At 69.9% G+C, this 57,112-nt stretch carries 50 protein-coding genes (2 of these 50 cut by a window edge); 18 read left to right on the forward strand and 32 right to left on the reverse strand.

All coding sequences use genetic code 11. The features are described from left to right. Together WG923_RS04315 and WG923_RS04320 are read left to right on the forward strand one after the other, a co-directional pair. On the forward strand, positions 1-1,636 hold the end of the coding sequence (locus tag WG923_RS04315) for an NAD-glutamate dehydrogenase (RefSeq protein ID WP_340349702.1). The gene continues 3,179 nt to the left of window position 1, outside the view; 1,636 of the gene's 4,815 nt are visible here — the last part of the coding sequence; its start codon lies beyond the left edge, outside the window; it ends in the stop codon at positions 1,634-1,636. Positions 1,637-1,644: 8 nt separating this feature from the next. Further along, a complete protein-coding gene (locus tag WG923_RS04320) occupies positions 1,645-3,006 on the forward strand; it encodes a DUF445 domain-containing protein (protein WP_340349703.1) in 1,362 nt (453 codons plus the stop codon). A 7-nt stretch (positions 3,007-3,013) separates the two neighbouring features. On the opposite strand, the gene WG923_RS04325 is transcribed toward WG923_RS04320, so the two are convergent. Continuing rightward, positions 3,014-3,523, reverse strand: a complete 510-nt coding sequence (locus WG923_RS04325) for a pilin (protein WP_340349704.1) — start codon at positions 3,521-3,523, stop codon at positions 3,014-3,016. Positions 3,524-3,668: 145 nt separating this feature from the next. Then, positions 3,669-4,892, reverse strand: coding sequence for an RtcB family protein (locus WG923_RS04330; RefSeq protein ID WP_340349705.1), 1,224 nt, complete (start codon positions 4,890-4,892; stop codon positions 3,669-3,671). A gap of 93 nt (positions 4,893-4,985) precedes the next feature. On the opposite strand from WG923_RS04330, the gene WG923_RS04335 reads away from it, so the two are divergent. Genes WG923_RS04335 through WG923_RS04355 form a run of 5 tightly spaced genes read left to right on the forward strand, consistent with a single transcriptional unit; the run spans position 4,986 to position 10,815 of the window. Beyond that, positions 4,986-6,020 carry an SPFH domain-containing protein gene (locus WG923_RS04335; RefSeq protein WP_340349706.1) on the forward strand — a complete coding sequence of 345 codons (1,035 nt, stop codon included), beginning with the start codon at positions 4,986-4,988 and terminating at the stop codon, positions 6,018-6,020. A gap of 4 nt (positions 6,021-6,024) precedes the next feature. Continuing rightward, entirely contained in the window at positions 6,025-7,509 is a 1,485-nt protein-coding gene (locus WG923_RS04340; RefSeq protein ID WP_340349707.1) for a DUF4178 domain-containing protein, read from the forward strand. Positions 7,510-7,530: 21 nt separating this feature from the next. Continuing rightward, positions 7,531-7,752, forward strand: coding sequence for a DUF350 domain-containing protein (locus WG923_RS04345; protein WP_340349708.1), 222 nt, complete (start codon positions 7,531-7,533; stop codon positions 7,750-7,752). A 4-nt stretch (positions 7,753-7,756) separates the two neighbouring features. Continuing rightward, complete coding sequence (locus WG923_RS04350) at positions 7,757-9,280, forward strand: polyamine aminopropyltransferase (protein ID WP_340349709.1); 1,524 nt, start codon at positions 7,757-7,759, stop codon at positions 9,278-9,280. After that, on the forward strand, positions 9,259-10,815 hold the full coding sequence (locus tag WG923_RS04355; protein WP_340349710.1) for an NAD(P)-binding protein: 1,557 nt from the start codon (positions 9,259-9,261) through the stop codon (positions 10,813-10,815). Before WG923_RS04350 ends, WG923_RS04355 begins: the two co-directional genes overlap by 22 nt. 13 nt (positions 10,816-10,828) lie before the next feature. Here the strand turns inward: WG923_RS04355 and WG923_RS04360 are convergent, their stop codons facing one another. The 7 genes from WG923_RS04360 to WG923_RS04390 all read right to left on the reverse strand — a co-directional run bounded on the left by WG923_RS04360 (position 10,829) and on the right by WG923_RS04390 (position 17,514). Then, a complete protein-coding gene (locus WG923_RS04360) occupies positions 10,829-11,350 on the reverse strand; it encodes a pilin (RefSeq protein WP_340349711.1) in 522 nt (173 codons plus the stop codon). 57 nt (positions 11,351-11,407) lie between these two features. Continuing rightward, positions 11,408-12,979, reverse strand: coding sequence for a methyl-accepting chemotaxis protein (locus tag WG923_RS04365; RefSeq protein WP_340349712.1), 1,572 nt, complete (start codon positions 12,977-12,979; stop codon positions 11,408-11,410). A gap of 47 nt (positions 12,980-13,026) precedes the next feature. After that, positions 13,027-13,422, reverse strand: coding sequence for a hypothetical protein (locus WG923_RS04370; protein ID WP_340349713.1), 396 nt, complete (start codon positions 13,420-13,422; stop codon positions 13,027-13,029). Positions 13,423-13,439: 17 nt separating this feature from the next. Further along, the gene (locus WG923_RS04375; protein WP_340349714.1) at positions 13,440-14,747 is read right to left on the reverse strand and encodes a hypothetical protein; all 1,308 of its coding nucleotides are present in this window, start codon (positions 14,745-14,747) and stop codon (positions 13,440-13,442) included. Positions 14,748-14,912: 165 nt separating this feature from the next. Continuing rightward, complete coding sequence (locus tag WG923_RS04380) at positions 14,913-16,310, reverse strand: aminopeptidase P N-terminal domain-containing protein (protein WP_340349715.1); 1,398 nt, start codon at positions 16,308-16,310, stop codon at positions 14,913-14,915. 126 nt (positions 16,311-16,436) lie between these two features. Continuing rightward, positions 16,437-17,117 carry an N-acetylmuramate alpha-1-phosphate uridylyltransferase MurU gene (gene murU, locus WG923_RS04385; protein ID WP_340349783.1) on the reverse strand — a complete coding sequence of 227 codons (681 nt, stop codon included), beginning with the start codon at positions 17,115-17,117 and terminating at the stop codon, positions 16,437-16,439. A 19-nt stretch (positions 17,118-17,136) separates the two neighbouring features. Continuing rightward, positions 17,137-17,514 (reverse strand): S-adenosylmethionine decarboxylase family protein, encoded by a 378-nt coding sequence (locus tag WG923_RS04390; protein ID WP_340349716.1) that lies wholly within the window; start codon positions 17,512-17,514, stop codon positions 17,137-17,139. A 194-nt stretch (positions 17,515-17,708) separates the two neighbouring features. On the opposite strand from WG923_RS04390, the gene tkt reads away from it, so the two are divergent. Both tkt and gap read left to right on the forward strand, forming a co-directional pair. After that, positions 17,709-19,745, forward strand: a complete 2,037-nt coding sequence (tkt, locus tag WG923_RS04395) for a transketolase (protein WP_340349717.1) — start codon at positions 17,709-17,711, stop codon at positions 19,743-19,745. Positions 19,746-19,895: 150 nt separating this feature from the next. Then, complete coding sequence (gap, locus tag WG923_RS04400; protein WP_340349718.1) at positions 19,896-20,894, forward strand: type I glyceraldehyde-3-phosphate dehydrogenase; 999 nt, start codon at positions 19,896-19,898, stop codon at positions 20,892-20,894. Positions 20,895-21,075: 181 nt separating this feature from the next. Here the strand turns inward: gap and WG923_RS04405 are convergent, their stop codons facing one another. The 15 genes from WG923_RS04405 to hydA form a co-directional block, all read right to left on the reverse strand. Next, on the reverse strand, positions 21,076-21,633 hold the full coding sequence (locus tag WG923_RS04405; protein ID WP_340349719.1) for a GAF domain-containing protein: 558 nt from the start codon (positions 21,631-21,633) through the stop codon (positions 21,076-21,078). 77 nt (positions 21,634-21,710) lie between these two features. Then, positions 21,711-23,123: a multicopper oxidase family protein gene (locus WG923_RS04410; protein ID WP_340349720.1), complete on the reverse strand. Its 1,413-nt coding sequence runs from the start codon at positions 23,121-23,123 to the stop codon at positions 21,711-21,713. Between the two features lie 126 nt (positions 23,124-23,249). Further along, positions 23,250-24,284, reverse strand: a complete 1,035-nt coding sequence (locus tag WG923_RS04415) for a Bug family tripartite tricarboxylate transporter substrate binding protein (RefSeq protein ID WP_340349721.1) — start codon at positions 24,282-24,284, stop codon at positions 23,250-23,252. A gap of 86 nt (positions 24,285-24,370) precedes the next feature. After that, positions 24,371-25,405, reverse strand: a complete 1,035-nt coding sequence (locus WG923_RS04420) for a pirin family protein (protein ID WP_340349722.1) — start codon at positions 25,403-25,405, stop codon at positions 24,371-24,373. Between the two features lie 164 nt (positions 25,406-25,569). Then, positions 25,570-26,046 (reverse strand): FKBP-type peptidyl-prolyl cis-trans isomerase, encoded by a 477-nt coding sequence (locus WG923_RS04425; protein WP_340349723.1) that lies wholly within the window; start codon positions 26,044-26,046, stop codon positions 25,570-25,572. After that, positions 26,043-27,281, reverse strand: a complete 1,239-nt coding sequence (locus WG923_RS04430) for an MFS transporter (RefSeq protein WP_340349724.1) — start codon at positions 27,279-27,281, stop codon at positions 26,043-26,045. Before WG923_RS04430 ends, WG923_RS04425 begins: the two co-directional genes overlap by 4 nt. A 118-nt stretch (positions 27,282-27,399) precedes the next feature. Further along, positions 27,400-28,164, reverse strand: coding sequence for a fumarylacetoacetate hydrolase family protein (locus tag WG923_RS04435; RefSeq protein ID WP_340349725.1), 765 nt, complete (start codon positions 28,162-28,164; stop codon positions 27,400-27,402). Next, positions 28,161-29,237 carry a hypothetical protein gene (locus WG923_RS04440; RefSeq protein ID WP_340349726.1) on the reverse strand — a complete coding sequence of 359 codons (1,077 nt, stop codon included), beginning with the start codon at positions 29,235-29,237 and terminating at the stop codon, positions 28,161-28,163. The genes WG923_RS04435 and WG923_RS04440 overlap by 4 nt, the downstream gene beginning before the upstream one ends. Before the next feature lie 135 nt (positions 29,238-29,372). Beyond that, complete coding sequence (locus WG923_RS04445; RefSeq protein WP_340349727.1) at positions 29,373-30,782, reverse strand: amidase; 1,410 nt, start codon at positions 30,780-30,782, stop codon at positions 29,373-29,375. A gap of 1 nt (position 30,783) precedes the next feature. Next, positions 30,784-32,076 carry a TRAP transporter large permease gene (locus WG923_RS04450; RefSeq protein WP_340349728.1) on the reverse strand — a complete coding sequence of 431 codons (1,293 nt, stop codon included), beginning with the start codon at positions 32,074-32,076 and terminating at the stop codon, positions 30,784-30,786. Then, on the reverse strand, positions 32,073-32,735 hold the full coding sequence (locus WG923_RS04455) for a TRAP transporter small permease subunit (RefSeq protein ID WP_340349729.1): 663 nt from the start codon (positions 32,733-32,735) through the stop codon (positions 32,073-32,075). Before WG923_RS04455 ends, WG923_RS04450 begins: the two co-directional genes overlap by 4 nt. Then, positions 32,732-33,799 carry a TRAP transporter substrate-binding protein gene (locus tag WG923_RS04460; protein ID WP_340349730.1) on the reverse strand — a complete coding sequence of 356 codons (1,068 nt, stop codon included), beginning with the start codon at positions 33,797-33,799 and terminating at the stop codon, positions 32,732-32,734. The genes WG923_RS04455 and WG923_RS04460 overlap by 4 nt, the downstream gene beginning before the upstream one ends. Before the next feature lie 109 nt (positions 33,800-33,908). Further along, the gene (locus WG923_RS04465; protein ID WP_340349731.1) at positions 33,909-35,198 is read right to left on the reverse strand and encodes an MFS transporter; all 1,290 of its coding nucleotides are present in this window, start codon (positions 35,196-35,198) and stop codon (positions 33,909-33,911) included. A 68-nt stretch (positions 35,199-35,266) separates the two neighbouring features. After that, positions 35,267-36,016, reverse strand: coding sequence for an aspartate/glutamate racemase family protein (locus tag WG923_RS04470; RefSeq protein WP_340349732.1), 750 nt, complete (start codon positions 36,014-36,016; stop codon positions 35,267-35,269). Beyond that, positions 36,016-37,437: a dihydropyrimidinase gene (gene hydA / locus WG923_RS04475; protein ID WP_340349733.1), complete on the reverse strand. Its 1,422-nt coding sequence runs from the start codon at positions 37,435-37,437 to the stop codon at positions 36,016-36,018. The genes WG923_RS04470 and hydA overlap by 1 nt, the downstream gene beginning before the upstream one ends. A 290-nt stretch (positions 37,438-37,727) precedes the next feature. Here hydA and WG923_RS04480 point away from each other — a divergent pair, with 290 nt between their 5' ends. The 3 genes from WG923_RS04480 to WG923_RS04490 all read left to right on the forward strand — a co-directional run bounded on the left by WG923_RS04480 (position 37,728) and on the right by WG923_RS04490 (position 41,492). Beyond that, entirely contained in the window at positions 37,728-38,453 is a 726-nt protein-coding gene (locus WG923_RS04480; protein WP_340349734.1) for a maleate cis-trans isomerase family protein, read from the forward strand. Between the two features lie 107 nt (positions 38,454-38,560). Beyond that, entirely contained in the window at positions 38,561-39,274 is a 714-nt protein-coding gene (locus tag WG923_RS04485) for a GntR family transcriptional regulator (protein ID WP_340349735.1), read from the forward strand. 232 nt (positions 39,275-39,506) lie between these two features. Then, the gene (locus tag WG923_RS04490) at positions 39,507-41,492 is read left to right on the forward strand and encodes a DUF6600 domain-containing protein (protein ID WP_340349736.1); all 1,986 of its coding nucleotides are present in this window, start codon (positions 39,507-39,509) and stop codon (positions 41,490-41,492) included. 222 nt (positions 41,493-41,714) lie between these two features. On the opposite strand, the gene fusA is transcribed toward WG923_RS04490, so the two are convergent. From fusA to WG923_RS04510, 4 genes are all read right to left on the reverse strand, one after another. Beyond that, complete coding sequence (gene fusA, locus WG923_RS04495) at positions 41,715-43,769, reverse strand: elongation factor G (protein WP_340349737.1); 2,055 nt, start codon at positions 43,767-43,769, stop codon at positions 41,715-41,717. A 74-nt stretch (positions 43,770-43,843) separates the two neighbouring features. Continuing rightward, positions 43,844-44,503, reverse strand: coding sequence for an IspD/TarI family cytidylyltransferase (locus tag WG923_RS04500; protein WP_340349738.1), 660 nt, complete (start codon positions 44,501-44,503; stop codon positions 43,844-43,846). Further along, positions 44,500-45,348 (reverse strand): hypothetical protein, encoded by an 849-nt coding sequence (locus WG923_RS04505; RefSeq protein ID WP_340349739.1) that lies wholly within the window; start codon positions 45,346-45,348, stop codon positions 44,500-44,502. The genes WG923_RS04500 and WG923_RS04505 overlap by 4 nt, the downstream gene beginning before the upstream one ends. A 9-nt stretch (positions 45,349-45,357) precedes the next feature. Continuing rightward, positions 45,358-46,203, reverse strand: coding sequence for an EamA family transporter (locus WG923_RS04510; protein WP_340349740.1), 846 nt, complete (start codon positions 46,201-46,203; stop codon positions 45,358-45,360). A gap of 102 nt (positions 46,204-46,305) precedes the next feature. On the opposite strand from WG923_RS04510, the gene WG923_RS04515 reads away from it, so the two are divergent. The 4 genes from WG923_RS04515 (at position 46,306) to WG923_RS04530 (ending at position 51,100) form a co-directional block, all read left to right on the forward strand. Next, the gene (locus WG923_RS04515; RefSeq protein WP_340349741.1) at positions 46,306-47,655 is read left to right on the forward strand and encodes a glutamine synthetase family protein; all 1,350 of its coding nucleotides are present in this window, start codon (positions 46,306-46,308) and stop codon (positions 47,653-47,655) included. Positions 47,656-47,698: 43 nt separating this feature from the next. Next, a complete protein-coding gene (locus WG923_RS04520) occupies positions 47,699-48,832 on the forward strand; it encodes an iron-containing alcohol dehydrogenase (RefSeq protein ID WP_340349742.1) in 1,134 nt (377 codons plus the stop codon). Between the two features lie 121 nt (positions 48,833-48,953). Continuing rightward, a complete protein-coding gene (locus tag WG923_RS04525; protein WP_340349743.1) occupies positions 48,954-49,727 on the forward strand; it encodes a gamma-glutamyl-gamma-aminobutyrate hydrolase family protein in 774 nt (257 codons plus the stop codon). Beyond that, complete coding sequence (locus WG923_RS04530) at positions 49,724-51,100, forward strand: aldehyde dehydrogenase family protein (RefSeq protein WP_340349744.1); 1,377 nt, start codon at positions 49,724-49,726, stop codon at positions 51,098-51,100. Before WG923_RS04525 ends, WG923_RS04530 begins: the two co-directional genes overlap by 4 nt. 107 nt (positions 51,101-51,207) lie before the next feature. Here the strand turns inward: WG923_RS04530 and WG923_RS04535 are convergent, their stop codons facing one another. The 3 genes from WG923_RS04535 to WG923_RS04545 form a co-directional block, all read right to left on the reverse strand. Further along, the gene (locus tag WG923_RS04535; protein WP_340349745.1) at positions 51,208-52,242 is read right to left on the reverse strand and encodes an AI-2E family transporter; all 1,035 of its coding nucleotides are present in this window, start codon (positions 52,240-52,242) and stop codon (positions 51,208-51,210) included. 63 nt (positions 52,243-52,305) lie between these two features. Then, complete coding sequence (locus tag WG923_RS04540) at positions 52,306-52,806, reverse strand: YbhB/YbcL family Raf kinase inhibitor-like protein (RefSeq protein ID WP_340349746.1); 501 nt, start codon at positions 52,804-52,806, stop codon at positions 52,306-52,308. Positions 52,807-52,828: 22 nt separating this feature from the next. Beyond that, positions 52,829-53,392 (reverse strand): YbhB/YbcL family Raf kinase inhibitor-like protein, encoded by a 564-nt coding sequence (locus WG923_RS04545; RefSeq protein WP_340349747.1) that lies wholly within the window; start codon positions 53,390-53,392, stop codon positions 52,829-52,831. Between the two features lie 147 nt (positions 53,393-53,539). Here WG923_RS04545 and WG923_RS04550 point away from each other — a divergent pair, with 147 nt between their 5' ends. Then, entirely contained in the window at positions 53,540-53,929 is a 390-nt protein-coding gene (locus tag WG923_RS04550; protein ID WP_340349748.1) for a DUF3703 domain-containing protein, read from the forward strand. A gap of 53 nt (positions 53,930-53,982) precedes the next feature. Here the strand turns inward: WG923_RS04550 and WG923_RS04555 are convergent, their stop codons facing one another. Beyond that, entirely contained in the window at positions 53,983-56,964 is a 2,982-nt protein-coding gene (locus WG923_RS04555) for a DNA topoisomerase III (RefSeq protein ID WP_340349749.1), read from the reverse strand. A gap of 119 nt (positions 56,965-57,083) precedes the next feature. On the opposite strand from WG923_RS04555, the gene WG923_RS04560 reads away from it, so the two are divergent. Next, on the forward strand, positions 57,084-57,112 hold the beginning of the coding sequence (locus WG923_RS04560; protein ID WP_340349750.1) for an SET domain-containing protein. Its footprint extends 457 nt past the window's final position; only the first 29 of its 486 coding nucleotides appear in the window; it begins with the start codon at positions 57,084-57,086; its stop codon lies beyond the right edge, outside the window.

Consider the following 57,112-nt stretch of genomic DNA (forward strand, 5'->3'; position numbering starts at 1 on the left):
CTCCGAGAAGTCGGTGGCGATCTCGCCGCAGGCGCGGCGCGTGCTCGCCATCGAAGCGGAGTCGCTCACGCCGGCCGAACTCATCACCGCGATCCTCAAGGCTCCGGTGGACCTGTTCTACAACGGCGGCATCGGCACCTACGTGAAGGCCTCGTCGGAGACGCATGCCGACGTGGGCGACCGCGCCAACGACGCCGTGCGCATCAACGGCAGCGAACTGCGCTGCCGCGTCGTGGCCGAAGGCGGCAACCTGGGCTTCACCCAGCGCGGGCGCATCGAGGCCGCGCTGAACGGCGTCAAGCTCAATACCGACGCCATCGACAACTCCGCCGGCGTCGACACCTCCGACCACGAGGTGAACATCAAGATCCTGCTGGGGATCGCGCAGGGCGACGGCGAACTGACGGAAAAGCAGCGCAACACCCTGCTGCCGCAGATGACGGAGCAGGTTGCCGCGCTGGTGCTGCGCGACAACTACTTCCAGACGCAGGCGCTGTCCATCGGCGGGCGCCTCGCGCCGCGCCAGCTCGACGAGCAGGCGCGCTTCATCCGCTTCCTGGAGAAGAAGGGCGAACTGAACCGCGCCATCGAGTTCCTTCCCAGTGAGGAGGAGATCGCGGACCGCAAGGCGCGGGGCATCGGCCTCACCAGCCCCGAGCGTGCGGTGCTGCTCGCGTACAGCAAGATGTGGCTGAACGACGAACTGATCGCCTCCGACCTGCCGGAAGACCCGTGGATCGCCACCGCGCTGGAGCGCTACTTCCCCACGCAGCTGAAGGAGAAATTCGCCGACGTCATTCCGCGCCACCCGCTGCGGCGCGAGATCATCGCCACCCACGTCCTGAACAGCATGGTGAACCGCGTCGGCCCGACCTTCGTGCACCGGCTGGGCGAGATCACCGGCGCGACGCCGCCGCAGGTGGTGCGGGCCTACCTCGCCAGCCGCGAGGTCTTCGGGCTGGTGCCCCTGTGGCAGCAGATCGAGGCGCTGGACGCTGCGGTTCCGGACGAAACGCAGGCCGACATGGTGGTCACGCTGCGCGGCCTGGTCGCGCGCGCGAGCACCTGGTTCCTGCGCTCGCGGCGCCTGTTCGAGCCCACCCAGCAGCAGGTGGCGCGCTTCGCGCCGGCGGTGCAGGCCCTGCGCGCGCACATGGAAGCAAGCGCGCCGGAGTCCCCGCGCGCCGGGCGGTGGATCGCGGCCGGCGTGCCGCGCGCACTCGCGGTGCAGGTCGACGGCGCCGAGGCGCTCTTCAACGCGCTGGACATCGCCGAGATCGCGGAGGCGAGCAAGAAGCCGCTGGAGCTCACCGCGCAGGTGCACGCCGGCGTCGGCGAGCGGCTGGGCCTGGCGCGCATGCAGCAGCAGATCGAGCAGCTGCCGGCCGACAGCTTCTGGCACAGCCTGGCCAAGATCGCGCTTAGCGACGACCTCACGGACCTGCAGCGCTCGATCGCGCAGCAGGCGGTGCTGCACCAGGACGGCGACGCGCGCTCCGTGCTCGATCGCTGGGAACAGGGCAACCGCCAGGCGCTGGAGCGGGCGCAGCGGCTGCTGCAGGAGCTCAAGGACACGGGCACCGGCGACCTCGCGATGCTCTCGGTCGCCCTGCGGGAGCTGCGCAACCTGGTCTGAACCGCCGCATGCAGCCCTCCACGCTCGTCGCGCTGGCCGCGCTCACGGGCATCGCCACCCTGCTGGTGCTGATGGCGCTGCGCTCGGCGCCGCGCGCGCCGGACCAGCACGCGCTGCTCGCGCATGCCAAGACCAACGCGCTGATGCTCCTGGGCATGATGGGCTTCGCGCTGGTCATGAGCCTGTCGCTGCCGCCCAGCCTGTTCGCCGACGGCCTGCGCACCACCAGCGAGGCCGCCATCGTCGGCGGGCTGGCGGACTGGTTCGCCGTGTCCGCCCTGTTCCGGCCGCTGCCGGTGCCCATCATCGGGCGCGACACCGACGTGATCGCGCGCAAGAAGGACGAGATCGGCGACCAGCTCGCCCAGTTCGTGCAGGACAAGTTCCTCGACGCCGATTCGCTCGCGGCCCTGATGCGGCGGCACGACCTGGCCGCGGGGCTGGGCCACTGGCTCGTGCAGGAGGAGAACACGCGGCGCCTGGGCGGCTTCCTCGTCAAGTGCGTGGCCGGCTCGCTGCACCTGGTGGAGGCGGAGCGGGTGCAGCAGCTCCTGAAGGACGCCGCGCGCACCCTGCTGGCCAAGGCGGACCTCTCGCGCTCGGCCGGCGAGGTGCTGGACACGCTCACCGCCGACGGCCGCCACCAGCAGCTGCTGGACCAGCTGATCGCGCGCCTGCTGCAGCTGCTGGCTGCCGCGGGCACGCGCGAGCTCATCGCGGACAAGATCGTCGAGTGGCTGAAGACCGAGCACTACAAGAAGCAGCTCGTGCTGCCCACCGAGTGGCTGGGCGACAAGGGCAGCGAGCTGTTCGCGCGCCAGCTCGGTCGCTACCTCGACGAGGTGCGCACGGATCCCCGCCACAGCCTGCGCGTCGCCTTCGACGGCTACGTGGCGCAACTGATCGCGCGCCTGAAGACCGATCCGGTGATGCACGAGAAGGCGCAGGAGATCAAGGCCTACCTGCTGAACGACGATGACCTGGGCCACTATGCCTCGCAGCTGTGGCGCACCATCTCCGACTGGCTCCACCGCAACGTGGAAAGCGAGGATTCGCCGCTGCACCGCAACCTCGTCGCGGCGGGCGGCTGGCTGGGGCGGGAGCTGGCGGCGGACCCGGAGCTGCGCCGCACGCTGAACGAGCAGCTCGAGGCGGCGGCGCGCAGCGCGGCGCCGGATTTCTCGGCCTACCTCACGACCCACATCCGCGACACGGTGCGGCAGTGGGACGCGCGCGAGATGGCCTCGCAGATCGAGCTGAGCATCGGGCCGCAGCTGCAGAAGATCCGCGTCAACGGCACGCTGGTGGGCGGCGCGATCGGGCTCGTGCTGTTCGCGGCCGGCGAGACGGTGCGGCGGCTGTCCTCCTGAGCGCGCCCTACCGGAACGTCGCCGCGGCGTAGGGCGTGGTGTCTGCGCGGCAGCTCGCCGGCAAGGCGTTGCGCACTGCCGCCACGTCCGAGCCGCACACCCACCGGTGGATCCGGCTGCCCAGGTCGGCCGCGGCCGACATGGGCGTGATGCCGTCGAACTTCACCGGCACGAGGTGCAGGTACTGCCCGCTGATGCCGCCATCCAGGTTGGCCAGGGCCACCCGCACGGCGCCGTCGGCCGAAGTCTGCACGGCGCCGACGTAGTGCGAAGTCGCAGCGGCGGATTCGCAGCCCCAGCCGCCCGCGGGCGGCGCCGACACCATCGCCACGTAGCCCTCGGTGATGCTGATCTTGCACTGCGAGGCGGCGAGCAGCACCTCGGAGATCTTCGCCCTGCGCGTGTAGTTGCCGTACTGCCCGAGCGCCACCGAGGCCAGGATGCCGATGATCGCGACCGTGATCATCAGCTCGATCAGGGTGAAGCCCGCCTGGCGCGGCCGCCGTGTGGATGCCATGGAACGTCTCCCGGTACTACCGCGCCTGTGAAGCCACGGATGGGCCTGCGCTGTGCATCGCAGTCTGGAACCGCCCCGCTTGCGCCGTGTTGCGCCTGTTTCACTTCAGCGCGTCAGCCGCCGCCTACAAGTGCGGGCGCGTGGCTCAGCCTTTGACGCACACCACCTGCTTGAGGGTGTGCACCACCTCCACCAGGTCCTGCTGCGCCTGCATCACCTGGTCGATGTCCTTGTAGGCGGCGGGCGTCTCGTCGATCACGTCCTTGTCCTTGCGGCACTCCACGCCGGCGGTGGCGCGGCGGTGGTCCTCGAGCGTGAAGCGGCGCTTCGCGTCGCCGCGGCTCATGGTGCGGCCGGCGCCGTGCGAGCAGGACTCGAAGCTTTCCGGGTTGCCCTTGCCGCGCACGATGTAGCTGCGCGCGCCCATGCTGCCGGGGATGATCCCCAGCTCGCCCTTCCTCGCGCTCACGGCACCCTTGCGCGTGACGTACACGTCGTGGCCGAAGTGGGTTTCCTTCTGCACGTAGTTGTGGTGGCAGTTCACCGCCTCGACGTGGGCCTGGAAGTTCCTGCGGATCACCGTCTTCGCCGCCTCGATCACGCGCCGCATCATCACCTCGCGATTGAGGCGCGCGAACTTCTGGGCCCAGCCGACCGCGCGGACGTAGTCGCCGAAGTAGCGCGAGCCTTCCTCGAAGTAGGCGAGGTCGCGGTCCGGCAGATGCACGTTGTTGCGCATGGCGTCCTGCTTCGCCAGCTCGATGAACAGGGTGCCGATCGCGTTGCCGACGCCGCGCGAGCCCGAATGCAGCATGAACCACACGAAGCCCTCCTCGTCGAGGCAGACCTCGATGAAGTGGTTGCCGCCGCCCAGCGTGCCCAGGTGCTTGTGGTGGTTGGTCTTTTCCAGCTTCGGGTAGTCGCGGCACAGCGCGGTGAACTCGGGCTCGAGCTGCGCCCAGGCAGTGTCCACCGCGCCGGGTGTCTTCTGCCAGGCGCCGGGGTCGCGGGCGCCCGGGGTGCGGCCGTGCGGCACCGCGCGTTCGATCGCGGCGCGCAGCGGCGCCAGGTTGTCGGGCAGGTCCTGCGCCGAAAGGGTGGTCTTGCAGGCGATCATCCCGCAGCCGATGTCCACGCCGACCGCGGCCGGGATGATGGCGCGGAAGGTGGGGATGACGGAGCCCACCGTGGCGCCGATGCCGAAGTGCACGTCGGGCATGGCGGCGATGTGCCTGAAGACGATCGGCAGGCGGGCGGCGTTCCGGAGCTGGCGCTTCGCCTCGTCTTCCACCGGCACGCCACGAGTCCACATCTTCACCGGCACGCCTCCGGGGGTGTCTTCCTCGAGATAGTTCGCTGGTTCTTGCATGGGGCGGAGTAGGACCCGCTGCAGCGCGGGAAGTTCAGTGGGGCGCGTCCCCGCGGGTATCATGCGGCGCAGCACAGCCGTGAAGGGAACGCCATGGGCCTGATGGACTTCATCAAGAAGCAGTTCATCGACGTCATCCAGTGGACGGAGGACGCCGACGGCGTGCTGGCCTGGCGCTTCCCCATGGAAGGCCTGGAGATCCAGAACGGCGGCTCGCTCACCGTGCGCGAATCGCAGATGGCGGTGTTCGTCAACGAGGGCCGCATCGCGGACGTCTTCGGCCCCGGCCGCTACACGCTCACCACGCAGACGCTGCCTGTCCTCACCTACCTGAACAACTGGGACAAGCTGTTCCAGTCGCCCTTCAAGAGCGACGTCTACTTCTTCAGCACGCGCCAGCAGGTGGACCAGCGCTGGGGCACGCCGCAGCCGATCTCGATCCGCGACAAGGATTTCGGCGCGGTGCGGCTGCGCGCCTTCGGCAACTACAGCTACACCGTCGCCGATCCGCGCGTGTTCCACACCGCGATCTCGGGCACGCGCGAGCGCTACACCGTCGACGACCTCGACGGCCAGCTGCGCGGCCTGATCCTGCAGCACATCTCCGACGCGATCGCGCAAAGCGGCGTGCCCTTCCTCGACCTCGCCTCCAACCAGGTCGAGTTCGCGCAGGCGCTGCGCAAGGAGCTGGGCCCGGCCTTCGAAGCCATCGGCCTGCGCCTGGACGGCATGACCGTGCAGAACGTCTCGCTGCCCGAGGAACTGCAGAAGATCCTCGACCAGCGCATCGGCATGGGCATGGTCGGCAACGACATGGGCCGGTTCGTGCAGTACCAGACGGGCCAGGCGATCCCGGAGATGGCCAAGGCGGCGGGCCAGGGCGGCGGCGTGGCGGGCGATGCGATGGGCCTGGGCGCCGGCATCGCCATGGGCCAGGTGCTCGCGCAGAACCTGCAAAAGGGCATGCAGCCGCCGGCGGAACCCGCCCCCGGCGCTCCGGCCGCCGTGGTTCGGCCCGAAGACGTGATGGCGACGCTGGAAAAGCTGGACGAACTCAAGGCCAAGGGCATCCTGACCCAGGAAGAGTTCGACGCCAAGAAGACCGAACTGCTGAAGAAGCTCGCCTGAGGCCTTGACCTCCGAGCGCACCTACACCGCTCCCTGCCCCGGCTGCGGCGCCGCTGTCGAATTCCGCAGCGCGCAGTCGACGCACGCGGTCTGCAGCTTCTGCCGCAGCACGGTGGTGCGCGACGGCGCCACGCTCGCGCGCATCGGCAAGGTCGCCGAACGCTTCGAGGACTTCAGCCCCCTGCAACTGCTGGCGCGCGGCCGCTGGCAGGGGCGGGCGTTCACGCTGGTCGGGCGGCTGCAATACCGCGGGCCGGGCGGGGCCTGGACCGAATGGAACTGCCTGTTCGAGGACGACGGCTCCGGCGCCTGGCTGGCCGAAGACAACGGCGGCTTCGTGTTCGCCCTGCCCGCGTCCACGCAACGCGAGCTGCCGCCGTCGGAGCGCTTTCGCGTCGGCGCCACCACCGCCGTCAACGGCAAGTCCTACCAGGTCACCTCCAGCGAGCAGGTCGCGCTGGTCGCGGCGGAGGGCGAGCTGCCCAAGCTGCCGCCGCTGGACGCGCCCTTCGCGATGGTGGAGCTGCGCAGCCCCGACAACGAGGTGCTGTCGGTGGACTACGGATCGCAGCCGCCGGCGCTCAGCCGCGGCCGCCCCGCGACCATCGACGAACTGCAGTTCACCGGCCTCAAGCAGGACAGCGCCCGGGCCACGCAGGGCCGCCAGTTCGCCTGCCCGCACTGCGGCGCGCCGGTGCAGGTGCAGTTCGGCGATTCGAAGGCGATCACCTGCGGCGCCTGCGATGCCCTCATCGACCTGACGCAGGGTGTCGGCGGCGAGCTGCGCCACGCGCTGCAGGACGAACCGGTGCAGCCGCTGATCCCCCTGGGCAGCACGGGACAGCTGCAGGGCGTGCAGTGGCAGGTGGTCGGCTTCCAGCACCGCCTGGGCACCGAACCCGAGGACCCGGACGAGCACTTCGGCTGGAACGAGTACCTGCTGTACAACCGCAAGCGCGGCTTCGCCTTCCTGGTGGACGCGAGCGACGGCTGGAGCATGGTCAAGACCGCCACCGGCGCCCCCAAGCTCGCGCGCGACCTGCAGCGCGCCTCCTACCTCGGCACCGATTACAGGCAGCAGTACGCGTACAAGGCGCAGACCACCTATGTCGCCGGCGAGTTCTACTGGCCGGTGGAGCGCGGCCAGCTCACCTTCAACCGCGACTATGCGTTCGGCACCTCGGTGCTCTCGATGGAGGAGACGCCGCGCGAGCGCACCTGGTCGGTCGGCTCGCGCATCGACAGCGACGCGGTCGCGAGCGCCTTCGGCCTGACGGCGAAGAAGGACCTGCTGCAGCGCGGCGACGCCGGCCCGCTCACGCCCAGGGGCGGCGGCATGGGCTGCGGCTGCGGCACGCTGCTGCTGCTCTTGCTGCTGATCCTCGTGCTGGTGATCATGCTCAAGGCCTGCGAGGACGGCGGGGGCGGCGGCAGCGGCTACCGCTCCGGCGGCAGCTTCGGCGGCGTCTCGGGCGGGGCGCACAAGTGACGGATTTCTCTGGAGAACGACATGGATCTTGAGTGGCTGAAACCCGGTGCCTTCTTCGGCTCCATCCTGTACGCGCTGATCGGCGTGGCGGTCTTCTGGCTCAGCTTCCTCGTGATCGACAGGCTCACGCCGTACAAGCTGTGGGAGGAGATCGTGGAGAAGCAGAACATGGCGCTGGCTGTCGTGGTCGGCGCGATGGCGCTGGGCGTCTCGATCATCGTCGCCGCGGCCGTGCACGGGTGAGGCGATGAAACAGCAAGGGCCGCGGCCGCTGGAGGTCGCGCTGCTCGCCTCGGTGTTCGTGGTGGCGGCCTGCGGGCTCGTGTACGAGCTCGCCGCCGGCGCGCTCGCCTCCTACGTGCTGGGCGACTCGGTGCTGCAGTTCTCCACCGTGATCGGCACCTATCTGTTCGCGATGGGGCTCGGCTCCTGGCTCTCGCGCTTCTTCGAGCGCCAGCTGCCGGCGCACTTCCTGCGCATCGAGCTGCTGGTGGCGCTGGTGGGCGGCGGCCTGCCCGCGCTGCTGTTCCTCGCCCATGCCTGGCAGCCGGACGCCTTCCGCGGCCTGCTGTACGGACTGGTGCTGCTGGTGGGCATGCTGGTGGGGCTGGAGATCCCGCTGGTGATGCGCATCCTCAAGCGCAACGTGGCGCTGCGCGAACTGGTCTCGCAGGTCCTGACCTTCGACTACCTGGGCGCGCTGGCGGTGTCGATCGCGTTCCCGCTGGTGCTGGTGCCGCAGCTGGGGCTGATCCGCACCGGCCTGCTGTTCGGCCTGATGAACGCCGGCGTGGCGTTCTGGGCGCTGTGGCTGTTCCGGCACGAACTGCGGCGGCGGGCCGCGCATGCGCTGGCCTGCGTGCTCACCGTGGGCGCGCTCGGTGCGGCCTTCGCGGGCTCGCAGCAGATCACCTCGCTGGCGGAGGACCGCTTCTACCAGGACAAGATCATCCTGGCCGAGAGTTCGCCGTGGCAGCGCATCGTGGTCACGCAGGGGCGTGCCGGCGTGCGCCTGTTCCTCAACGGCAACCTGCAGTTCGCGCAATCCGACGAGTACCGCTACCACGAGGCGCTGGTGCATCCCGCGATGGCCGCGCACGGTGCGCCGCGCAAGGTGGCGGTGCTGGGCGGCGGCGACGGGCTCGCGGTGCGCGAGCTGCTGCGCTACCCCGCGGTGGAAAGCATCACGCTGGTCGACCTGGACCCGAACATCACCCGCCTGTTCGCGCAGGATCCCGCGCTGGTGCAGCTCAATGGCGGCTCGCTGCGCTCGCCCAAGGTGCGGGTGGTGAACACCGATGCCTTCCAGTGGCTGCAGCAGGTCGACGACGTGTTCGACGTGATCGTGGTGGACTTCCCCGACCCGACGAACTTCTCGATCGGCAAGCTGTACACCAACGCCTTCTATGCCCTGCTGGAACAGCGCCTGGCGGCCAGCGGCTACGCGGTGGTGCAGACCACCTCGCCGCTGGTGGCGCGCCAGAGCTTCTGGACGGTGGTGGCCACCATCGAGTCGGTGGGCCTGCAGGCCTTCCCCTACCACGCGAACGTGCCCAGCTTCGGCGAGTGGGGCTACATCCTGGCCAGCCGCCGCCCCTGGCGCGCGCCCGAGGCGCTGCCGCCCGGCCTGCGCTTCCTCACCGTCCAGGGCGTGCCGGCCCTGTTCGATTTCCCCGCCGACATGGCGCGGGTGCCGGGCGAAGTGAACCGGCTGTCCAACCAGGTGCTGGTGACCACCTACGAGCGCGAATGGGGCAAGGTCCATCCCTGATCACGCGCCGGGCGGCGCTGCTCGCCGGTGCGGCCACGCTGGCCGGCTGCGAGCGGCCGCGCGAGGTCGCGGGCGGCTTCGCGGCCGGCGGACCCGCGCGCGGTCACCTGCTGCGGGATGCGCGCGAGTGGCCCGCACCGGCCGTGTCGCGCCGCACGGAGGTCGTGATCGCGGGCGCCGGCATCGCGGGCCTGGCCGCCGCGCGGGCCCTGCGCGAGCGCCGCATCGAGGACTTCGCGGTGCTGGAGCTGGAAGACACGGCGGGCGGCAACAGCCGCGGAGGGGCGCTGGCCGGCATCGCGTGCCCGCTGGGCGCGCACTACCTGCCCGTGCCCTCGGACGCCGCCCGCGAAGTGCAGGAGCTGCTGGAGGAGATGGGCCTGCGCCGGCGCATCCACGGCCGCTGGCAGTACGACGAGCGCATGCTGTGCCACGCGCCGCAGGAGCGGCTGTACGTGGAAGGCGGCTGGCAGGAAGGCCTGCTGCCGGTGGCGGGCATCGGCGCGACCACGCGCGCGCAGTACCTGCGCTTCGGCGAGGAGGTCGAGGCCCTGCGGCGCAGCGGCGTGTTCCGCATTCCCCTGCGCGCGCCGCGGCAGCTCGCGCCCTGGGACGGCGAGACCTTCGCCGCCTGGCTGGACGCGCGGGGCCTGCGCGACGCGCGGCTGCGCTGGTACCTCGATTACTGCTGCCGCGACGACTACGGCGCGGGCCTGGCCACGGTGTCGGCCGCGGCAGGCCTGCACTACTTCGCCGCGCGCCACGGCTTTCGCGCGCCGGACGCGGGCGAGCCGGCGGAGGCCGAGGGCGTGCTGACGTGGCCTGAGGGCAATGCCTTCCTGGCGCGCGCGCTCGCCGCGCCGCTGCAGGAGCGCCTGCGCGGTGGCCGGGTGGTGCTGCGCATCGCGGAGCACGCCCATGGTGTCGACGTCGATGCATGGGACGTGCACAACGAGCGGGTCGAGCGCTGGCAGGCGGCCCGCTGCATCGTCGCCCTGCCGGTCTTCGTGGCCGCGCGCGTGATCGAGAACGCGCCGCAGCCGGTGGTGGAACGCGCGCGGGCGCTGCGGCAGGCGCCCTGGGTGGTCGCCAACCTGCACCTGGACCTGCCGCCCGCGGCCACCGAAGGCGCACCGCTGTCATGGGACAACGTGGTCTACGGCTCCGACAGCCTGGGCTACGTGGTGGCTACCCACCAGGACCTGAATCCGGCGCCCGGGCCGACGGTGCTGACCTGGTACTGCGCGCCCGGCGAGGCGGCGCGCGCGCAGGTCCTGCAGCAGCCGTGGACGCACTGGCGTGACCGCGTCGTGCAGGAGCTCTCGGTGCCGCATCGCGACCTCGCGCGGCATCTCACGCGCATCGAGGTGACGCGCTACGGTCATGGCATGCCGATTCCGGCGCCGGGCGTGCTCTCGCGCCTGCCGGGTCCGCCCGCCACCGCGCGGCTGCGGTTCGCGCACAGCGACTGGGCCGGCTATTCGATCTTCGAGGAGGCGTTCACGCTGGGGCACCGGGCCGGAGGCGGTGCTTAGGCGTCGCAGTACCTCAATGGAATTCCTGGTACGCGAACGAACTGGTATCGCTGCGGCAATTCGCCGGCAAGGCGTTGCGCACCGGCTGCCAGTCGGAGCCGCAGATCCAGTTCCGGATCCCCTTGCCCAGGTCGGTCGTCGTGTTCATGCCGGTGACGCCGTCGGACTTTGCCGGCACCAGGTGGATGTAGCGGCCGTTCATGAGCCCGTCCAGGTTGTTGATCGGCACCCGGATCACCCCGTCGGACGAGGTTTCGATGGCGCCGGCGTAGTAGCTTGCGCCGTTACCTTCGCAGCCCCAGCGTCCCGGCTCCGGAGCCGTGTCCAGCATCAGGTAGTTTTCCATCACCCGGTTCTTGCACGTGCCCAAGGCCATCATCACCTCGGAGACCTTGGCGCGCCGCGTGTAGTCGCGCATCTGCGCAATGGCGATGGAGCCAAGGATGGCGGTGATGCACACGCTGATGATCAGCTCGATCAGCGTGAAGCCCCTTTGCCGTTGCCGTTGCCTTCCCATGCGTCCCATGCGTTTCATCGACTTCTCCCTAGCCGGTAACGCCAAGCAACTTCCGTGCACCGAAGGTTTCGCGCACTAGTTCACGGTCACCGCGCGCGAAGTGACATCTTTTGGCAGTCCGGCCCGCCAGGGCTGACGAAGAACGGCGCCGGCGGCCGGCTCGTGCCGGTCCGCGGGCTCCTGCGCCAGCTTGAACACGCTCACGGCCCCGGCGAGCTGTTGCGCCTGCGCCTGCAGGCTGTCGGCCGCCGCCGCGGCTTCCTCGACGAGGGCCGCGTTCTGCGCCGTCGACTCGTCCATCTGCGTCACGGCCTGGTTCACCTGGGCGATGCCGGAGCTCTGCTCCTGCGAGGCGGCCGTGATCCGGCCCATGATGTCGCTCACCCTCTGCACGGCGCCGACGATGTCCTGCATCGTCCGGCCGGCCTCGTCGACCCGCTGGGTGCCCACGCCGACCTTGTCCACCGAGTCGGCGATCAGGGCCTTGATCTCGCGCGCCGCCTCGGCGCTGCGCTGTGCCAGGCTGCGCACTTCCGCCGCCACCACGGCGAAGCCGCGGCCCTGCGTGCCCGCGCGGGCCGCCTCCACCGCGGCGTTGAGCGCCAGGATGTTGGTCTGGAAGGCGATCGCGTCGATCACGCCGATGATGTCCACGATGCGGCGCGAGGAGGCCTGGATGGACGCCATCGTCTCGACGACCTCGCCCACCACCTGGCCGCCGCGCAGCGCCACTTCGCTGGCCCCGGCGGCGAGCCGGTTGGCCTGCTCCGCGTCCCCCGCGTTCTGCCGCACGGTGCCGGTGAGCTCGCGCATCGAGGAGGCGGTGACCTCCAGCGAAGAGGCCTGCCGCTCGGTGCGCCGCGACAGGTCGGCGTTGCCCGCGGCAATGTGGCTCGAGGCGCTGGCGATGTTCTCCGTGCCGGCGCGCACGTCACGCACGATGCGCATCAGGCTCGCGTTCATGGCGCCCAGCGCCTGCAGCAGCTGCGCCGTCTCGTCGCTGCCGCGCGCGCCGATCTCCGAGGTGAGGTCGCCGCGGGCGATGGCGTTGGCCACGTCGATCGCGCGCTGCAGCGGCTGCGTCAGGCGCAGGATCAGGTTGCGCACGAAGAAGGCGGCCACCAGGATGGTCAGGATGGCGGCGATGATCACGGCGACCAGCTGCCGCGCGCTGGCCTGCGAGGCCTCCTCGATGGTCACGCGGGTGAGCTGCTCGAAGTGGGCGCCATGCCCGGCCAGCTCGTTGTCCAGGGCGCTGACCTGCGCGCGCAGCGGCAGGATCGCGGCGATGGCCGTGTCCTTCTCCAGCGCCGAGGCGAGCCGCGCGACGCCGGCGACGGCCGGCTCGAGCCCCGCCTGCGGCGCCAGCCGGTGCAGCGCCTGCAGCTTCGCGCCCGATTCCTTGAGTGCCGCCACGGCGGGGCTCGCGACCTTGCCGGTGTCGACGCCATCGACGACGCCGTTGACGAAGGTCTTGTACTGGCTGCGTGCATCGGCCGCGAGCTGGTACTGCAGGAAGGCGCGGTCGAGCGCCTGCGCCCGCCAGTGGTCGGCCGCCGTCTGCCAGGCCAGCAGCGCCAGGGTGGGCAGCATGATCACGGCGAACTGCAGGATGATCTTGGCCTTGAGCGTGAACTTCGCCCGCATGGTGGGTCTCCTCCCCGGGGCCGCCGTGCGCCCCGGCTTCTTCGTTGTCAGTACTTCTGGACCACGTTGACGCCGGACGGCGCGGTGCCGACATAACCGACGGCCCCCGGCGTGCGGCGCACGAATTCGAGCACCTCGATGTCGCCGGACTTCTGCGGCGGCTGCACCAGCCCCTCGCGGAACGCCTTCTTCGTCCAGACCGCGGTGTACTTCGTCCGGTCCATGGCCAGCACCTTGGCCAGGAACTCCTCCTGGCCGGTGAGGCTGTCCACCGGGACGAGCTTGGTGCCGCCGGCGAACTGCTTTTCGCCGAGGAAGGCTTCCCGCACTTCCGCGGGCGACAGCGTGGTGGCCGCGTTGGTGATCACGTAGTGCTGCGCCAGCGCGGGCCCGGCGGCGAACAGGACCGCGGCAGCCAGGCAGCGCGCGAAACGATGGCTCATTCGCATCTTCCCCGGCTTCAGAAGCGGATCGCGTACTGGAACCGCGCCTCGTTGACATGCGCCGTGGCGCGGTCCGTGAAATGGGTGCGGTTCAGTTCCACCTTGACCGCCGAACGCGCGTCGATGTCGAAGCGCAGCCCGATCACGCCGCGGTCGTACGACTGGCCGCTGGCCTGCTGCGCGAAATAGTTGTCGCCCTGGTCCAGCGCGGCGCGTTCGACGCGCGCATACGGCGTCCAGCGGCCGAAGAGGTAGCCGGCCTGCAGGTAGCCGGCCCAGCTGCCGTGCGAGCTGCCCGCGCCATCCAGGTTGCGGTCGGAGAAGCGGTAGTACTCGCCGAGCACCTCCCAGTTGTCCTCCAGCCAGGTGCCGTAGCCCCCCAGCATGCGCACGCGCGAACGCAGCACGGGCGTCGCGTCGTCCTCCACCTTCATCGCGAAGCCGTGCACGCCCAGCGTCAGGCCCTGCAGGCGGCCGCCGAAGTCGTAGCCCACCTTGCCGCCCACCAGCGCGTTGTGGTTGGTGGCACCCGCCAGGTTGGGGTCGAGCACGCCGGTGCCCGGCGTGGCGGGGTCCTCCAGCGAGATGCGCGGGCTGTTCACCACATAAGCGTCGTAATTCAGCTTGCCGGTGCCGGCGCCGACCTTGCCGGTCGCCCACAGGCCCACCCCGTGGGCGGGCAGGATGCCGCCGCGGTCCTCGAAGTCGAGGAAGCGCGGCCGCAGGATCGAGGTCTGGATCTGCGCGCCGTGGTGGAACGCGGTGTTCCAGTAGCCGTAGGGCACGTGGAAGCGCCCCAGCCAGGTCGTGAGCGCGTCGCTGAAGGTGTAGCCCAGTTGCAGGCGCTCGAGGTCGGTGGCGATCTTGCCGTCCTCGCCGGTCTCGAACACCAGCTCGATCAGGCTCCTGACGTTGCTGCCGAACTGCGGCGCGAGGTAGAGGTCCACGCTGCCGAGCGCCGCCCCGCGCCGGTTGCCGGGGCGGCTGGCGCGCAGGCCCACGTCGGCGAAGCCGTGCAGCGCCAGGCCGTCATCCGTGGTGGCGCGGCTGCCGATGGCGGAGACCTGCTGCTCCAGGCCGCTCACGCGGGCTTCGATGCCCGCGGGCGGCGGCGCATCCGGCGGTGGGGCGACCGGCGTGCGGGCCGTTTCGAGCTGCTCCACCTTGCGCGTGAGCTGTTCGATGACCTGCAGGCTGCGTTCGAGTTTGCGCTCGAGGTCGGAGATGCGATCGGTGGTGGTGTCGGCGAAGGCGGGTTGCGCCGCAGCGAGCAGCGTGCCCGCCAGCGTCGCCGCCCCCATCCCCTTGGCGGTCCATAGTCCCATTGGCTTCCTGATGCTTTGGTTTGCAACAAATCTTTGCAGCCAATCGGGGTGAGCGGTGCGGCAAGGACGACAGGCGTGTGGAACGCCCAGCCCGGCGGCACCGCACCGGGGGTTTGTCGCAGTGCAGAGTAAGAATCGCTCGTACTACCAGCGACCGGGGGGCGCTCAGTCGCGCATCAAGGACTCGATCTCGTCGGCCTTCACCGGCACCCCGCGCGTGATCAGCTCGCAGCCCTGCGCGGTGACGATGGCGTCGTCCTCGATGCGGATGCCGATGTTGTGGAAGTGCTCCGGCACGCCCTCGCCCGGGCGCACGTAGATGCCCGGCTCGATGGTCAGCACCATTCCGGGCTGCAGGATGCGGCTGGGGCGGTTCTTGATGATCTCGCCGGACAGCGGGTCCTTGCGCTCGCTGACCTGGCCCACTTCGCCGGGTTCGACGTAGCTGCCCGCATCGTGCACGTCCATGCCCAGCCAGTGGCCGGTGCGGTGCATGTAGAAGGGGAAATACGCGCGCTTCTCGATGACGTCGTCGAGGGTGCCGGCCTTGTCCTTGTCCAGGAGGCCGACGTCCAGCATGCCCTGCGCCAGCACCTTCACCGCCGCCTCGTGCGGATCGGTGAAGCGCGCGCCGGGCTTCGTCGCCGCCGCGGCCGCTTCCTGCGAGGCCAGCACCAGGTCGTACAGCGCGCGCTGCGGCCCGCTGAACCGGCCATCGGCGGGGAAGGTGCGCGTGATGTCGCTGGCATAGCCATCGAGCTCGCAGCCGGCGTCGATCAGCACCAGCTCGCCCGCGCGCACCGGCGCGACGTCGGCGCGGTAGTGCAGCACGCAGGCATTGGCGCCCGCGGCGACGATGGAGCTGTAGGCGGGGTACTGCGAGCCGCCCATGCGGAATTCGTGCATCAGCTCGGCGTCGAGGTGGTACTCGCGCACGTCCCGGCCTTCGCGCAGCATGCGCGCGCAGGTCTTCATGGCGCGCACGTGGCCGCGGGCGCTGATGGCGGCGGCGCGCCGCATGATGTCCTGTTCGTGCGCGTCCTTCACCAGCCGCATCTCGTCGAGGACGGCGCACAGGTCGCGCTGCTGCTCGGGGCACAGCGCCCCGAAGCGCACGCGCGCGCGCACCTGGTTCAGCCAGCCGGCCACGCGCTGCTCGAGGCCCTCGTGGATCGCGAAGGGGTACCACACCACCTCGCGGTTTTCCAGCAGCCTGGGCAATTGCTTGTCCAGCTCGCCGATGGGGAAGGCGGCGTTCACGCCCAGCGCGCCGACCGCGGCCTCGGGGCCGAGGCGGTAGCCGTCCCAGATCTCGCGCTCCAGGTCCTTGGGCTGGCAGAACAGGGTGCATTGCCCGTCGCCCGTCACGACCAGCCAGGCATGGGGTTCGGTGAAGCCGGTGAGGTAATGGAAATAGCTGTCGTGCCGGAACAGGAAATCCGAATCCCGGTTGCGCTGGCGCTCGGGCGCGGTGGGAATGATCGCGATGCCGTTGCTCCCCAGCTGCTGGGCCATGCGGGCGCGGCGCTGGGCGTAGACCGAGGAGGGGACGCTGGTGTTCATGGGGGGATTCTGTCGTCATTCGCGCGCGGGCGGGAATGCAGGGTTTCGGCGCCGCCGCGAGCCCCCAACCCAAACCTCCCCCGGAGGGGGAGGGGGAGGCGTGCAGGCGTGCAGGCGTTCAGGCGTTCAGGTGTTCAGGGCGGCGAGGCGCGTGGGCGTGCCGACGTCGGTCCACGGGCCGTGGTACAGCTCCGCGCTGACTTGCCCGTGGTCGATCGCCGCGCGCAGCAAGGGCGCCAGCTTCAGCTTCTCGCCCTGCGGGTTGCCGGCGGGGAGCGCATCGAAGAACGCGCGGCGGAACAGCGCGGTGGTGGAGTACGTATGGCGCCCGTCTGGCCCATTCAGCGCGAGGCCGTCCGGCGACAGCCCGAAGTCGCCCTTGGCGTTGTGCTCCGGATTCGGCACCAGGAACAGGTGCGCGAGCTTGCCGCTGGCCGCGAACCGGTCGCAGGCCGCACGCGTGAACAGGAACTCGGGCATGTACACATCGCCGGCCACGATCCAGAACACGTCGTCCAGCAGGGGCAGCGCCCGCACGATGCCGCCCGCCGTCTCGAGCGCGCCGCCGAAGTCCTTGCCCTCGTGCGAGTACCTGATGCGCACGCCGTCGGCGGTCTCGTGCCCGAAGTGGTCCTCGATCTGCTCGCCGAGCCACGCGGTGTTGATCACCACGTCGCGAAAGCCCCCGCGGCCGAACGCTTCCAGGTGGTACTGCAGCAGCGGCTTGTCGCGCACGCGCAGCAGGGGCTTGGGGCAGCTGTCGGTCAGCGGCCGCATGCGCTCGCCGCGGCCCGCCGCCAGGATCATGGCCTGGGCGATGCTCACCTCAGCCCTCCTCGCCGCGATCGAGCGAACGCTGCTCGGTCCATTCGGGCTGGAAGCGCTGCACCAGCGCCGTCATCAGGTCGCGCGCCTTGGCCGAGTGGTCGCCGCTGAAATTGCACACGTAGACGTCGCAGGTCACCGCCTTCTTCTCCGGCCAGGTGTGCAGGCACACGTGCGATTCCGCCAGCAGCACGGTGGCCGTGACGCCGCCCGCGCCCTGCGGCGTGCCGGGGAAGGTGTGGAACAGGTGCTCCACGGCCTCGAGCCCCACGGATTCGACGGCGGCCAGGCACCAGGCCCCCAGCCGCGCGGCATCCGTCAGCCACGCGGGGTCGCAGCGGCAGCGATAGAGGTCGGCGGTGAGGTGCAGGCCGTTCATGGCCCCAGTATGACAAATGACGCCGCTGCGCCGGCAGGATCGCGGTGCTGCGCACCAGCGATGACGCAGTGGCCCATTCGTCATCCGCGAGGCGTCGCATCGAGGCGCGCCGGCGCAGCGGTCAGGGGACCGCGGGCCCAGTCATCTAAAATGCCGGGTTTCCCCCTACCTCTCCCTCCCGGAGCTGCCCCCGAATGGCCAACGATTCCCTGATGGCGAACGCGATCCGCGCGTTGGCCATGGACGCCGTGCAACAAGCGAACTCCGGGCACCCGGGCGCGCCCATGGGCATGGCGGACATCGCCGTCGCCCTCTGGCACCGCCACCTGCGGCACAACCCGAAGAACCCGCACTGGGCCGACCGCGACCGCTTCGTGCTCTCCAACGGCCACGCGTCGATGCTGATCTACGCGCTGCTGCACCTGACCGGCTACGACCTGCCGATCGGCGAGCTGAAGGGCTTCCGCCAGTTGCACAGCAAGACCCCGGGCCACCCGGAAGTGGACGTGACACCCGGCGTCGAGACCACCACCGGCCCGCTGGGACAGGGCCTCACCAATGCCGTGGGCATGGCGCTGGCGGAGAAGCTGCTGGCTGCCGAATTCAACCGCGAAGGCCACGCGATCGTCGACCACCACACCTACGTGTTCATGGGCGACGGCTGCCTGATGGAAGGCATCAGCCACGAGGCCTGCGCGCTCGCCGGCGCGTGGAAGCTGAACAAGCTGGTCGCGCTCTATGACGACAACGGCATCTCCATCGACGGCCAGGTCACGCCCTGGTACATCGACGATGTGCCGGGCCGCTTCAAGGCCTACGGCTGGAACGTGATCGGACCGATCGACGGCCATGACGTGGAAGCCGTGGACCGCGCCATCGCCGACGCCAGGCACAGCGCCGAGAAGCCGACGGTCATCGTGTGCAAGACGCACATCGGCAAGGGCTCGCCCAATCGCGCCAACACGGCGAAGGCGCACGGGGAGCCGCTGGGCGCCGAGGAGATCGCGCTCACGCGCACGGCGCTGGGCTGGGACCACACCCCGTTCGAACTGCCCCCGGCGGTGTACGAGGAGTGGGACGCACGCCCCAGGGGCGCCGAGGTCGAGGGCGAGTGGCAGCAACGCTTCGATGCCTATGCCGCGGCGCATCCCGAACTGGCGGCCGAATTCGCGCGCCGCATGACCGGCCAGCTGCCGAAGAACTTCGCGCAGGTCGCGGTCGATGCCGCCATCGCGGCACACACCAAGGCGGAGACGGTCGCTTCGCGCAAGGCCTCGCAGATCGCGCTGGAGGCCTTCACCGCCGCGCTGCCGGAGATGCTGGGCGGCTCGGCCGACCTGACCGGCTCCAACCTCACGAACACCAAGAGCACCGCGCCGCTGCGCTTCGACGCTTCCGGCGAGGTGGTGCAGTCCGACGGCCGGATCGGCCGCCACATCAACTACGGCGTGCGCGAGTTCGGCATGGCCGCGGTGATGAACGGCATCGCGCTGCACGGCGGCTACATCCCCTACGGCGGCACCTTCCTCACCTTCAGCGACTACAGCCGCAACGCGATCCGCATGGCGGCGCTGATGAAGCGGCGCGTGATCCACGTCTTCACGCACGACTCCATCGGACTCGGCGAGGACGGGCCGACCCACCAGTCGATCGAACATGCGGCCAGCCTGCGCCTGATCCCGCAACTGGATGTCTGGCGTCCCGGCGACACGGCGGAAACCACCGTGGCCTGGGCCGTGGCGCTGCAGAACGCCAACCGGCCGACGGCGTTGCTGCTGTCGCGCCAGAACCTGCCCTACGCCCCGAAGGCCGGCCTCGACGAGATCAGCCGCGGCGCCTACGTGCTGGCCGAGCCGAGCGAGGTCGGCGGCGACGAGGCGCAGGCGGTGATCATCGCCACCGGCTCCGAGGTGCAACTGGCGCTGAAGGCGCAGGAACTGCTGCAGGCCGGCGGCATCGCCGTGCGCGTGGTCTCCATGCCCAGCACGACCACCTTCGACCGGCAGGACGCCGACTACAAGCGCAGCGTGCTGCCCGATGGCATCCCGCGCATCGCCGTCGAGGCGGGCGTGACCGACTTCTGGTGGAAGTACGGCTGCGCTGCCGTGGTCGGCATCGACACCTTCGGCGAGTCGGCGCCGGCGCCGGCGCTGTTCAAACATTTCGGCTTTACCCCGGAAAACGTAGCGGACACTGTCCGCGCGGCGCTGCAGCGCCGAGTTTCGGCGTAGGGTCACAATTGCACGAAGTGCTTGTGAGCCGGAGCCACAACGTCGCGGACACCGTTCGAGCGGCGCTCCAGCGGGCGCAGGCGGGGGCATAGTTACATCACGGCCCGGCCCCGGCCGGCCAGCGGGTTTGATTCATCAGGAGTGAATGGAATGGCTATCAAGGTTGGCATCAACGGCTTCGGCCGCATCGGCCGCAACGTGCTGCGCTCGGCCGTGCAGAACTTCTCCGACATCGAGATCGTCGGCATCAACGACCTGCTGGAGCCGGACTACCTGGCCTACATGCTGCAGTACGACTCGGTGCACGGCCGCTTCAAGGGCACCGTGGCCGTCGACGGCCACACGCTGATCGTCAACGGCAAGAAGATCCGCCTGACCGCGGAGAAGGACCCCGCCAACCTGAAGTGGGGCGAAGTCGGCGCCGACGTCGTGATCGAGTCCACCGGCATCTTCCTCACGGCGGATGGCGCGCAGAAGCACATCCAGGCCGGCGCGAAGAAGGTGATCATGTCCGCGCCCTCGAAGGACGACACGCCGATGTTCGTCTTCGGCGTGAACCACCAGAAGTACAAGGGCGAGGCGATCATCTCCAACGCCTCCTGCACCACCAACTGCCTGGCGCCCGTGGCCAAGGTGCTGAACGACAAGTGGGGCATCAAGCGCGGCCTGATGACCACCGTGCACGCCGCCACGGCGACGCAGAAGACCGTCGACGGCCCGTCCAACAAGGACTGGCGCGGCGGCCGCGGCATCCTGGAGAACATCATCCCCTCCTCCACCGGCGCCGCGAAGGCCGTGGGCAAGGTGATCCCCGAGTTGAACAAGAAGCTCACGGGCATGTCGTTCCGCGTGCCGACCTCCGACGTCTCGGTGGTGGACCTGACGGTGGAACTGGACAAGCCGGCCACCTACGAGGAGATCTGCGCGGAGATGAAGGCGCAGAGCGAAGGCGCGCTCAAGGGCATCCTGGGCTACACGGAAGACAAGGTCGTGGCGACCGACTTCCGCACCGACCCGCGCACCTCGATCTTCGACGCCGACGCCGGCATCGCGCTGGACTCCACCTTCGTGAAGATCGTGGCCTGGTACGACAACGAGTGGGGCTACTCGAACAAGTGCCTGGAGATGGTTCGCGTCGTGGCGAAGTGATCGGCTTCGGCTGTTGCGAAAAACGCGCCTTCGGGCGCGTTTTGTCTTCCTGAACTTCCGAACGCAGAGGACGCAAAGGGTACGCAGAGGACGCAAAAAAGAATCCTTGAAGGACTCTGACTTTTTCGCGTTCTTTCGCCCTTTGGCGTCCTCTGCGTCCGGAAGTTCGGCTGTTCGGCCTTCACGCAAACGCGTGCGTCTCGATCGCGCGCGCCGCCAGCCCGGCCAGCATCGCCACCGTCTCGCGCTCGCCCGGCGTCGCCAGGCGGTGCTCGCGGAAGTAGGTGCCGAAGGTGCCCAGCACGCGCCCGCCGGTGCTCTTGATCGGCATGCTCCACGCTCCCAGGAAACCCAGCGCCAGCGGCAGGTGGCGCAGCTCCGCCCAGCGCAGGTCGTCGAAGAAGCTGGGCGTGTCGACGATCTCGCCGGTGGCGGCGGCGGCCGCGCAGGTGCCCACGCCCGCGTCGGGCTTGAGCCGGTCGATCGCGTCGAGGTAGTCCGCCGGCAGGTTGGGCGAGGCGCCGTTGCGCAGCAGGCCTTCGCGGTCCAGGACGAGGATGGACGACACCGTGCGGCCCCCGCCCAGGGCCTCCACCGCGCTGGTCAGCTGCGAGAGCACTTCCCGCAGCGGAGCGCCGCTTTCCAGCAACTCGCGCGCGCGCCCATGCGCGGCCAGCACCAGGGCGCGCTCGTCGGCGCCGAGGTGCGTGAGGGTGGCGGCGGCGTCCTGCAACTCCATTCCCGGCAGTCTAATCCCCTTCGGGGGAACGGCCGGCGAAGCGCTGGGTTCGCGCCTCCGGCGCTTGCCCCCCCCGCCTACTCGACCAGCACCGTCCCCATCATCCCGCCGGCGGCATGGTCGAGGATGTGGCAGTGGAACATCCACTCGCCCACGTTGTCGGCCACCAGGGCGATGTCCATGTCCTGCTGCGGGGCCATCACGACGGTGTCGCGCCACACACGCTCCTTCACGGCGCGGTTGTTGATCGCCACCACCTGGAAGAAGTGCCCGTGCAGGTGCATGGGGTGCTCGAACTCCGTGCGGTTGACCATCTTGATGACGACGTGCTCGCCCTTCTTGAAGTGGAACAGCGGCTCGTGCATCAGCGCGTGTTCGTGCTGCGCGGTGTAGTTCATGGTCCACGACAGGCCGTGCTGCTCCATGATGCTTTTCACGTCCTGCGGTTTGCCGTCCACCTTGCCGATCGCGGGCATGCCCAGCACCCCGCCTTCGAAGGCGAGATAGTGGCGCGTGGCCTTGCCCAGGTTCACCGCCGGGTGGCGGTTGGGCGCGATGGCGGGCGGGGCGCCCAGCACCCTGGCGCGCACCGGGCTGCCGGCATAGGCGATGGTCGCCAGCCGCGTGCCCTTGTCCCGCAGGTCCATCACGGCGAACTCGCCGCGGCCGGCGCTGCCATCCAGGACCAGGTCCGTGCGCTGTCCGCCGCCCATCAGCAGCGGCGCCTTGAGCAGCCGTGGCGGCACGCCCTGGCCGTCGTACGACATCACCCAGGGCTGGTGGCCGGCGAAATCCAGCAGCAGCAGGCGCGCCGACGAGGCGTTGATCAGGCGCAGCCGCACCCGCTCGTTCGGCCGCAGCTCCAGCCGCTGCTGCGCGCCGGCGGCCTTGCCGTTGATGGCGATCGTGTTGCCCAGGCGGCCGCCGCTGCCGAAGTCCGTGACCTTGCCGAAGTCCTCCACCGGCTGGTTGTCCGGGCCCAGCTTGAAGTCGCTGAGCACCCAGATCACTTCACGGTCGACCGGGATCGGCCTGGCTTCCTCGACGATCAGCGCGCCGTAGAGGCCGCGCGGCACCTGCTCGAAACTGGACTGGTGCGGGTGGTACCAGTAGGTGCCGGTGTCAGGCAGCCGGTACTTGTAGGTGAAGTCGGTGTCGGGCGGGATGGCGACCTGCGTCACGTTCGGCACGCCGTCCATCTCGTTGGGCACGCGCACGCCATGCCAGTGCACGGTGGTCGCCTGCGGCAGCCGGTTGCGCACCAGCAGGGTCGCGTCCTCGCCCTGCTGGAAGCGCAGCACCGGGCCGGGCACCTGCAGGTTGAAGCCCCAGACGGCGGTGTCGGGGCCGCTCTCGCGCACCTTCTGCTTGAAGACCCCGGCGATCAGCTCGTAGGGCGCGGTGGCGGACCAGGCGTCCAGCGGGCGCAGGCCGGGAATGGCGGCGGCCGCGGCGGCGGACTGGAGGAACTGGCGACGGCTCAGGCTCACTGGACTTCTCCCGGGGGCACGCACCCCATCGTGCAGGGCAGTCTAAAGGCCCGAATCCCGTTTCGATTGCGCCAGCTCAAGTGGCGCCGACCAGCGGCGGCTCCGCCGGCCGGCGCGCGGCCACCGTCAGAGCTCGGCCCGGATGTTGCGCATCATGATGATGCCGCCGAACACCTTGGTGTCGCTCTTCATGCGGTTGCGCAGGCCCTCCGCGTTGGAGGGCGCGGCCTGCCAGCCGGCCGCCAGCAGGCGCTGGCGCGTCTCGTCCGCCTTGACCACGTCGATGACGGTGCTGGCCATCTTCTCGCGGATGGCTGCCGGCAGCGTCGCCGGCCCGGCCATCGCCGTCCAGAGTTCCACGTCCGCGCCCATCACGCCGATCTCGCGCATGGTCGGCAGGTCCGGCGCCAGCACGCTGCGGCGCTCGGACGTGACGGCGATCGCCTTGAGCTTGCCGGCGGCGACCTGCTGCATCGCGAGGCCCGGGGGCAGCAGGGCGGCCTGCAGGTGCCCGCCCAGCATGGCGGTGATGATCTGCGGGTTGCCCTGGAAGGGCACGTGCACCGTGTCGAGCCCGCTGCGGCTCTTGATCAGCTCCATGCCCAGGTGGCCCGGCGTGCCGGTGCCCGGCGACCCGTAGCTGGCCTTGTTGCCCTGGTTGCGCAGCCAGTGCAGCCAGTCCTGCGGCGTCTTGCCGACCGCGCTGCCGCCGACCACCAGCACCATCGGCGTGGTGCCGATCAGGGCCACGGGCGCCAGGTCGCGCGCGGGGTCGTACTGGATCGCCGGATTGAGCATCTTGGCGATCGTCAGCTGGCTGTTGTTCATCACGCCGAAGGTGTGCAGGTCGTTGGCGCCCGCCACCTGGGCGCCGGCGATGGTGCCGGAGGCGCCGGCCTTGTTCTCGACGATCACCGGCTGCCCGAGCGCCTTGCCCAGGGGCTCGGCGATCGCCCGGGCCGACAGATCCTGCACCGACCCGGGCGGGAACCCGATCACCAGCTTCACCGGCTTGGTGGGCCACGCGGCGACGGCGGGTGCCGCGCCGGGGTTGGACTTGCGTGTGGGCGCGGGGGTCGTGCCCTGGGAATAAGCGCTGGTGCACATGGCAACCAGCAGAAGCGCGCGCAGGACGCGCGCGGGCGCGAACACAGCTTTCATCTTCTACTCTCCCTTTCATGTCGAGCAGAAGAAAGCTAACAGTCGCAAGCGCGGCGACCCAATAAGTCGATTTCCTAGGAAAGCTGCTAACCGCCCCCCGGGCGCTCCTCGCGGCCGTCCGGATAACGCGCGAAGCGCGCCGGCTGCGTCCCGTGCACGGGCGCGGCGTCGCCGAACTTCCAGCCGCCGAACCGGGTGCGGCGATAGTCCTGCATCGCCTGCTGGATCTCCTGCTGCGTGTTCATCACGAAGGGCCCGTACTGCGCCACCGGCTCGCCGATGGGAGCGCCCTGGAGCAGCAGGAACTCGCCCGTGGCATCCCCCGTCGTCAGGGGAACTTCGGCGTCGGCCTGTAGCGAGATCGCCACGGGGGATTCCACCCATTCCCCGTCGACGGTTGCGTCCGCTCCCTTGAAGAAGTAGAGCGTCCGGCGCGTGCCCTTGCCCTGCGCCGGGGGTAGCGTCCAGGCCGCGCCGGGCTCCATGCGGAGGGTCCAGATCGCCACGTCGGCGGCGGGATCGGCCGCCCACGAATCGGGCGGCGGCGCCAGCGGCGCGACCTCGCCGAAGCGGCCTGCGATCACCGCCACCTCGGTGCGCCGGCCCTCGCCGTCGCGCAGCACGCGCCTGGGGACCTGCTCGTTCCACAGCATCGTGAAGTGCGGCTCGGCCATCCTGCTGCGCTTCGGCAGGTTCAGCCAGACCTGGAACAGCTCCAGCGGGTTGTCCTCGCCGGTGTGCAGCAGCGGGAACATCTCGGAGTGCACGATGCCGCGGCCCGCCGTCACCCACTGCACGTCGCCGCCGCCGAAGCGGGCGGTGGCGCCGAGCGAATCGCTGTGGTCGATCAGGCCCCGGCGCACGATCGTCACGGTCTCGAAGCCGCGGTGCGGGTGCGCCGGGAAGCCGGGCACGGTTTCGCCGTGGTACATGCTCCAGCCGTCCCGGCGGCTGAAGTCCTGGCCGATGTCGCGGCCGGCCAGCGAAACCGCGGGGCCCATCCTGCCGTTGCCGCGCGGATAGGCATCGTCGTGGTACGCGCAGAACAGGAACGGGTCGACGGTTTCCCACGGAAAGCCGAGCGGCCGCACCGCGAGGATGGGGGACGTGGGGGTGGTCATGGTGTCAGGTAGGGTTTCCTGAGCGAACATCAATGCAACAGCCGGACGCAGAGGACGCAAAGGGTACGCAGAGGGCGCAAAAGGAATTCAGGAATCCTTTTGATGGATGTTCTTTCGCGTCCTCTGCGTACCCTTCGCGTCCTCTGCGTCCGGCAGTCCGGTTTTCAGTGATGGTGCCCGTGCTCGCCATGCACATGGCCGTGCGCGATCTCTTCGGCGCTGGCGGCGCGCACGCCGGTGACCTTGAGCGTGAAGCGCAGGGCCTTGCCCGCCAGCGGATGGTTGCCGTCCAGGTGCACCTCGGGGCCCTTGATCTTCATGACGTGGAAGACGTGCGGCTGGCCGTCGTCGGTGCGGCCTTCGAGCTGGCCGCCGACCTTCACGCCGGGCGGGAATTCGCTCTTGGGGATCACCCGCACCAGCGCTTCGTCGCGCACGCCGAAGGCGTCCTCGGCCTGCAGGTCCAGCGTGCATTCGAAGCCGGCTTCCTTGCCCTCGAGCGCCTGCTCGATCTTCGGCAGCGTGTTGTCGTAGCCGCCGTGCAGGTAGACCATGGGCTCCCTGCTTTCCTCGATCAGCTTGCCGTTGCTTTCGGCGACCCTGTACTTGAGCGTGACGACGGTGTCTTTGGCGATTTTCATGGCGCCGATTGTGACGGCTCGCCCCGCGTCGCGCTGGCGTGCCCGGGGGCCGGCAGCCAGCGGAACAGCAGTGCGCCCCCGACCAGGAAGGCGCCAATCGCGGCCATGACGGCGGTGTAGCGCTCCACCTGCAGCTCGCCGGCGGCGGAGGCGATGCCGCCGGTGAGCCACTGCATGATCGCCACGCCGAGGAACATCGCCATGGTGAAGATCGCCATCGCGCGGCCGGTCATGCGGGCCGGATAGGACGAGCGCACGTCGGCGTACTGCAGGGTGCCGAAGCCGGACAGCAGGCTGATCGCCAGCGCCAGCGCGACCTCGATGCCGGCCCCGGGCCGGGCGGCGATGCCGAAGAACAGCAGCGCCGTCAGCAGCGCGCAGCCGAGGATCCACGCGCGGCGGCGCCGCTCGCCGGGGTCGAGCCGGCCGAACAGCGGCGCGCCGATCATGCCCAGCACCGAGATGCCGATCGCCACGTTGCCCGTCTGCACCAGCGTGAAGCCGTAGCGCTCGATCAGCAACGGCGTGAGCCACAGGCCGCGCAGCGCCATGAAGGCCGCATAGCTGAAGAGGGCCAGCCCGATGATGCCCAGCGTGTGCGGCAGCCGGAACAGCTCGCCGTAGCCGCGCAGCGCGGCCAGCACCTGCAGCGGCTGGTGATGCTGCGGCCGGTCTTCCTTCACCAGCAGCAGGATCGCCAGCCAGGCCAGCGCGGAGCACACCGACATGGCGACGAAGCCGGCACGCCAGGACACGTTCTCGATCAGCCAGGCGAGCGGCGTGCCGGTCATCAGCAGGCCGATCGAGCCGATGCCCAGCGCCGCGCCGTTGACGGCGGCGAAGCGCTCGCCCGGGAAGTTGCGCGCGATGAACACCGTGCACACCAGGAAGGCGGGCGCGCAGCCGATGCCGGTGAGCACCTGGCCGAGGATCAGCATCGGGTAGCTGTGGGCGGAGGCGGTCACCAGCGAGCCCGCGACGGTCAGTGGCAGCACGGTGGCCACGGTGCGCTTGGGCCCGTAGACGTCGATGCCCATGCCCATGAACAGCTGCAGCGAGGCGAAGGAGAAATGGAAGGCGGCGGCGAACAGCCCCAGCTGCTGCGGCGTGAGGCCGAAGTCGTGCTGCAGCGGCGGCGCCATGATGCCGGCGGCGGTGCGGAAGGCCTGGCTCATGGTGAAGCCGGAGAGCAGCACCAGGAGCATCAACCAGGGGGAGCGGGAGGACGAAGACACCCGGGGACTTTAGCGGGTCGCTCGCGCGGGACCCGGTAGGCTGGTGGTGGAGCGAAGCGCAACCCCAGCGGTGCGCGCCAGCGCTGGGGTTCGCGCGCTGGCGCGGCTCACCGCCAGCCTACAGCTGCACCTCGGCGGCGCCGATCCCCTCGAATTCCACCCGCACCAGGTCGCCCTTTCTGGCCTCCAGCAACCCGCACCACGTCCCCGTCGTCACGACCGTTCCCTTCGGAACCGTCGCACCCTTGCGCGTCACGTGCCGCAGCCACACCGGCAGCAGCCACGCCGGATCGCCCAGCGACTGCGTGCCCTGGAAGCTCTTCGGCTCGGCATTGCCGATGCGCACCACGCACTGCTGCCGGCTCCAGTCCCGCGGCTCGAAGGGCCGGAACGCGCCCAGCACCAGCGCGCCATGCGACTGCAGGTCGGCCAGCTTCAGCAGCGCGGGGGCGGTGCGCGCCTCGCGCCAGCGCGAGTCGACGATCTCGATGGAGACGCACATCGCGTTGACCAGCGACGCAGCGTCTTCATGCGACAGCGCCGCGGCCTGCGCCGGCGTCACGTCGCGCGCCAGGCGCAATGCGACCTCGGCCTCGATCAGGCGCAGGTTGAAGTGCTCGCGGCTCGCGTCCGCCGGGCTGGGCCACACCCGCCGCGGCGGCAGCGGTGCATGCGTCAGCACGGACTCGCGCGTGGGCCCGCCCGACTTCCAGTGCTGCGGCACGGCGCGGTCGAACCAGCCGCTTTCGGCGGCCACGCGGTCCTGCACCGCATAGGCCGCTTCGGCGTCGGGCAGCAGGCCGGCGAGCGGGCCCGCCTCGACGGGCGCGTGGTCGCGCCACGCGCCCAGCAGCGCGCGGGTCAGCGTGTCCTGGTCGCTCACTTCTTCGCCGCCGCCTCGCGGTTGATGTGCAGGCGGGTGTCGACCAGGTCGACGATGCGGTCGATCACCGGGTGGCGCAGGCCCAGCTGGCGCGCCACCAGTTGCACCAGCTTGTCGGCGCGCTCGATGTAGGGCGCGCCGTTCTGCAGCGCCCGGGCAGCGGAAGCCGGACGCGTGAGGCTCTGCGCGGCGGCCGCGTACTTCTCGAACGGCACCAGGTCCTCGTCGCGGGCGCCCAGGCGCACGCACAGGTCGTACACGAAGTTGTAGACCGAGCGCGATTCCTCGATGTTGGTGTGCACCGCTTCCTGCGCCGTGCGCATGCCGTCGGGCGTGATGCAGCGGTAGTTGCCGGCCAGCAGCATGGACCACTTGGCCAGCGGCACGAAGATCGATTCGGACACGCGCAGCTTCACCGGCAGTTCGATCGGGCCTTCCGGCGCCGGGAAGCGCACCGCGTCGATGTCGGCTTCCAGCTGGCGCAGGATCTGCGTGTGCGCCGCGTTGTCGAAACGCGCCGCCTTGAAGTTGGTGGGCAGCGTGACCTGCAGCACGTTCACCTTTTCGTCCGGCGGGCGGACGGCCTGCGGGTCGGGGCTGCACAGCGTGAGCGTGCGCGGATCGAAGTCGTCCCAGACGCTCGCGTCGGTGTAGGCGGGCTTGAGCGCATTGGCGTCGAGGCCGGGGATGCGCTTGAGGTACGGCAACGGCGGCATGTTCATGATCGACATGCACGGCACGCGCGACTTCGCAACGGCGGACAGCAGTTCGCGCACGCCGGGCGAGCGGTATTGCGGCTCCTGCATGGCCAGGCCGATCAGGTCGTAGTCGGCCGGGTTCACTTCGGAGGTGCCGGCGGCGGAGACCTTGCCCGGCAGCTGGCGCGAATCGATCACGACCGGCTCGCTGCGGCCCTTGACCGGCATGCGCACGCGGAAGCCCTCGGTGTTGATCAGGTCGGCTTCGGCCGGCAGGCAGACGAGCTTCACCTCGTGGCCGGCGAACAGGAGCTTGGAGGCGAGCAGGGAGCCGTAGGAGGCGCCGAGGATCAGGATCTTGCGTTGGGTCGACATGGTATGTCTCCTCTTGTGGATTTCACGATGTGGGGATCAAGCCCGAGATATGGAAGCGTACGCCTGCGACTGACAGACGCCAAGTTGAAAATCCTTTGCCCGAAAGAGATGGACTCGCTGCGATGCAGCAATCCTTCACAGCTCCGGCCACCGGCTCGCCCAGGGGTACGCGGCTTCGTACGCCTCGCCCAGGTCCAGCAGTGCGTCGTCGGCGCCGTAGGGGCCCACGATCTGCATCCCGATCGGCAGGCCCTCGCGCGCGGGTTCGCAGGGCAGCGCCAGCGCCGGCAGGCCGGCGGCGTTCACCCACCCGGTGTAGACGGCGTGGCCGCGCGGGCCGACCTCCTGGCCGGCGATGTGCGTCGGGTACGCGTCTTCCGCCTTCCACGGCAGCGCCGCCGCCGAGGGCAGCACGATCGCGTCGACGGACGCGAACAGGTTCACGCTGTCGCGGCGCAGGCGCCTGGTTTCCTCCAGGATCTGCCACAGGCGCGCGGCGGGAATCGCGCGGCCCTTCTCCGCCATGTCCAGGTACTTGGGCGAGGCCTGCCGCGCCCAGTCCGGATGCTGCTCGAACAGGTGGGCGAGGCCCGCCTGGCCGATCTGCGGCCAGGCCTGCGCATAGAAGTCCAGGTCGAGCGGCAGCGGGCCCTCGCGCACTTCGTGTCCGAGTTGCGCGAGCCGCGCCACCGCCTGCCGCACGCTGGCGGCGATCTGCGGATCGAGCGGGGCGGAACCGAAGCGTTCGACGTACAGGATGCGCAGCGCGCGCGCAGGGCGCGGACTCGCCGCCGCCTGCGCCGCGGCGAGCGAGGAGCGGTCGACGGCGGCCGGCCCACGCATGACGTCGAACAGCGCTCGCGCATCGCCCACGGTGCGCGCCAGCGGCCCGATCACCTCGAAGTCCAGCAGCAGGCTGGGCAGCACGTGCTCGCGCGGCACCGCCGACAGCGTGGGCTTGAGGCCCACCAGCCCGGTGTGCGAGGCCGGCCGGCGGATCGAGCCGCCGCCGTCCTGCCCGATCGCCAGCGGCGTGATGCCGGCGGCCACCGAGGCGACCGCGCCGCCGCTGGAGCCGCCGGGCGTGAGCGCCAGGTTCCACGGATTGCGTGTCACGCCGAAGACCGGGTTGGCGGTGTAGCCCTCCAGCGCGAACTCCGGCACGTTGGTCTTGCCGATCACCAGCGCGCCGGCGGCCCGGGCCCGCGCGACGGCGAACTCGTCCTGCCCCGTTGCGTGCGAACGCAGGGCCGGGCAGCCCCAGGTGGTCGGCGCATCGCGCGTGTAGAGGCTGTCCTTCACCGACAGCGGGATGCCGTCCAGGGGCGACAGCGGCGCGCCGCGGGCGAAGCGTTCGGTGGCCGCCTCGGCTTCGTCCATGAAGGCGCCGTCGCGGCGCGCGATCACGGCGTTGATCTTCGGGTTGACCGCCTCCAGCCGCGCCAGGCAGGCCTGCGCCGCTTCCAGCGGCGTCAGGCTGCCGTCGCGGTAGCGGCGCTGCAGTTCGGTGGCGGGCAGCCGCCAGGGTTGTGCTTCGCCTGCCATCTCACATGTGCGCCGGCAGCCAGGTCACGAGCTGCGGCACGGCCATCAGCAGCAGCGTGAACAGGATCATGATCACCGCGTACGGCAGCGCGCCCCAGATGGCATCCTCGATGCCGCCCTTGTCGGGGCGGATGCCGTGCACCACGAACAGGTTCATGCCCACCGGCGGCGTGATCAGCCCCAGCTCGCACATCAGCACGATGAAGATGCCGAACCAGATCGGGTCGACGCCCAGCGCGATGGCGATCGGGTAGGTGATCGGGATGGTCGCCACCTGCATCGACAGCACGTCCATGAACATGCCGAGGACCAGGTAGAACACGATCAGCGCCAGGATCAGGCCGGTGGCGGACAGGCCCAGTCCCGCGACCCACTTCGTCATGGCCTCGGCCACGCCGGTGAGGCTGATCGCGAGGTTGAGGATGAAGGCCGCGGTGATGATCAGGAGGATCATGCCGCTGATGCGGGCGGTGGAGATGAAGCAGTTGCGCAGCAGCTCCAGCGACAGCCGCCTCGACTGCCATGTGAACAGCAGCGCCGCCATCACGCCCAGGGCCGCGCTCTCGGCCGCGGTGGCGATGCCGAAGTACAGGCTGCCCATCACGATGCCGAACACCACCATCGGCGGGATCAGGAACTGCAGCGTGCGGATGCGCTCGGCCAGGGGCACCGGCTCCTCGCGCTTGACGGTGCCGCTCATGACGCTGGAAATCCAGATCCACAGCATGAACGATCCCGTCAGCAGCAGGCCGGGGACGATGCCCGCGATGAACAGCTTGCCGATCGAATTGTTGGTGAGCGACCCGTACACGATCATGTTCACCGACGGCGGGATCAGGATGCCCAGCGTGCCGCCGGCGGCCAGCGAGCCGAGCGACTGGCGCATCGAGTAGCCGCGCTTCATCAGCGAAGGCAGGGCCACCGTGCCCACCGTGGCCGCGGTCGCGACCGAGGATCCGGAGGTGGCGGCGAACAGCGCGCAGCTGCCGATGTTGGTGTGCAGCAGGCCGCCGGGCATGCGCCCGAGCCAGGCCGACAGCGCCACGTACATGCGGTCGGCGATGCCGGAGCGCAGCAGCAGTTCGCCGAGCAGCACGAACAGCGGGATCGAGGTGAGCAGGTTCTCGTTCTGCACGCCCCAGATCACCGGCGCGATCGAGTCCATGAAGGGCGTGCCGTAGGCGGCGATGCCGCCCACGATGCCCACCACGGCCATCGACACGGCGATCGGCATGCCGACCAGCATCATGCCCAGCATCGCGAAGAACGCGAGCGAGATGACTCCGACGTTCATGGCTGGTCCCCTTCGCTGCCCTGGCGCTGCGCCAGGTCGTCCAGTTCTTCCTTCAGTTCTTCCTTCGCGCTCTTGGGATGGAAGTCCGCGTTGAGCGTGTCGATGCGGCCGCCGAACAGCAGGGCGGTGGCCCGCAGTGCGTAGCCGCTCGCCACCAGCGCGAAGATCGCCAGCCCGGCGTACCAGACGCCCTGCGGGATGATCAGGGGCGTGGCCCACGGCGTCTGCGCGGTGCTGCGGTACTGCATGGTGTCGCCGATCACCTTGAAGGCGACCCAGGCGATGAACAGGCCGAAGGCGGCGAGCGACACGATCGAGATCCAGTTCATCACCGCCTGGATGCGCCGGGGCATCAGCTCGTGGAACACGTCGACGCGGATGTGCGCCCGCCCCATCAGCGCCAGGCTGAACGCGATCGTGGAGCCGACGGCCAGTGCATAGCCGCCCAGTTCGTCGGCGCCCTGCAGCGAGACGTTGAAGACCTTGCGGCTGATCGTCTCGACCGTGACCACCACGGCGAGCCCCAGGAAGATCACGCCGAAGACGGTGGCGAGCGCAGTCTCCACGCGGTCCTTGGGTGACACGGCGGCGGGCTTCGGCGCCGCCGCCGCGGGCACCGGCGGGGCCAGCATCTCCTCGGTGTGGGCGGCGCCGTTCACTTGATCCCCAGCACCGGTGCGACGGTGGCGCGCCACTTCTGCGAGCAGCCGGGATTGGACTTGTCGCACACGTCGGCCCACGCCGGCAGCGAGACCTTGGTGACGGCGCTGCGGATCAGGTCGCCGTCGGCGGCGGTGACGGGCACGTTCACCAGCTTGAACTTCTTGCCCGTGGTGCAGGGGTCCTTGCCGGCGTTGCAGTTCAGCGCGTCCTGGAACAGTTCCTCGGAGTACTTCCAGATGTCGTCGGTCAGGGTCTCGAAGGCGGTCTTCAGCTTGGCCTGCTGGTCCGCCTTGAGGCTGTTCCAGGCCTTGAGCGAGATCGCGTAGCCGTTCAGGGCCATCTGGAAGCCCAGGGGCAGCTGGTGCGTCGTCACCTCGGGCCAGCCGGCGGAGTTGGCGGAGCTGGGGCCGGTGATGGCGCAGTCCACCACGCCCAGCGACAGCGACTGGTGCGTGTCGGCGAAGGACACGGGCACCGGGGTGCCGCCCACCAGCTCGATGAACTTGGCCAGGTTCTGGTCGTACACGCGGACCTTCATGCCCTTGATGTCCGCCAGCTTGGCGATCGGCTTCTTGCAGAACAGGATCTGCGGGCCGAAGGGCCACACGCCCAGCAGCTTGACGTTGAACTGCTGCTGCAGGCGCGCATCGATCGTGTCGAAATAGGCCTTGGCCACCTTGCGGCCGGTGGCGTAGTCGGGCGAGGCGCCCACCAGGTCCAGCCCCAGGATGGTGGGCTCGTCGCGCGAGTTCTGCGACACGCGCAGCGACACGATGTCGAACAGGCCTGCCTTCATCACGCGCAACTGCTCGGTGTCCTTCACGCCCAGGGTATCGATCGGCTTGTAGTCGACGTCGATCGGCAGGCCGGTCTTCTCGGCGAAGTGCTCGAAGAAGGGCTGCTCCCGGTTCTTCTGGATCAGGCCGGTCGCCAGCGGCTGGCCGATCGCCTTGAACTTGATGCGGTCCTGCGCGGCGGCGGGCAGCGCCAGCGCGGCGGCGAGGCCGGCCACGGCGAGCGCGGCGAAAGGAAGGCGGAAATGCGAGAGGCGCAAAGGCATGGTTTTCTCCTGGGTTTGTCGGGTCGAACGCGGCGTTCGCGCGCGTCCCGGGGCGGGCGAGGGTCCTGGGTCGCTGCGGCCCGCCGGACCCGGCGAGCCGCTCGCGGGATCAGACCGGCAGCTTCCTGCTGTAGTCGATCAGCATGGTGGAACACACGAACAGGCCCGCGCCGGCGGCGGTGAACAGCATCAGCGCCATGTCGTACGAACCGGTGACCTGCACGATCACGCCGACCAGGATCGGCACGCCGATGCCGGCGCAGTTGCCGCCCAGGTTCATGGTGCCGCCCAGGAAGCCGACGCGCTTCTTGGTGCCGATGATCGAGGGGATGGCCCAGAACAGGCCGCACCAGCGCAGGAAGAACAGCGTGACGGACAGCATGACGACCACCGTGACGGGGTCCTTGATCTTGGAGACGCTGAAGATCGCGATCGTGGCGATCACCGCGGCGATGCCGAACAGGGTGCGCAGCACCTTGGCCTGCGAGGCGCCGGCGGCCTTCCACTTGTCGGCGATCCAGCCGCCGACCATTTCGCCGACGAAGCCGGAGAAGAACATGATGAAGATCGCGCCGCCCATCTGCTTGATGTCGAGGCCGTGGACCTTCGACAGGTACGTGGGCATCCAGGTCAGCAGGCCGTAGAACAGCGAGTTGAAGCACATCCAGCCGAAGAACATGCCCCACACCGAGCGGTACTTGAAGAAGTGCAGCACGTTGCCGCTGACGTTGGTCGGTTCGGCGGCCTGCGCGGCCTCGATGTACGCGGCCTCGGCCTCGTTCACCGCCGGATGCTGGCGCGGATGGTTGCGGATGTACCACCAGGCGAAGAAGCCGCAGACCATGGTGCCCACCCCGGCCACCACGAAGGAGGTGCGCCAGGAGTTGAACTCCGAAATGAGGCCCGCGATGATCAGCGCGCCCAGGGCCGCGCCGAGCGGGGCGCCGCCATCGAGCAGCGTGGCGCCGCGGCCGCGCTCGTTCTGCGTCATCCAGATGCCGTTGAGCTTGCCGCCGGCAGGGTAGATCGGCGCCTCGGCGGCACCCAGGCCCAGGCGCGTGAACATCAGGCCCACCCAGCCGGTGCAGACCGCCGCGACGGCCTGGAAGAAGCCCCAGCCGAGCGTCGAGCCCGCGATCACGATGCGCGGGCCGAAGCGGTCCGCCAGCATGCCGCCGGGAATCTGCATGAAGGCATAGGTCCAGAAGAAGGAGGACAGCAGCAGGCCCTGAACCGCCGGGCCGATGTCGAATTCCTTGGCGATCAGCGGCATCGCCACCGAGAGCGAGGCCCGGTCGATGTAGTTCACCGAGATCAGGAACAGCATCATCAGGAAGATCTTCCAGCGCACCTTCGTCGGCGTCGCGGTGGAAGCGGCGCTGGAGTGGGGAAGGGGCATGTCCATGACGGCTGCGGCGGCAGGTGGGTTTTTCAAGGCAATCTCTCCGGTTGACGGAATGAGGGGAATCAGTGTTGGCCCGCAGCGAGCAGCGCGGCGATGCCGGCGGGCAGGCCCTTGTTGGGCTTGACGGGAGGCAGCGCGAAGCTGCCGCGCACCGCACGGCAGGGCTTGAGCGCGGCCAGCGTTTCGCAGTGGCGCACGGCGCTGGAGACACCGTCCACCACCGGAACGGGCAACTGCCCGTGCAGCGAGCGGGCCAGGCCCGCCAGGGGGGCGCCCGCCAGGATGATGACTTCGGCGCCGTCTTCGTCCACGGCGCGTTCGGCCAGTTCCTTCAGGGCCTGCGCGTGCTCTTCCTGCACGCCGCCGATGCTCGAGAGCGGCCGGTTCAGCGCGCGGATGCTGGCCAGGCGGCTGCCGAAGCCGTAGCTTTCCACCGTCTCGCGGTACCAGGCCTGGATGCGCTGCGAGATCGCGATGATGGAAATGCGGTGCCCGAGCAGGTGCGCGCTGGCGAGCGCCGCTTCCGTCATGCCGGTCACCGGGACCGGCAGCAACTCGCGCAGGCCCTGCAGGCCCGGATCGCCGAAGGCGGCGACCACCACCGCGTCGTACTTCGGGCCATGTTCGGCCGCGAGCTGCGCCGTCGCGTACGCGCCGACCAGCGCCTCGAAGCGCGTCTCGATGTAGGCGACCCCGAAGGGGGCGGTGAGCACCTCGATCTCGGTGCCGGGCGAGGCGCTGCGCTTCGCTTCGGCACGAATCAGGTCGGAGACGCTGTCGCTGATGTTGGGGTTGATAAGGAGGATGCGCATCACGGTTTCCTGGGCAGGAGGGAAGGGGCGGCGCAGGGCAGGAACCTGCCGCGGCCGGGCTGTCCGGTGAAGGCCTTGCCATCCCAGACCACCTGGCCGCGCGAGAGCGTGAGGCCGGGCCAGGCTTTCAGGCGCATGCCTTCGTAAGGCGTGTAGTCCACTGCGTGGTGCAGCGCGCGGTTGTCCACGACGAAGTCGCGTTCGTCCCAGACCACCAGGTCGGCGTCGCTGCCGACCGCGATCGTCCCCTTGCGGGGATGCAGGCCATAGGCCTTGGCCGGATTGGTGGATGTCAGCTCGACGAACTTCTGCAGCGTGATGCGGCCGCCGAGCACGCCTTCGGAATAGAGCAGCGGCAGCCGCGTCTCCAGGCCGGGAATGCCGTTCGGGATGTGGCGGAACGCCACCTCCTCGCCGCCGACCTTCTTGCCCTGCGGGTCGTCGAAGCGGAACGGCGCGTGGTCGGAGGAGAAGATCGTGAACAGGCCGTCGGTGAGGCCTTCCCAGATGCGTTGCTGGTTGGCCTTGTCGCGCGGCGGCGGGCTGCAGACGCACCTGGCGCCCTGGTAGCTGTCGTCGATGCCGAGGTCCTCGGCGGTCAGGAACAGGTACTGCGGGCAGGTCTCGGCGAAGATCGACAGGCCGTGGCCGCGCGCCCAGCGGATCTGCTCGATCGCCTCGCGGCCCGACACGTGCACGATCAGGATCGGCACGTCCACGAGTTCGGACAGCGCGATCGCGCGGTGCGTGGCCTCGCGCTCGACCAGCATCGGCCGCGCATGTGCGTGCCAGCGCGGAGCGGTGCGGCCGGCGGCCTCGAGCCGCTTCGTGAGCCACTCGATGCAGTCCGCGTTCTCGGCGTGGATCATCGCCAGCGCGCCGTGGTTGCGGGCGATCTCCAGCACGTCGAGGATCTGCCCGTCGTCGAGCTTGAGGTCGTCGTAGGTCATGTAGACCTTGAACGAGGTGTAGCCCTGGCCGATCAGGGACGGCAGTTCCTTTTCCAGCACCCGCGGCGTCGGGTCGCTGACGATCAGGTGGAAGGCGTAGTCGATGCAGGCCTTGCCTTCGGCACGCCCGTGGTAGTCGGCCACCGCGGCTTCGAGCGACTGGCCCTTCATCTGCGCCGCGAACGGGATGACGGTGGTGGTGCCGCCGCAGGCTGCCGAGCGCGTGCCGGTGAGGAAGTCGTCCGCCATCTTCGCGGGGCCTTCCATCGGCTGGTCGAGGTGGCAGTGCGCATCCACGCCGCCGGGCGTGACGGTGCGGCCGGCCACGTCGATCTCGCGCACGCCGGCGGGCAGGCCCTCGCCCAGCAGCGCGATGCGGCCGGCGCGAACGCCGATGTCGCATCCGAAGGTGTCGCTGGCAGTGGCCACGCGGGCGTTGCGCAGCACCAGGTCGAGGGCGCCATCAGCCATGGCGGACTCCGGGGAGCACCACGCCGGTGCGGCAAACGACCCGAGAAAGTGCAGACATGATTGTCGACAACGTCTTTGGGGCGGATTGCGGGTCGCGGGACAGATTCATCATGGGTTTCCAGAGGGGGATCAGCAACTTCCGGGCCGCCCGGTGCGGCCCGGCACCCGGGGAACGGTCGGTGAACTATCCGTGAGCCGGCCCGTCATGGGGCCTAGTGTTTACACTAATGTCGACAAACGGCATTGATAAATGTCTACCATTTGCGCCGCAGTGCTTCTAGACTTGCGCCATGAACCAACCTTTGCGACTCGGGGTGCTGACCCCTTCCTCCAATACCGCGCTGGAGCCCCTGACGAGCGCGATCGTGCAAAGCCTGCCCGGCGCCAGCGCGCACTTCTCGCGCTTTCGCGTGACCGAGATCGCCCTGGACGCGCAGGCGCTCGGCCAGTTCGACGACAGCAAGATCCTGGCCGCGGCCGAACTGCTCGCCGACGCGAAGGTGGACGCGATCGGCTGGAGCGGCACCTCCTCCGGCTGGCTCGGCTTCGACCGCGATCGCCAGCTGGTGGAACGCATCCGCGAGCGCACCGGCATCCCGGCGACGACGGCGGTGCTGGCGCTCAACGAGCTGCTCGCGCTGAAGGACATCCGTCGCATCGCGCTCGTCACGCCCTACACGGCGGACGTGCAGCAGCGCATCGTGGACAACTACCGCACGCTGGGCATCGAGGTGGTCGCCGAGCGGCACCTGGGCATCCGCGTCAACCACGATTTCGGGCTGGTCGAACCCGGCACCGTGCGCACGCTGATGGACGAAGTCGCCGAGGCGAGGCCGCAGGCGATCGCCACCTACTGCACCAACCTGCGCGCCGCGCAGCTGGCCGAGGACTTCGAGCGCGAGCGCGGCATTCCCCTGCTGGACACGGTGAGCACCACGGTGTGGGGCCTGCTGCGCGCCGCCGGCGCATCGCCCGCGGCCATCACGGGATGGGGAGGATTGTTCCGATGGGCCTGAACCACGACCACGACCACAGTCATGGCGGAGGCGGCGCCGGCGCCGGCGTCGGGGCGGCGGCTAGAATCGCCCGCCACTCCCGAACCGCCCGAGCGCAACCCGCCCCCATGCCTGCAGCCGCGCGCAAGCCGCCCGCCGCCCGCGCCGACCGCGAAACCAGCGTCGACGACATCTACGAGCGCATCTACGTCGCCATCCTGGAGCACCGCCTGCATCCCGGCACCAAGCTGGGCGAAGAGAAGATGGCCGACATCTTCGGCGTCAGCCGCGCGCGCATCCGCGAAGTGCTGGCGCGCCTGGCGCACGAGCAGATCGTCGAGCTGTTCCCGCAGCGGGGCGCCTACGTCGCCAAGCCCACCACCGAGCAGGCGCGCGACGTGTTCGAGGCGCGCCGCCTGATCGAGCCGGCCGTGGTGCGGCGGCTGGTGGACACGCTCAGCCCCGACAAGATCCAGCGCCTGCGCCAGCACGTCGAGGTCGAGGCGGAGGCACGCCAGCGCGGCGACAAGCGCGCGGTGATCCGCCTGTCCGGCGAGTTCCACACGCTGCTGGCGGAGCTGGCGGGCAATTCGGCGCTGGCGCGCACGATGCGCGAGCTGTGCATGCTCACCTGCCTGACGATCTTCCTGTACGACGCGCCAACGGCGCAAAGCTGCCGCGACGACGAGCACCAGTTGATCATCGACGCGGTGGCCAGGCGCGATCGGGCCCGCGCCGAGAAGATCATGCTGGACCACCTCGATCACATCGAGGGCAGCCTGCAACTCGACAACGCCAACGGCGAAGCGGACCTGGAAGCGATCTTCCGCGCGCCGACGTAAAGACCGGGGCGTGCCTGTTTCCTAGGCATTTATCCCTATCTTCCTTTGGTCCGGCGGCAGGCGTACGCTGGGGCTGCGCCCCGTGCGAACCCGGTCGATGCGCCAGCTTTCCCGCCTGCCGCCGGCCGTGCCGTGAAGAAGTCACGTGCGGCCGGTTCGCCCATGCGGTGGGTTGCGGAATTTACGGTGGCTTCACAGCAGGGGTTCACGCTCGTGCGTTGAGGGAGTGACCATGAAGTCCCGTCTGCAGCCCGCCATGACCACCTTGCACCACCGCCGCATGTGGCGCTATTTCTGGCTTGCCGCGATCGTCCTGATCGGGCTGGCCGGCGCCGCCTTCGCGCAGGACACCGAAGATCCGCCCGCGCGCGTGGGCTACGTGAGCTATCGGCAAGGCGGCGTGGTCTTCGCGCCGCAGGGCGACGAGGAATGGACCGACCTGCCGGCGAACCGCCCCGTCACCCCCGGCGACCGCCTGTGGACGGACCGCGGCGCCCGCGCGGAACTGCAGGTCGGCACCACCACCCTGCACCTCGATGGCGAAAGCCACCTGGGCGTGATCGACCTCGACGAGCGCACGCTCAAGGTGATCCTGCAGCAGGGCCGGATCAACGTCCGCGTGCGCGACGTCTCGCAGGGCGAGAACATCGAGGTCGACACGCCCAACCTGGCGTTCCGTGCCCTGCAGGCCGGCGACTACCGCATCGACGTCGATGCGCGCAGCGGGGAGACGCGCGTGACGGTGGAAAGCGGCCTCGGCTCCCTCTTCGGCGAAGGCGGCGAATCCATCCAGATGGGCGCGGGGCAGAACGCCAGCTTCGCCGGCCGCTTCCTGGCACAGGTGCAGGGGCCCGGCTACGTGCAGGACGACTTCTCGCTCTGGACGGCCGAGCGCAATCGCGCCGAAGACCAGTCGGTGGCGGCACGCTACGTGCCGCGCGGCGTGGTCGGCTACGCGCAGCTCGATCCGTACGGCACCTGGTCGCAGGACCCGAACTACGGCGCCATCTGGTATCCCACCGTGCAGGTGGCCAACTGGGCGCCCTATCGCTACGGGCACTGGAGCTGGATCTCCCCCTGGGGCTGGACCTGGATCGACGACGCGCCCTGGGGCTTCGCGCCCTTCCATTACGGGCGCTGGACGATGATCGCCAACCGCTGGGCGTGGGTGCCCGGGCGCCTGGCGCACCGGCCGGTGTACGCGCCGGCGCTGGTGGTGTTCCTGGGCGGCGGCGGCACGCGGCTGGCGATCGGCTCCGGTCCCGGCGTGGGCTGGTATCCGCTTGCGCCGGGCGAGGCGTGGTGGCCGACCTTCCGCCACTCGCCGCGCTACGTGGGCTTCGCCAACCACAACATCAACCTGAACGCCTATCCGCGCAACTACGGCAACCACGCGTGGCGCAACCGGCCGTTCGCCGTCACGGCGATGGGCGAGGACGACTTCCGCCGCGGCCGGCCGGTGTACCGTCACTGGCAGCCGCTCAACGCGCAGACCATCGGCCATTCGCAGATCAACGTGGTGCCGGGGCGGCCGGATCGGCACCGCGCGGACGTGCAGCGTCCGGACATGCAGCGTCCGGCCACGCGCCTGCAGGCGCAGCCGCCGGCCGGCGTGCAGACCGTGCAGCCGGCCGCGGCGCCGCGCTTCTTCGGTGGCGGGCGGGAGGCGCCGCCCGCAGTGCGCGAGCAGTTCCGCGCCCAGCGCGAGCAGAACGCGTTGCAGCGCGACGCGGAACGCAATGCACGCGAGCAGCAGCGCCAGGCCGAAGCCGGGCGCGCGCAGCAGGACCTCCGCTTCCAGCGTGAACAGCTGCTGCGCCAGCAGCAGGAGCAGGCCGCGCGCATCGGGCAACGCGACCAGGCGGTGCAGCGCGCGCAGCAGGAGCAGGCCGCGCGCATGCAGCAGGAACGCGCCCAGCCCGAAGCCTGGCGGCAGCAGCGCGAGCACCAGCAGCGCGAGGCGAGCAATGTGCCGCCGGTGCGCCAGTTCACGCAGCCGGTGCGCCCCTTCGTGCAAGCCGCGCCGCAGCAGGCCGTGCCGGTGCCGCAGCAGCAGGTGCGACCGGTGCAGCAGCCGCCCCACGTCGCTCCCGCCCCGCGCGGGCGCGACGGCGAGCGCGGCTGGCAGCGGCACCAGGGCGGCGGCGAGCAGCAGCAACCCGGGTGGCAGGGGCAGGGCGGCTGGCAAGGCGGTGGCGGCCGGGGCCACTGGCGCTGAGAAGTCACGGGGCGTCAGCCGCCACGCGATATCAGCGTCACGTGGCTTCACCGCCTCCGGCGTCAGCCGTCACGCGGCATCAGCCGTCACCCCAGGCATCAGCCGTCACCCCCGCGCAGGCGGGGGTCCCGGCCTCCCCAAGAACAAAAGCGGCCATCGGCCGCTTTTGCTCCTCTGGGTCCCCGCCTGCGCAGGGGCGACGGGTTACCCCGGGTTCAGCCTTCAGCCCTCGTCCTTCAGCTTGTACTGCGACGCCAGCTGCTGCTGCACCGTCGGCGGCACCTGCTCGTAGTGGCTGAACGCGATCGTGTAGCGCCCCTGCCCGCCGGTGAGCGAGTTCAGGCGCGACTGGTAGCTGGCCAGCTCCGACAGCGGCGCCTGCGCCACCACGGTGAGCGTGCCCGCCGTTTCGCCCTTGGTGCCCATCACCTGTCCGCGCCGGGACGACAGGTCGCCGGTGATGTCGCCCATGTTGGCTTCGGGCGCCGTGATCTCCACGTTCACGATCGGCTCCAGCACGCAGGGCCGCGCCGCCTGCACCGCGGCCTGCAGCGCCTTCTTGCCGGCCTGCACGAAAGCGATCTCCTTGCTGTCCACGGTGTGGTGCTTGCCGTCGTAGACGATGCACTTCAAGTCCACCACCGGGTAGCCGGCGACCACGCCTTCCTCCATCGCCGCCATCACGCCCTTCTCGACGGCCGGCATGAAGTTGTTCGGGATCGCGCCGCCCTTGACCTCGTCGGAGAACTGGAAGCCGCTGCCCCGCGGCAGCGGCTCGATGCGCAGGAACACCTCGCCGAACTGGCCGGCGCCGCCGGTCTGCTTCTTGTGGCGATGGTGGCCTTCGGCGTTCGCGGTGATGGTTTCGCGGTAGGCGATCCGCGGCGGCCGCGTGTCGACCTGGCAGTTGTGCACTTCCTGCAGGCGATCGAGCAGCGTGCGCAGGTGCAGTTCGCCCAGGCCGTAGACGACCGTCTCGTTGGTGGTCGCCACGTGCTCCACCTTCAGGCACGGGTCTTCGCTGATCAGCTTCTGCAGGATGTCGTGCAGCCGCTGCTCGTCACCGCGCCGCTTGGGCGTGATGGCCAGTCCGTGCACCGGCACCGGGAACTCCAGCGGCTTGAGGTGGATGTGCGAATCCTCCGCCGCATCGTGCAGCACCGCGTCGAAGTGCAGTTCCTCCACCTTGGCGATGGCGCACAGGTCGCCGGGCACCGCCTTGGCCACCTCCTTGAGTTCCTTGCCCTGCAGCATGAACAGGTGGCCGACCTTGAAAGGGCGGCGTCCGTCGCCGACATAGAGCTGGCTGTCCTTGGTGATCGTGCCCTGGTGCACGCGGATCACCCCCATCTTGCCGACGTAGGGGTCCTGCGTGATCTTGAAGACGTGCGCGAGCACGTGCTTGTCCGGATCCACCACGGGCTGCATCGGCTTGGCGGCCTCGCCTTCGCCTTCGAGGAAGGCGGGCGGGTTGCTCTCGGTCGGATCCGGCAGCAGCCGCTCGATCACGTCCAGCAGTTCGGGCACGCCCGCGCCGGTGCGCGAGGACACGAAGCAGATCGGCACCAGGTGGCCTTCGCGCAGCGCCTGTTCCAGCGGCGCGTGCAGCTCGGAGGGATCGACGTCGCCGTCGTTCAGGTAGCGCTCGACGAAGGCGGCGTCGACTTCCACCACCTGCTCCACCAGCGCGCGGTGCGCCGCCTCCACCGAGGAGAAGTCGGGCGGCGGGCCGTCGTCCTTCATCTTCCAGAAGCAGTCCAGCACCGTCTCGCCCTTTTGCGAAGGCAGGTTCACCGGCAGGCATTCGCGCCCGAAGGTGGCCTGGATCTGCTGCACCAGCGCCTCGAGGTTGACGCCCTGCGCATCGATCTTGTTGACGACGATGATGCGGTCGCGCTCGCGCTGCTGCGCCCATTCCATCATGCGCACCGCCATCGGCTCGATGCCGGTCGACGCGTTGATCACGATGGCGGCTGTCTCCACGGCTTCGAGCGCCGGCAGCGACTGCCCGAGGAAGTCGGGCGCGCCGGGCGTGTCGACCAGGTGCGTGGTGATGTCGCGGTGCGTGAAGTGGAGCAGCGTCGTGTTCAACGAGCGCAGGGCCCGCTTTTCCAGCGGGTCCTGGTCGGACACGGTACTGCCCTTCTCTACGCTGCCGGGCGCGCCCACCGCCCCGGCCTTCCACAGCAAGGCTTCGGCCAGGCTGGTCTTGCCTGCGGCGCTGGGGCCCACGAGGGCCACGGTGCGGCGCGAGGCGATGTCGCGATTGGTTGCCACGAGAGAAACCTCCCTGGGTGAGGAGTGAAAGATGAAAGCCATCCTACGCAGGCCGCGCCGGCGCCGCAATGTATTCAGCTCAACAATCGTGCATGCAGCGCCTCGGCCAGCAACCAGTCTTCGCGCGTGGTGAGCTTGAGGTTCAGCTTCTCGCCGGGAACCGCGCGCACCTCGTGGCCGGCGAGCAGGAACAGTTCGGTCGTGGACTGCACCTGCCAGCCCTCGCGCGCGCCGCGCTGAGTGAGTGCCCGCAGCAATGCGGTGGCGAAGGCCTGCGGCGTCTGCGACTGGCCGGCCTGCGTGCCCGGTAACGCCTGTGCCACGCGATCCTGCTGCAGCACGAGCCAGCGCACTTCGCCGGTGAGGCAGGCCGTGGCCGCGCCGGCGGGCACGGCGGCGGCGAGCACGCGGCGGGCGAGGTCCAGCGATGCGAAGGGGCGCGCGGCGTCCCACACCAGCGACCAGGGCCGCGTCGCCGCGGCCGCAAGCGCGAGCACGCTGTCCTGGCGCGTCGCCCCGCCGGCGACGCCGCGCGCGCCCGCCGGCGCCTGCATGCCGGGGGCGCAGGCCACGATCACTTCGGCGCCGAGCTGCCGTGCCTTGTCCACCACCCAGTCCACCACCGGGCGCCCGGCCAGGGGCAGGAGGGCCTTGGGGCCGAGACCGAGGCGCTCGCCCAGGCCCGCCGCGGGAACCAGCACCGACACGTCCTCCGGACGCGGCACGTCGTTCATGCGAGCGCCTCGCGCCAGCGGGCGAGCAAGGACTGCTCGCCGGCGCGGCCGGCGATCTGCTCCAGCAAGCGCCGCGTCTTGGCGAGGTCCCCGGTGAGCCAGCATTGCGCCAGGCGCTGCAGCGCCCAGCACCACCAGCTCAGGTTGATCTCGTGCACCGCGCGGTTGGACATCAGCGTGTCCCACTCGGGATCGGGCGTGCGCCAGTCGCCATAGAATGCCTCGAGCAGCGCCTGTGCCGGCGCGGGCCACCACGCCTTGCCGGCCGGCGTCTCGCGCTCGACGAGCTCCAGCCACGGCAGCAGCAGCAGGCGCTGGTGCGAAGGGGGCTTGCCGTACAGCCAGGCGCCGCCCTCGGTGCGCTGCGCGACGGCATTGCGGTAGAGGCCGAACAGGTCCACCGAACAGCCGGTGCGCGGCTCGACGTAGGTGGCCATGTTGGCGAAGGGCGGCACGTCGGTCGCGCGCTGCAGGCCCCATTGCTGCAGCAGGCGGCCGGCCAGCGCGAAGTCCTCCAGCCAGACGGCCAGGTCCGCATCCTTGTCGCCGGCCAGCAGGCGGCCGTCGCGCTCCAGCCCCAGCAAGGTGCCGGCGTAGGGAAAGACATGGCAGTCCGCGGCGTGGAAGCGCGCGAGCAGTTCCCAGACCAGCTGCAGGGCGCGCGTGGCATCCCACGGCGCCTCGGTGCGCTGCTGGCGCGGCACGAGCCCGGCGGCGGTCACTTCGGCCAGCGCGTCCAGCGTGGCGACGAGCCGCGCGTGCAGCGTCTCGAGGTCGCCAAGCAGCAGCGCGGCCCGGGCATCCGCCAGGCCCGATTCGATGCGCTGCAGGGCCGCTTCGGACATGCCGCGACTCTAGCCCAGCCTTAAGGCCATGACACCGGCGACGATGACCGCGGTGCCGAAGGCGCGCCGCAAGGTGAACGCTTCCTTCAGCAGCCAGGTGCCCAGCAGCGCCGCGAAGAGCACCGATGTTTCGCGCAGGGCCGCGATGGTCGCGACCGGCGCGCGCGTCATGGCCCACAAGGCGATGCCGTAGGAGGCCAGCGAAGCGCAGGCGCCCACCAGGGCCACGGGTGCGCGCTGGCGCGCGTACGGCCACGCACGCCCCCAGCCGCGCCGCGCCAGCACCAGCAGGCCGAAGGGCCAGCCCTCCAGCGCGAACAGGGCCGCCACATACTGCAGCGCATCGCCGGAGGCGCGCGTGCCGAGCGCATCCACCACCGTGTAGAGCGCGATCACCACCGCGTTGGCCAGCGCGAACGCGACCGCCCGCGGAGAATCCATCGCGTGCCGCGACAGGCCCAGCGCCAGCACGCCGCAGCTCACGGCCAGCACGCCAGCCCAGGCCAGCGGCGACGGCGTCTCGCCCACCGTCGCCGCCGCCGACAGCGCCACCAGCAGCGGCGCCGTGCCGCGCATTAAGGGGTAGGTGAGCCCCAACTCGCCGTGCTGGTAGGCGCCGACCAGCGCGATGTAGTAGCCGATGTGGATCGTGACGGAGGCCAGGATGTAGGGCCACGCCGACGGGTTGGGCAGGCCCACCGCGAGCACCAGCGGCAGCGCCACCAGCGAGGCCATGGTGTGGATCACCGCGGTGTCCAGGGCCTTGTCGCTGCTGGACTTGACGACCGCGTTCCAGCCCGCATGCAGCAGCGCGCCGCACAGCACCGCCGCCACCACGGGCCAGGTCAGGACCATGGCTTGCTGCAAGTTTCTCCTCCACGGACGACGCCACACAGCCGCGGCGAAGGCTGTCAAGATAGCAGACGCGAAGTGCAACGTTTGGGAGCGCCACCGGCCATGCAACACCCCGCCCTGGAAAAGCTGCGCAAGAGCCACGCCAGCAAGGTGAAGGTCGCCGTGAGCGACATCGACGGCGTGCTGCGCGGCAAGTACCTGCACATCGACAAGTTCGAGGGCGCGGCCGAAGGCGGCTTCGGCTTCTGCGACGTGGTGCTGGGTTGGGACATGCACGACGTCACCTACGACAACACCCAGGTCACGGGCTGGCAGCACGGCTTTCCCGACGCGCTGGCGCGCATCGACCTGGGCACCGCGCGCAACGTGCCCTGGGACAACGGCGTGCCCTTCTTCCTCGGCGAGTTCGTCAACGCCGACGGCTCGCCCCACCCGCTGTGCCCGCGCCAGACGCTCAAGCGCGTGCTGGCCCGCGCGGAAAAGCTGGGCTTCCAGCCGATGTGCGGCATGGAATTCGAGTGGTTCAACTTCCGCGAGGACCCGCACACCTGGGCCGCCAAGAACGGCCAGCCGCCGGAGCCGATCACGCCCGGCATGTTCGGCTATTCCATCCTGCGCATGGCCGACAACCCCGGCTTCTTCAATGCGCTGATGGACGAGATGCTGAGCTTCGGCGTGCCCATCGAGGGCCTGCACACCGAGACCGGCCCGGGCGTGTACGAAGTGGCGATCGGCTTTTCGACGGCGCTGGAGCAGGCGGACCGCGCGATCCTGTTCAAGACCGGCGCGCGCGAGATCGGCAAGCGCTTCGGCATCATGCCCACCTTCATGGCCAAGTGGAGCCCGAAGTTCCCCGGCTGCAGCGGCCATATCCACCAGAGCCTGTCGGACGGCAAGACCAACCTCTTCCACGACGCTGATTCGCCGCGCAAGATGAGCGCTCTGTTCGAGAGCTACCTCGCCGGCCAGGTCGCCTGCATGATGGAGTTCGGGCCGATGCTGTGGCCCACGATCAACAGCTACAAGCGGCTGGTCGACGGCTTCTGGGCGCCGGTCAAGCCGACCTGGGGCATCGACAACCGCACCGCCAGCTTCCGCGTGCTGGCCGGCTCGCCCAAGGCCACCCGGCTGGAGACGCGCTGCCCCGGCTCCGACGTGAATCCCTACCTGGCGATGGCGGCCGTGATCGCGGCGGGGATGCACGGGGTGGAGAAGGGCCTGAAGCTCACCACGCCGCCCATCACCGGCACCAACGTCGGCGGCGAGAACGTGCCGCGCGCACCGCGCACGCTGATCGAGACCACGCGCGTGTTCAGCAAGTCGGACATCGCGCGCAACTGGCTGGGCGACACCTTCGTCGATCATTTCGCCGCCACCCGCGACTGGGAATGGCGGCAGTGGCAGGATGCGGTGACCGACTGGGAATTGCGCCGCTACTTCGAGATCGTCTGAGGCGGCGCTCCTGCGCGAAGAACCCCATGCACCTGGACCCGAGATGAGCCTCTCCAGCTTCTCCTTTCCCACCGACATCCGCTTCGGCCCGGGCGCCCGCAAGGAAGTCGCGCGGCACCTGCAGGAGCAGGGCCTGCGGCGGCCGCTGGTCGTCACCGACCGCGGCCTGGCGGCGCTGCCCGCGCTGGCGGAATTCCAGTCGCACCTGGCCGGCCTCGACGTGCTCGTCTTCCCGGGCGTGTTCGGCAATCCCACGGCCAGCCAGGCGATGGCCGGGGCCGCCGCGTACAAGACGCATCGGGCCGACTGCGTGATCGGCATCGGCGGCGGTGCCGCGCTCGACGTGGCGAAGGTCGTCGGCGTGGCCGCCACGCACGACGGCGACATCCTCGAATACGCATGGGACCACCCGCGGGTGCGCGCCCTCACCAACCCGCTGCCGTACTTCGTCGCGCTGCCCACGACGGCGGGCACCGGCTCCGAGGTCGGGCGCTCCGCCGTGATCAGCGAGGACGAGACGCACCTCAAGCGCGTGATCTTCAGCCCGAAGATCCTGGCGAAGAAGGTGTTCGCGGACCCGGAACTCACGGTGGGCCTGCCGGCGCAGGTGACCGCCGCCACGGGCATGGACGCGCTCACCCACAACATCGAGAGCTACCTGTCGCCGGCGTACCACCCCCTGTGCGACGGCATCGCGCTGGAGGGCACGCGCATCGCCGCCCGCTCGCTGGTGCGCGCCGTGCGCGAGCCGGCCAACATCGACGCGCGCAGCGACATGATGATGGCCTCGATGATGGGCGCGATCGCGTTCCAGAAGGACCTGGGCGCGGTGCATTCCTGCGCGCACGCGCTGGGCGCCGTCTGCGACCTGCACCACGGTCTCGCCAACGCGCTGATGATCGAGACGGTGCTGGCCTGGAACATCGAGGCGGCGCCGGACAAGTTCGAGGAGCTGGCGCATGTCTGCCGCGTGGGCGGCGGCGGCCCGGGGCTGGTGCGCTGGCTGGGGCACCTGAAGCAGCAGATCGGGATCACGGGCACGCTGGCTTCGCACGGCGTCAAGCCGGAGCAGATCCCGCGGCTGGTGGAGATCGCGGTGAGGGACATCTGCCACCAGACCAATCCGCGGCCGGTCACGGCGGCGGATTTCGAGCGGCTGTTCGCGGCGGCGATGTGATGCGATGCGATGAACAGCGTGCTTGGCAGGCTGGCGGTGAGCGCCGAAGGCCGCGAACCCCAGCGATGGCGCGCAAGCGCCCCCACCCCCACCCTCCCCCAGAGGGGGAGGGAGCAAGACCATGGATAGACTGAAGATCGGCATCAGCGCCTGCTTCTTCCACCCCGATGGCGAGCGCAAGGCGGCGCCCTCCAAGACGCTGCTGTGGATCGAGCAGTCCACCGCGCACTGGGTGATGTCCGAAGGCGCGCTGCCGGTGATGGTGCCGTCCCTGAACGGCAAGACCTTCCGCGGCGAAGTCACCGTGCAGGATTACGCGCGCTGGCTCGACGGCCTCGTGATGCACGGTGGCGCCGACGTCTGGCCGGGCAGCTACGGCGAGCAGCCCCTGCGCCCCGAATGGCACGGCGACCGCGTGCGCGACGAATACGAGATCGCGCTCGTGCAGGCCTTCAGCGCCGCGGGCAAGCCGGTATTCGGCATCTGCCGCGGCATGCAGCTGATCAACGTGGCGCACGGCGGCACCCTGTACCAGGACATCCGCACCCAGAAGCCCGGCGCACTCGTGCACCGCGATGCGGAGATCTACGACCTGAACTTCCACGAGGTGGACATCCTGCGCGACACGCGGCTGGCCAGCCTGCTGCAGCCGGGGCGCCACAAGATCAACAGCGTGCACCACCAGGGCGTCAAGGACGTGGCGCCCGGCTTCGTCGTGGAGGCCCTGTCGCCCGTGGACGGCGTGATCGAGGCGATCCGCCAAGCCGGCGGCCCCTGGGTTGCCGCCGTCCAGTGGCATCCCGAGTTCCATCGTCCGGAGCTCGGCGTGATCGACGACACGCCGCTGCTGCGCGACTTCCTGGCGGCCGCCCGCGCGGCGCGCGACACGACATGAGCACTCTCGAGATCCGCAACCCCGCCAACGGCGAACTGGTCATCGCCCTGCCCGCCGACGACGCCGCGAGCGTGGCGGCGAAAGCGCAGGCCGCGCGCGCCGCGCAACCCGCCTGGGCCGCGCGGCCCTTGTCCGAGCGCCTGGACTGCCTGCGCGCGTTCCGCGCCGCGGTCGTCGCGCAGCTCGAAGCGCTGGCTGCGACGATGACGCGCGAGACCGGCAAGCCGATCCGCATGTCGCGCAACGAGCTCAACGGCCTGCTGCCCCGCATCGACTTCTTCCTGGCCGAGTGCGAGCAGGCGATCGCGTCCGAGACCGTGTACGACGAAGGCGGCATGCGCGAGCAGATCGAGCACGTGCCGCTGGGCGTGGTGGCCAACATCTCGGCCTGGAACTACCCGTGGTTCGTCGGCTGCAACGTGATCCTGCCGGCGCTGGCGACGGGCAATGCGGTGCTGTACAAGCCCTCGGAGTATTCGACGCTCACGGGGCTGGAGATCGCGCGCCTGCTGCACGAGGCCGGCGTGCCGCGGCAGGTGATGGCGTGCCTGGTCGGCGGCGGCGAGGTCGGCGCCGCGCTGCTCGCGCAGGACGTCGACGGCGTGTTCTTCACCGGCTCGCATGCCACCGGCAAGCGCATCGCCGAGGCGGTGGGCGGCCGCTTCGTCAAGCTCCAGCTCGAGCTGGGCGGCAAGGACCCGACCTACGTGCGCGAGGACGCCGACCCGAAGGCCGCGGCCGAATCGCTGGCCGACGGCGCCATGTACAACACCGGCCAGAGCTGTTGCTCGGTGGAGCGCATCTACGTGCACGAGAAGATCCACGACGCCTTCGTCGAGGCCTTCGTGCAGGTGGTCGGCGGCTTCCGCATGGGCGACCCTGTGGGCGAGGACACCTACATCGGCCCGCTGACGCGCCTGCCGCAGCTCGACGTGCTGGCCGCGCAGGTGGAAGACGCGCGGCAGAAGGGCGCCACGGTGCTCACCGGCGGGCGCGTCGGCGGCGGCTCGGGCAACTGGTTCGAGCCCACCGTGGTGGTGAACGTCGACCACACGATGGAGATCATGCGCGAGGAGAGCTTCGGCCCCGTGATCGGCATCCAGAAGGTGCGCGACGACGCCGAAGCGATCCGGCTGATGAACGACACCCGCTACGGCCTCACCGCCGGCGTCTACACGCCTGACGAGGCGCGGGCGCGCCGCATCCTGTCGCAGGTGCATGCGGGCAGCGTGTACTGGAACTGCTGCGACCGCGTGAGCCCGCGCCTGCCGTGGAGCGGCGTGGGGGATTCGGGCGTGGGGCTGACGCTGTCGAAGTACGGCATCCAGGCCTTCACGCGGACGAAGGCCTGGCACCTGCGCAGCGGGTCGTGAAACGAACGGCTGTTTCGTAGGCTGGCGCTGACCGCGCGCAACGCGCGCCGGGAAGCCCGGCGCTTCGCGCGTCGCTGGGGTTCACGCGCTGCGCGGTTCACCCCAGCCTACACCCAGTCCCCGTCGCGCAACTCGCGCGTGAGCCACGCACAGAAGATCGGCGCCGCCACCAGGCCCGACACGCCGAAGGCCGACTCCAGCAGCAGCATGGCCGTGAGCATCGCGTAGGTGGGCACGTTGGTGCGGCCGCCGACGATGCGCGCATTCAGGAAGTACTCCAGCTTGTGGATCACCACCAGGAACACGAGCGAGGCGACGCCCAGCCACACCGATACCGTCAGCGCCGCGATCGTGATGGCCGAATTCGACAGCAGGTTGCCCACGATCGGGATCAGCCCGCCGAAGAAGGTGAAGCCGACCAGCGTCGGCGCCAGCGGAATCCGGTAACCCAGCGCGGGCAGCAGCACCAGCAGGTAGAGGGCGGTCAGCGCGGCGTTGATCAGCGAGATGCGCAACTGCGCCGAGAACACGTCGCCGAAGGCGTTGGCGAGCTGCAGCATGCGCGCCTGCGCCAGCACGGCGAGGGGGCGGCGCGCCTGCGCGGCATCGGCATTGCGCGCCGCCGTGGCCGCCATCAGGCCGATGGCCAGGCCCAGCAGGATGTGCACCAGGATCTTCAGCGCCTCGCCGCCCCAGCGCTGCACTTCGCCGGAGTGCTCGCGCAGCCACCGGCTCACCGCGTGCTGGACGGCGTCGGCCGACTCGGGCAGGCGCTCGACGACCCAGGGCGGGGCCGTGAGCCGCAACTGGTCGAGCGTGTCGGCCACCAGGTCCATGAGGCGCCCGAGGCCGCCCGACTTGAACAGCAGCTCGGCGCCGGCGGCGAAGAGCAGGCCGAGGCCGGCCACCGCGATCGTGACCATCACCCAGCGCAGCGTGCGCTTGCCCCAGGATCCCTGGGCCGGCCCGGTGAAGTCGCGCACGCGCCGGTACAGCACGAAGCCGGCAAGACCCGCGAACAGCGCGGACAGCAGGTGCAGGTACAGCAGCCCCAGCAGCACGACGGCCGCGATCACGATGCTGCGCAGGCGCAGCCGCTCGAGTTCGGGCGTCGTTTCGGACGGGCTGAGGGGGCGCTTCACCGGCTCATTGTGCCCCGCCACCTGCAGCGCTGGGGTTCTCGCGCCTCGCGGCTCGCCACCGGCCTACGCGGGCCGGCCGTACAGCGCGGTGAAGCTCGCCTTGGCGATCGTGTTCGCGTTGATCATGAAGCCGGCCAGCGCCGCGGTCGCATCCTCGGGGATGTCGAGGCGGTCGGTCTTGAGCGCATGCACGGTGAACACGTAGCGGTGCGGCTTGTCGCCCGGCGGCGGGCACATGCCGCCCCAGCCGTTGAAGCCGTAGTCGATGCGCACCTGGCGCGCGCCGGAAGGCAGGTTCGCACCGCTGTGGTTGCCGGCGTCCGGCTTCAGCTCGGTGACGCTCGCCGGCAGGTTGATCACGACCCAGTGCCACCAGCCGGAGCCGGTGGGCGCGTCGGGGTCGTAGACGGTCAGCGCGAAGCTCTTCGTGCCGGCCGGCGCGCCGCTCCACTTCAGCGCCGGCGAGCGGTTCTCGCCGGTGCAGCCGAACACGTTGGCCTCGAAGCGCTGGTCGATCATGGCGCCCGGGCGGATGTCCGGGCTTTCCAGCTTGAACTCGCTCATGGTGGCTCCCTTGCGGTGAGGATCACTTCGCCTTCGGCCGCCCGTACTTGGCCGTGAAGCTGGCCTTGGCGACCGAGTTGGCGTTGATCATGAAGCCGGCCAGCGCCGCCGTCGCGTCCGGCGGGATGTCCAGCTTGTCGGTCTTCAGGGCGTGCACGGTGAAGACGTAGCGATGCGGCTTGTCGCCCGGGGGCGGGCAGGCGCCGCCCCAGGCCGCGACGCCGTAGTCGATGCGCACCTGGCGCGCCCCCTGCGGCAGGTTGGCGTTGCTCGCGTTGCCGGCATCGGGCTTGAGCTCGGTGGTGTTCGCGGGGATGTTGATGACGGACCAGTGCCACCAGCCTGAGCCGGTGGGCGCATCGGGGTCGTACACCGTGACGGCGAAGCTCTTGGTGTCCTTCGGCGCGCCGCTCCACTTCAGCGCGGGCGACTTGTTCTCGCCGCCGCAGCCGAACACGTTGGCTTCGAACTTCTTGTCCATCATGCCGCCCGCCTTGATGTCGGGGCTTTCCAGCTTGAAGCCGGCGGCGTGGGCGCCGAAGGCGGCGAACGCAATCGCGGCGGCCGCGATGAGGGTGCGCGTCATCGATCCTCCTGATCGTTGGGGTGTGTGGGACCGCGATGATGCTACGAAGCCGCGCACTTGTCTCCGATCGGCGGGCGCCTGCCACCGTCCGGCAGCGCGCGCGACCAAGCTTGACATCCAGGCTCGACCAATGTTACAAATTGTGATATGGACCACCTCTCCCCCGACGAGCGCCGCATCGTCTACGCGCGCCTCGTCCGGGGTTACGCCGACACCGCGGCCGTCGGCCAGCCGGCGGAGGCCCAATGGGAGTGGTTGATGGCGGCCCATGTCGTGGGCCAGCACGATGCCGGGCTGCACTTCGACAGCCACTGCCGGATGCTCGAACTGGCACGCCGCAGCCGCGACTGGCGCGAGGCCGCGGGCCAGGTGCTGCGCATCGCGCTGCTGCCGCTGGGGCACCTGCTCGGGCGCATCCCGGTGGGCAACATCGGCCGCGCGACGGTGCGCGTCACGCAGCCGATGCAGCCGCCGGAGGCGGTGCAGGTGCTGATCGACGTGGCGACGCTGGCGACGAAGCTGCCGGAGGCGCGGTAGGCGAGGGAGCGCCCCCACCCCGGCCCTCCCCCAGAGGGGAGGGAGGAAGGCGATCAGTCGGAGGACAGGTGCTTGCCGACGATCCCCGCCAGCTCGAACATCGAGACCTGGTTCTTGCCGAACAGGGGCTTGAGCTTCGCGTCGGCGTTGATCGCGCGCTTGTCCTTCTTGTCCTGCAGGCCGTGGGCCTTGATGTAGTCCCAGATCTTCTTGATCACCTCGGTGCGCGCGATCGGCTCCGCGCCCACCACGGCTGCGAGTTCGGCGCTGGGCTTGAGGCCCGCGCCGGTCTTCCTCGGCGCCGCGGCCTTCCTGGCCGGGGCCTTCTTCGCGGCCGGTGCGGCCACCTTCTTCGCCGCCTTCGCGGTCGCCTTCTCCTGCGAAGGCGGTGACTTCGCCGCGGCCTTGGCCGTCGCGGTCTTCGCGCTCGCCGCACCCGCCGTCTTGCGCGGCGGGAACTTGGAGGCGCGCGGCTCGAACTCGAAGTTCACCTTGCCCGCTTCCGCGTCCCAGGCCAGGAAGGCCTTGAACGAGCGGCGCGTGCGCATCGAGACGAACTTGTCCAGCAGGTCGGTCTTGCCGGTGGCCAGCAGCTTGGCCATCTGCTCGCGCTCCACCGGCTGCTGCAGGATGATCTTGCCGCTGCGGAAATCGCAGGTGGGCGCGGGGTGCTTCTCGGTGGGCACCGAGCGCTCGCACACGTAGTTGCTGCCCCACTCGAAGACCTGGTGGCCGCACTTGGGGCAGGGCCCCAGCGGCTCCTGCGCCGACAGGTCGACGATCTCGCCGGTGGCGGCCGGGTCCTTGTCCTCGCCGAAGTCGAACTCCAGCTTCCAGTTGCGGTCGGTCTCGTCGTACACGAGGGCCAGTTCCGCCGTGAAGGGCCAGCCGGCCTTGGAGCGGAAGCCCTGCAGCGGCCCGATGCGCTTGTCGCGCAGGAACTGCTCCACTTCGTCCAGCTCGAACGCGCGCCCCGCCGGGATCTTGGTGAACGAGAAGCCGCAGGGCTCCAAGCCCCTGCCGCCCACGCAGTTGTAGCGGCGGTAGGTCTCCTGCACCACGCCGCCGCAATTGGGGCACGGCGTCTTGAGCGTCGCGTAGTCCCCCGGGACGGTGTCGCGGTCGTACTCCTTGGCCTTCATGACGATGCGCTTCGTCATGTCGGCGATCTCGCGCATGAACTGGTCGCGCGAGAGCTTGCCGTGCTCCATCTGCGCCAGCTTGTATTCCCACTCGCCGGTCAGCTCGGGCTTGCTCAGTTCCTCCACGCCCAGCCCGCGCAGGAGGGTCATGAGCTGGAACGCCTTGGCCGTGGGGATCAGCTCGCGGCCCTCGCGCAGCATGTACTTCTCGTTGATCAGGCCTTCGATGATGGCCGCGCGGGTGGCCGGCGTGCCCAGGCCCTTTTCGGCCATGGCCTCGCGCAGCTCGTCGTCCTCCACGAACTTGCCCGCGCCCTCCATCGCGCCGAGCAGCGTCGCTTCGCTGTAGCGCGCCGGCGGGCGCGTCTTCAGGCCCTTGGCCTCGACGGACTCGGTATCGACCTTTTCGCCCGGCTGCACCGGCACCAGGTTCTGGCCCTTGTCGCCTTCCTTGGCGCCTTCCACCTCGTCGGCCGCCTCCTTGCCGTAGATGGCGAGCCAGCCCGGCCTGACCAGCACCTTGCCCTCGGTGCGGAAGCGGTGGCCCGCCGCCTCGCTGATGCGGGTGGTGACCATGTATTCGGCGCTCGGGAAGAACACCGCGAGGAAGCGCCGCACGACCAGGTCATAGACCTTCTGCTCCGCCTCCGACAGGCCGCTGGGCGCCTGCAGCGTGGGGATGATGGCGAAGTGGTCCGAGACCTTGCTGTCGTCGAACACGCGCTTGATCGGCTTGACGTACTGCTCCGCGATCGCCTGCTTGGCGAAGGGCGCCAGGTGCGCCATGCCGCTGGACGCCAGCATGCCCATCGTGTCGTGCACCACCTTCACGTAGTCGCCCGGCAGGTGGCGCGAATCCGTCCGCGGATAGGTCAGCGCCTTGTGCCGCTCGTACAGCGACTGCGCCAGCGCCAGCGTGGTCTTGGCCGAATAGCCGAAGCGGCCGTTGGCCTCGCGCTGCAGGGAGGTCAGGTCGAACAGGCCCGGCGCCGCCTGGGTGCTGGGCTTGGATTCCTCCGTGACGGTCGCCTTCTGGCCGCGCACGGCATCGGCGATCGCGCGTGCTTCCTGCTCGTTCCAGACGCGGTCGGCCCGCTTCTCGGCGTCTTCCGGGTCCTTCTTCCAGTTCGGGTCGAACCACTTGCCCGGGTACTCGCCAGCCTGGGCCGCGAAGTTGGCGTGGACTTCCCAGTAGTCGCGGCTGATGAACTTGCGGATCTGCTCCTCGCGCTCCACCACGATCGCCAGCGTGGGCGTCTGCACGCGGCCCACCGTGGTGAGGAAGAAGCCGCCGTCGCGCGAGTTGAAGGCGGTCATCGCGCGGGTGCCGTTGATGCCCACCAGCCAGTCGGCCTCCGAGCGCGAACGGGCCGCGTCCGCCAGGCCTTCCATCTGCCTTTCGCTGCGCAGCTTCTCGAAGCCCTCGCGGATCGCCTGCGGCGTCATGGACTGCAGCCACAGGCGGCGCACCGGCTTGTGCGAGCCCGCCTTCTTCGCCTTGCCGGGGCTGTCGCCCTCGAAGGCGAACTGCTCGATCAGGCGGAAGATCAGCTCGCCTTCGCGCCCCGCGTCGCAGGCGTTCACCAGCTCGGTCACGTCCTTGCGGCGCGCGAGCTTGACCACCGCGTTCAGGCGCGACTTGGTCTTGTCCACCGGTTTCAGGTCGAAATACGGCGGGATCACCGGCAGGTGGGCGAAGCTCCACTTGCCGCGCTTGACGTCGAATTCCTCCGGCGCGTGGATCTCCACCAGGTGGCCCACGGCGCTGGTGACGATGTACTTCTCGTTCTCGAAGTGCTCGTCATGCTTGTCGAACTTGCCGGCCACCGGCGTCAGCGCCCGGACGATGTCCTGCGCAACGGAAGGCTTTTCGGCAATCACCAATGTTTTCACGGACCAACCCGGACGCCTTGCGGCGCCACGTTCCTCACGTTCTTACAATCGCGCTTTCCTCGCGTGCGCACACGCGCACGCGCATACGCGTACGAAACCAAGTTAACAGAATTTCCTCCATGCCCGCCAGAGCCGCCGCCGCACCGAA

This window comes from Ramlibacter sp. AN1133, from assembly GCF_037890035.1.
In the GTDB taxonomy this organism is placed as follows: Bacteria; Pseudomonadota; Gammaproteobacteria; order Burkholderiales; family Burkholderiaceae_C; genus Ramlibacter.

Bases quoted from the DNA above. Each gene is read 5' to 3' on its own strand.
- WG923_RS04320 (WP_340349703.1), top strand. From the start codon at position 1,645: ATGCAGCCCTCCACGCTCGTCGCGCTGGCCGCGCTCACGGGCATCGCC.
- WG923_RS04325 (WP_340349704.1), bottom strand. From the start codon at position 3,523: ATGGCATCCACACGGCGGCCGCGCCAGGCGGGCTTCACCCTGATCGAG.
- WG923_RS04330 (WP_340349705.1), bottom strand. From the start codon at position 4,892: ATGCAAGAACCAGCGAACTATCTCGAGGAAGACACCCCCGGAGGCGTG.
- WG923_RS04335 (WP_340349706.1), top strand. From the start codon at position 4,986: ATGGGCCTGATGGACTTCATCAAGAAGCAGTTCATCGACGTCATCCAG.
- WG923_RS04345 (WP_340349708.1), top strand. From the start codon at position 7,531: ATGGATCTTGAGTGGCTGAAACCCGGTGCCTTCTTCGGCTCCATCCTG.
- WG923_RS04350 (WP_340349709.1), top strand. From the start codon at position 7,757: ATGAAACAGCAAGGGCCGCGGCCGCTGGAGGTCGCGCTGCTCGCCTCG.
- WG923_RS04355 (WP_340349710.1), top strand. From the start codon at position 9,259: ATGGGGCAAGGTCCATCCCTGATCACGCGCCGGGCGGCGCTGCTCGCC.
- WG923_RS04360 (WP_340349711.1), bottom strand. From the start codon at position 11,350: ATGAAACGCATGGGACGCATGGGAAGGCAACGGCAACGGCAAAGGGGC.
- WG923_RS04365 (WP_340349712.1), bottom strand. From the start codon at position 12,979: ATGCGGGCGAAGTTCACGCTCAAGGCCAAGATCATCCTGCAGTTCGCC.
- WG923_RS04370 (WP_340349713.1), bottom strand. From the start codon at position 13,422: ATGAGCCATCGTTTCGCGCGCTGCCTGGCTGCCGCGGTCCTGTTCGCC.
- WG923_RS04375 (WP_340349714.1), bottom strand. From the start codon at position 14,747: ATGGGACTATGGACCGCCAAGGGGATGGGGGCGGCGACGCTGGCGGGC.
- WG923_RS04380 (WP_340349715.1), bottom strand. From the start codon at position 16,310: ATGAACACCAGCGTCCCCTCCTCGGTCTACGCCCAGCGCCGCGCCCGC.
- murU (WP_340349783.1), bottom strand. From the start codon at position 17,117: ATGATCCTGGCGGCGGGCCGCGGCGAGCGCATGCGGCCGCTGACCGAC.
- WG923_RS04390 (WP_340349716.1), bottom strand. From the start codon at position 17,514: ATGAACGGCCTGCACCTCACCGCCGACCTCTATCGCTGCCGCTGCGAC.
- tkt (WP_340349717.1), top strand. From the start codon at position 17,709: ATGGCCAACGATTCCCTGATGGCGAACGCGATCCGCGCGTTGGCCATG.
- gap (WP_340349718.1), top strand. From the start codon at position 19,896: ATGGCTATCAAGGTTGGCATCAACGGCTTCGGCCGCATCGGCCGCAAC.
- WG923_RS04405 (WP_340349719.1), bottom strand. From the start codon at position 21,633: ATGGAGTTGCAGGACGCCGCCGCCACCCTCACGCACCTCGGCGCCGAC.
- WG923_RS04415 (WP_340349721.1), bottom strand. From the start codon at position 24,284: ATGAAAGCTGTGTTCGCGCCCGCGCGCGTCCTGCGCGCGCTTCTGCTG.
- WG923_RS04420 (WP_340349722.1), bottom strand. From the start codon at position 25,405: ATGACCACCCCCACGTCCCCCATCCTCGCGGTGCGGCCGCTCGGCTTT.
- WG923_RS04425 (WP_340349723.1), bottom strand. From the start codon at position 26,046: ATGAAAATCGCCAAAGACACCGTCGTCACGCTCAAGTACAGGGTCGCC.
- WG923_RS04440 (WP_340349726.1), bottom strand. From the start codon at position 29,237: ATGTCGACCCAACGCAAGATCCTGATCCTCGGCGCCTCCTACGGCTCC.
- WG923_RS04445 (WP_340349727.1), bottom strand. From the start codon at position 30,782: ATGGCAGGCGAAGCACAACCCTGGCGGCTGCCCGCCACCGAACTGCAG.
- WG923_RS04450 (WP_340349728.1), bottom strand. From the start codon at position 32,076: ATGAACGTCGGAGTCATCTCGCTCGCGTTCTTCGCGATGCTGGGCATG.
- WG923_RS04460 (WP_340349730.1), bottom strand. From the start codon at position 33,799: ATGCCTTTGCGCCTCTCGCATTTCCGCCTTCCTTTCGCCGCGCTCGCC.
- WG923_RS04465 (WP_340349731.1), bottom strand. From the start codon at position 35,198: ATGCCCCTTCCCCACTCCAGCGCCGCTTCCACCGCGACGCCGACGAAG.
- WG923_RS04470 (WP_340349732.1), bottom strand. From the start codon at position 36,016: ATGCGCATCCTCCTTATCAACCCCAACATCAGCGACAGCGTCTCCGAC.
- hydA (WP_340349733.1), bottom strand. From the start codon at position 37,437: ATGGCTGATGGCGCCCTCGACCTGGTGCTGCGCAACGCCCGCGTGGCC.
- WG923_RS04480 (WP_340349734.1), top strand. From the start codon at position 37,728: ATGAACCAACCTTTGCGACTCGGGGTGCTGACCCCTTCCTCCAATACC.
- WG923_RS04485 (WP_340349735.1), top strand. From the start codon at position 38,561: ATGCCTGCAGCCGCGCGCAAGCCGCCCGCCGCCCGCGCCGACCGCGAA.
- WG923_RS04490 (WP_340349736.1), top strand. From the start codon at position 39,507: ATGAAGTCCCGTCTGCAGCCCGCCATGACCACCTTGCACCACCGCCGC.
- WG923_RS04500 (WP_340349738.1), bottom strand. From the start codon at position 44,503: ATGAACGACGTGCCGCGTCCGGAGGACGTGTCGGTGCTGGTTCCCGCG.
- WG923_RS04505 (WP_340349739.1), bottom strand. From the start codon at position 45,348: ATGTCCGAAGCGGCCCTGCAGCGCATCGAATCGGGCCTGGCGGATGCC.
- WG923_RS04510 (WP_340349740.1), bottom strand. From the start codon at position 46,203: ATGGTCCTGACCTGGCCCGTGGTGGCGGCGGTGCTGTGCGGCGCGCTG.
- WG923_RS04515 (WP_340349741.1), top strand. From the start codon at position 46,306: ATGCAACACCCCGCCCTGGAAAAGCTGCGCAAGAGCCACGCCAGCAAG.
- WG923_RS04520 (WP_340349742.1), top strand. From the start codon at position 47,699: ATGAGCCTCTCCAGCTTCTCCTTTCCCACCGACATCCGCTTCGGCCCG.
- WG923_RS04525 (WP_340349743.1), top strand. From the start codon at position 48,954: ATGGATAGACTGAAGATCGGCATCAGCGCCTGCTTCTTCCACCCCGAT.
- WG923_RS04530 (WP_340349744.1), top strand. From the start codon at position 49,724: ATGAGCACTCTCGAGATCCGCAACCCCGCCAACGGCGAACTGGTCATC.
- WG923_RS04540 (WP_340349746.1), bottom strand. From the start codon at position 52,806: ATGAGCGAGTTCAAGCTGGAAAGCCCGGACATCCGCCCGGGCGCCATG.
- WG923_RS04545 (WP_340349747.1), bottom strand. From the start codon at position 53,392: ATGACGCGCACCCTCATCGCGGCCGCCGCGATTGCGTTCGCCGCCTTC.
- WG923_RS04550 (WP_340349748.1), top strand. From the start codon at position 53,540: ATGGACCACCTCTCCCCCGACGAGCGCCGCATCGTCTACGCGCGCCTC.